The following is a 54,813-nucleotide window of genomic DNA, read 5'->3' as shown; positions in this document are numbered from 1 at the left end:
GGTGCTTTTTTCATTCAAAATCAGGCGCTTTTCGCAAAGATTTCAGGGGTGGTGGTCATCGTGTTCGGGCTGCATTTTCTGAATGTCTTCCGCATTCCCTTGCTGGACCGCGAAGCCCGTATGGAAACAGGTGAGTCCGGTGGGTCAGTCTTTGGCGCGTATATTCTGGGCCTTGCCTTCGCTTTCGGCTGGACGCCCTGCATCGGTCCGCAACTGGGTGCGATTCTGTCTCTGGCTGCGTCCGAAGCATCGGTGGCGCGCGGAACCTTGTTGCTGGGCGTATACGCCGCCGGTTTGGGGATCCCGTTCCTGCTGGCTGCGATGTTCCTTAGCCGTTCTATGTCGGTAATGAACCGGATCAAACCGCATATGGCGACCATCGAAAAAGTGATGGGCGGACTGTTGCTGTTTGTCGGGATCATGCTGGTGACCGGCCTCTTCACCCAGTTCAGCTGGTGGCTGCTTGAAACATTCCCAGCCCTGGCAACCCTTGGTTAACTGGCTGGGATTACTTACGTTCCAGTGAAAGCGCAGGGCTTACCCTGATCCGATTGCTGCGCTAATCTGTGCGGCAGAGGTCTTGGGGCATGAGCAGTCAACAACCTGAAAACATCGTTCGCCGCCGCCAGGTCTTTTACCTGCCGGGGTATGACCCAATTCCTCCGCGCCGGTACCGTGAGCTTTACCGGAATGAGGGGCGCGAACAGGCGGAAATCTGTGGCTATTCGATTGAGGTTTCATCCAAACCCGCAAGCGACACCTATGGTTGGCAGGTCGTCTCGCAACAGGATGGTGCCACGGTTCACACCGAGATCGACGTGCTGGTCTGGTCGGACATCGTGCGCGACAGCATGGTGCATTCGATACCCGCTACCTATCTTGAGCTTGCCCGGACGGCGTGGACCTATATCTCGACGGGTGCCTTATTCCGGCTGATGCGGCTTCGGAAAGGGCCGGTTATTGCAGCGCTGTATCCGGTTGGTATGCTGTTGGGGCAACTTGTTCTGGCGTTGATTGTGCTTTGGACGGTTGCCTCGCTGATCTGGCCTGTTGCAGGGCCACTTGCCTTGGTGCCGGGTCTTGGACTGGCATACGCTCTGCTGCATTGGTTTCGCAAAATCGACAACCGGTTGTTTGCCTATTACCTGATGCATGACTACGCGCATTCGGCCAGGTTGTGCGGCAGAACGGCGCCTGAAATGCAAGCAAGGCTGGATCAATTTGCAGAGATGATCGCCAAGGCGCTGGACACCGATGTTGATGAGGTTCTGGTCGTGGGCCACAGCTCTGGCGCGCATCTGGGGGTGATGGTGCTGGCCAATCTGGAACGACGTGGCTTGGCGGCTTCGACCCCGTTGTCCTTTCTGACGCTGGGGCAGGTGGTTCCGATGGTGTCTTTCCTACCTGAAGCGTATCAATTGCGCGCGGATTTGGCGCAATTGTCAGTCAGTGAAGCTCTGACATGGGTGGATGTTTCCGCGCCCGGCGATGGGTGCGCCTTTGCGTTGTGCGATCCGGTCGCCGTCACCGGCGTCGCCGGGCCAGAAAAACGATGGCCTTTGGTTCTGTCCGCAGCTTTCACGCAGACCCTTTCGCCCGACCGCTGGAAAGCCCTGCGCTGGCGGTTCTTTCGGCTGCATTTTCAATACCTGTGCGCCTTCGACCGACCCGGCGATTATGACTATTTCAGAATAACAGCAGGCCCCGAAACACTGGATCAAAGGTTCAAGGGCCGTGCTCCGTCAAAGTCGCGCAAGGAAGAGGCACTTTCGCCCTACCGCTCGGTGTGCGCATGAGGCCGCCCAAGCCACCGTCGCGCCCTGACAAGGTATCGCTTTGGCGGTATTTGCGCCTGTTTCGGCAGGATCTTTTGTCGGCGCAACCCCAGCGCCTTTACCGTGCGTGGATGGCCGAGTTTCGAACCCCGTTTTTCCGATCGTACCTCGTGAACCAGCCTGACCTGGTGGATAGGGTCCTCAAAAAGCAATCCGAAGACTTTCCGAAATCTGATCGGGTTGGGGAAGGGTTGCGCCCCCTGCTTGGCAATTCGGTCTTTCTGACCAATGGTAAAATGTGGAAACGCCAGCGTCGGATAATCGACCCCGCGTTCGAAGGCGGGCGATTGAAAGAGGTTTTTCCCGCGATGCACGCCGCCGGGCAAGCCTGTGTTGAGCGTCTACGCCCTCATCTCGGGACGGAGATGGAGTGTGAAGAGCTCACCAGCCACGCGGCAGCAGACGTGATTTTTCGCACACTATTCTCGGTTCCGATTGAGCATGAAATCGCGGCCGAAGTGTTTGATAAATTCAAAACCTACCAGCGCGAACAACCGCTGTTGAATCTCGCGGCCTTTATCCCTTTGCCACGGTGGGCGCCCCGATTTCATTCGCGCCAGACACGGAAAACGGCGCGCGAAATTCGAGCTTTGATCCGAAAGCTTACTGCGGATCGGGCACGGCAGATCGCTGACGGTACAGCCCCGGATGATCTGGCCACCAAGATTATGTCCACGGCTGACCCAGTGACGGGTCAGGCATTTGATACCGAGGAAATGATCGATCAGGTCGCGATCTTCTTTCTGGCCGGTCATGAAACAAGCGCCTCAGCGCTGGCATGGGCGCTGTATCTGGTGGCCGCAAACCCGGACTGGCAGGACAAGCTGGCCACAGAGGCGCAAGCGTTGGACACCCCCAATTTTTCGAGCGTTTCGCGCCTAAAGCTCAGCCGCGATGTATTCCGTGAGACGCTCCGGCTTTACCCCCCGGTCCCGATGATGGTGCGCGAGGCCGGATGTCCTGCGGAATTCAGAGGGCGTAACATCGCCCAAGGCGCGCAGATCGTCCTCAGCCCCTGGCACCTGCATCGACACGAGCGCCTGTGGGATAATCCCGACGATTTTGACCCCGGCCGTTGGGACAGTGAAAATGGCAAGACCTGCCAACGCGCGGCCTATATGCCGTTCTCTGCTGGCCCACGGGTTTGTCCCGGCGCGGGCTTTGCCATGATCGAAGGGCCGTTGCTGCTGTCGATGCTGCTGCGCCACTATCGGTTCGAGTTGATCGAGGGCAAACAACCCGTTCCCGTGGCGCATTTGACGGTACGAGCGCAGGACGGAATTTGGTTGCGGGTCAGTGGGCGCTAACAATCTACCATCAATTCCCGGGTTGCTGTATGCGGGGTGGAAATACAGAATCACTGATGAACGGGAAAAGCTCATGTCCAAGGCAGAACAGCGCGCGCAGATGACCTCTGGCGCAGGATTTATCGCAGCGTTGGATCAAAGCGGCGGGTCCACGCCAAAGGCGTTGGCGCTTTATGGGGTTGATGCTTCGGACTATGGGTCCGACGCCGAGATGTTCGACGAAATCCAGAAAATGCGCGCGCGTATCATTCTGGGAAGTGACTTTACCAAGGACAAAGTGATCGGCGCGATTCTGTTCGAGCGCACTCTGGGCGAAGAGATCGATGGACGCAAAGTTGCAGACTACCTTTGGTCGCAAAAAGGCATCGTGCCGTTTTTGAAGATCGACAAAGGGCTGGAAGAGACTGCAAACGGCGTACAATTGATGAAGCCGATCCCCGGTCTTGCAGACACACTTACCAAAGCCGAGGGCGTGTTCGGCACCAAGGAACGCTCGGTTATTCACGAGGCAAATGCCGAAGGTATCGCCGCGGTCGTGGCCCAACAATTCGATGTCGCACGCGAAGTGACCGCCGCCGGCATGGTTCCGATTGTCGAGCCCGAGGTGAACATCCATTCGGAAACCAAGGCCGAAGCGGAAGAGATTCTGAAGGCCGAAATTCTCAAGAACCTTGATCAACTGTCCGAAGGGCAGGAGGTCATGCTGAAGCTGACGATCCCCAGCGCCGCAAACCTTTATGATGCGGTGGCGGATCACCCACGGGTTATCCGTGTTGTCGCCCTGTCGGGCGGTTACTCGACCGAGCAAGCCTGCGATCTGCTGGCGCAGAATGACAAGATGATCGCGTCCTTTTCACGCGCGCTGACCGAAGGCCTGTCAAAGCAGCAATCCGAGGACGAGTTCAACGCGGCTCTGGGCAGCAATATCGACAAGATTTTCCGCGCGTCCGCCTAAACCGGCTTTGTGAAAGAGCGGCGGAGCTGCGCCGCTCTTTCCCGCATCACACACTCTTCTGCATGGTCGTTGACCAACCCCATGGCCTGCATAAAGGCAAAGACAGTGGTTGGCCCCACGAACTTCCATCCCCGTTTCTTGAGATCCTTGGACATCGCCACAGACTCGGGCGAGGTCGAGGCGCTGCGGGGTGGTGCAGGGCTGGCGGCCTCGTAGCGCCAGACATAAGCCGCCAGTGAGCCTTCTTCGGCGACAAGTTCTTTGGCACGCTGCGCATTGTTGATGACAGCTTCGATCTTTCCTCGGTGCCGGACAATGCCCGCATCCTGCAAGAGTCGCTCGATATCAGGTTCAGAAAACTCGGCCATCTTGTTGAAATCAAATTCACAAAACGACTTTCTGAAATTCTCGCGCTTGGCAAGGATTGTGCGCCAGCTGAGGCCGGACTGAAAACTCTCAAGACACAGTTTTTCAAACAGGCGCTGATCATCTGCCACCGGATAACCCCATTCGTTGTCATGGTAGTCGAAGAATTCCGGCGCCGCCTGACACCAGTTGCAACGCGGTTTGCCATCGGGGCCGATCACAGTCTGGCTCATGTTGTACCCTTTTTGTTCTCAAGTACTCTAAGCGAAATCAAGCGGCTGAGGCAAGCCTCATACCTGTTTCTGATACCAGTTGAGAATGTAGACCCGTATGGCCGATGCAAGACCGGTTTCAGGTTCCCGGGCAAGATCAATTTCGGCGGCTAACACATTGATTGGTTTGTCTTCCACTTGCGCAATCTGGCGAAACGCGTGCCAGAATTCATCTTCCAGAGAAACCGATGTGCGATGCCCTTTTATGGTCAGCGAGTGTTTGATGGGCCTGCGGCTCATTCCTCGACCTCGTGCCCGTCATGGGTGTTGCGGGTCAGATCGTGAAGCTTGCGGGTCAGGTCCTTCTCGGCTTTCGAGCGCCCGTATTTCACCGCGTTTTGATCGGCGCGGGCTTTTTTCTCGGCCCGCGCCTTTTCCTTTCGATACCGGTTCAGGTTGACCGGTTTACCCATCAGTCTTTCGGTCCGATCATGTGTTCCGGGCGTACAACGGCGTCAAAGGTGGCCTCGTCGACAAACCCAAGTGCAATGGCCTCTTCCTTGAGGGTCGTGCCATTCTTGTGGGCAGTCTTGGCGACGGTGGTTGCGTTGTCATAGCCGATGGTCGGCGCCAGTGCCGTCACCAGCATCAGCGATTCCTTCATAAGCTTGTCGATGCGCGGTTCGTTGGCTCTGATGCCCAGCAGCATCCGCTCGGTAAAGCTGTCGGTTGCGTCGCCCAGCAGTTGGATAGACTGAAGCAGGTTGTAGGACATCATCGGATTATAGACGTTCAATTGGAAATGACCCTGGGAGCCCGCGAACTTGATTGCCGCGTCATTGCCCATCACATGTGCTGCCACTTGGGTCAGCGCTTCGGCCTGCGTCGGGTTAACTTTACCGGGCATGATTGACGACCCGGGTTCGTTTTCCGGCAGGATCAACTCACCCAGGCCCGAGCGTGGACCAGAACCCAGCAACCGGATATCGTTTGCGATCTTGTAGCAAGAGCCCGCGATCGTCGCCAAAGCCCCCGAAAGGAACACCATCGCATCGTGCGCGGCCAGTGCCTCAAACTTGTTGGGGGCGGTGACAAAGGGCAGGCCGGTGATCTCGGCCATGTTCTTCGCCACGGCCTCATCCCAGCCGTTATGCGTGTTCAGGCCGGTGCCTACCGCGGTGCCGCCCTGCGCCAGTTCATAGATGCCGGGCATCGACGCTTCGACACGCGCAATGCCCTGGCGGATCTGGTGGGCGTACCCCCCAAATTCCTGTTCCAGCGTCAGAGGTGTGGCATCCTGCGTATGTGTCCGACCGATTTTGATAATGCCTTCGAACTCTTTTGCCTTCGCTTCTAGGGCCGAGGCGAACTTTTCAAGGCCCGGCAGCAACACGTCATGCACGCTCATGGCGGTGGCGATATGCATGGCAGTCGGGAAGGTATCGTTCGACGATTGCCCCATATTGCAGTGGTCATTGGGGTGAACCGGGTCCTTCGATCCGACCACGCCGCCCAAAATCTCGATGGCGCGGTTGGCGATCACCTCATTCGAGTTCATGTTCGATTGCGTGCCCGAGCCGGTCTGCCAGACAACCAGCGGGAAGTTGTCGTCAAACTTGCCGTCGATGACCTCACCCGCGGCCTGAATGATCGCGTCGGCAATTTTGCTGTCCAGCTTGCCGATGGTCTTGTTCTCCATCGCACAGGCCTGTTTGATGACACCCAAAGCGCGTACAATCGCGACGGGCTGCTTTTCCCAGCCAATGGGGAAATTCATGATCGACCGTTGCGTCTGCGCGCCCCAGTATTTGTCGGCGGGAACCTCAAGCGGGCCAAAGCTGTCGGATTCGGTGCGGGTAGAAGACATCAGTCACTCCGTCTGGTATGCAGTTGTATGCCGTTTAGCCGCAGCAGCGCCATGACGCAATCGGCCAGTTGCGCGCACCTTAAACGGACGCTCATCCAAGGTATAGATCACCGTGCCGTTCAATTTTTCGCCGTTAGCGAAAACACAGGCATTGTACCCCGCCGCAGTCGGACTAGAATGAATTGAATCCCAAGGAGGTTTTGATGCGCACATCGTTCATTGGCAGGCACGCATTTGCTTTTGCATCTTGTCTGGCCGCGGCCCTTTGGCTGTTTGTGACCGCGGCGCAGGCCTCGGGCATTGAACCGTTTGTTGGCGACTATACCGGTTCTGCGAGTGTTGTGGATGAAGATGGCACCTCGACTCCCAGAGATATGAGCGTGTCGATCCATGAAACGCGGGGCGGGTTCAATATCAGTTGGTCAACAACAACCTATAAGGCCGATGGCCGGGTCAAGGCTGAGAAATACTCGGTTGATTTCCAGACCTCCGCCCGGCCGGACGTGTTTTCGGCCGCGATGAAGCGCAATGTTTTTGGTCACGAAGTGCCGCTTGACCCAATGAAGGGTGAACCCTTTGTCTGGGGCCGGATCGACGGCGATACCCTGACCGTATTCTCGCTGTTCATCGATGCACATGGCGGGTACGAGCTGCAGCAATTCGACAGAACGCTGGCAGACGGGGGACTGGATCTGTCCTTTTCGCGGTTCCGCAACGGCATCAAATCCAGGTCGGTTGAAACCTTCCTGAAAAAGGAATGACCGCCGAAAGGCTGGCGGTCTGATCGGACCTATTTTCTGAAACTGTCCAAAGACACCACATCTGCATCGTGATGGGGTTCTTCTTCGGGTTCGACCTCAAGCACGTCTTCGGGCACGAAATCCGCCTCATCCTCGTCCTCTGGGCCTTCGAACCGCAGCCCGAACTCGACCGACGGATCAACAAAGGTCTTGATCGCGAGGTAGGGGATATACAGAGGTTCGGGCGCGTCGCCGAAATTCAGGGTGATCGAAAACCCGTTGTCGCCGACCTCAAGGTTTTCGAACCAGTGCTGCATGACAATTGTCATCTCATCCGGATAGCGCTGACGCAGCCAATCCGCGATATCGACGCCCTCTTGCCGCGTGTCGAACGTGATAAAGAAATGATGCGCGCCGGGCAGGCCGTTTTGAGCAACATCGGTCAGAACGGTCTTGATCAAACCGCGCATCGCGGTGTGCATCAGGTTTCCATAATCAATGCCTTGCGACATGGGTCTTCCTCGAAAGTGGTTGGTCTCAGCATAGGCTATTTGGTCGGAAACGAAAGAGCAGGTTGCACCTGATTGTTCAGATTACGTGCAATGCCATTCCCGCCAGAACCATCAGCGACAATGATACGGCTAAACCGGATTTCAGGCCATAGATCAACAGCCCCGCGGCAATAGTTAAGGCAACCGCTGAAACATCCAGTGTCGCAAGTTCTGGCGCAGGAACGGTGATGGGGCCCCAGCTGATTGGTGACGTGTCCTGGAACAGGACATTCAGGCTGAACCAGACAGAGAGGTTGAGAATCACGCCAACCACCGCGGCGGTGATTGCGCGCATCGCTCCGGCCAATGCGGGGCGTGCGGCTATTTTATCCAGGTACGGGGCGGCCAGGAATATCCACAAGAAACACGGGACAAATGTTGCCCACAGCGCAACCAAACCAGCGGCAATCGCCAAAGCCGGGCCACCAGCGATTTGACCGCTGAGCATGGCGACGAATTGTGTCACCAAAATCAACGGGCCCGGCGTCGTTTCCGCAAGACCAAGCGCGTCGATCATCTGACCGGTGCTGATCCATTCGTAACTGCCTACAACGGTTTGCGTCATATAGGTCAGCACTGCATAGGCCCCGCCAAAGGTCACCACGGCAAGACGCGCAAAGAACCAACCCAGATCGCTGAGCAGTGTTTGCCCTGTAACGGTTAGAATCACCAATGGCCCCAGCCACAACGTCAACCAGATCGCAGCGGTGCGTATCGGATTGGCCAGCTTGGGCGCGGGCTGGGGGACCGTTTCCGCATTACCGCGCGAAGTCGCGTAGCCCCACACGCCGGCCAGAAGGATGATTAGCGGAAAGGGCAGGTTCAACGTGAAAATGGCCAAAAAGGCCAGGATGGCGATTACGCGGTGGCTTTGTTCAGTCAGGGCCTTACCGGACAGGCCAATCAACGCCTTCAATACAATGATGATGACGGTTGCCTTGACGCCCAAAAAGGCCGCTTGAACCAGGGGCAGGGTGCCAAACTCGGCGTAGAGCCCGACCAGAACCGCGATCACCACTGCGCCAGGTAGGACGAACAACGATCCCGCGATCAGCCCGCCAGCCACGCCACGCAGTTTCCACCCTGCGTAGGTTGCAAGTTGCATCGCCTCGGGGCCCGGTAGCAGCATGCACAAGGAAAGCGCACGCAGGAATGTCTGTTCGTCCAGCCACGGACGTTTTTCCACAAGCTCTTGGTGCATCAAGGAAATCTGAGCGGCAGGCCCGCCGAAGGACAACAGGCCAATGCGGCCAAACACTTTGAACAAGTCGCGGGCAGAGGGTGTCATGATCGCCCTTTGAACCAAGAGGGGGTCACGCGACCCATACGGCAGGGTTTGGCGATCGGCCCACGCACGATCCGCTGCGTAGGCACAAGCGTATCCGTTGAGAATAAGGCTGGCGCGTGCATCGCATGTCTCCCGAGTGTGGTCGGATACATGCGAAACCGGAGCCCAGGGCCTAGACGGTCGCCGCAATCTGATCCCTTTGCTTTTGCCTAGGGCCAAGCGTCAGAGGGGTCAAGCATGTGTGCTGAGTCAGGCCCAATCCAGCCTTTGACCGGTCATGCAAACCGGCAGCGTGTCTTGCGGAAACTGGCCCAACTGCTCGAACAAAGAGATAAAGTCGAACTGGTTATAGGCCTCTACCATCTGCCCGTCGCGAATGCGGGCGATCACGCTGCCTGTCGCCTCAAGCGGGGCACCATTGTCGGCGCGTGTTGTTTTCAGGTGAATGATGGCTGAAACCCAATCACCGTCTTCGGTGATTTTCGGAAGCTCGACCTTGATATCCCCCAGAATATGACGGAAGGCCATTACCAGATCGCGGAAATCATCCGCGCCCACCTGCATCTCGGGGATCAGCCCTTCGGCCATGGTGTCAGGGGTAAAGAACTGGTCGATGGCATCGGTATTGCCCTTTTCCCAGACTTCCGCATACCAGTTTCTGAGCAATTCTGCGTTCGACATCACGGCCCTCCTTTTTCCTGTCTTTGACAGCATGGGACCAAAGAATGAAAAAACCCTGAACGCGCGCAAAAAAGCGGATTAAGCTTAGTCTTAAGGGAAAATGCAGGTTTCTGTTGCCAGGTACCTGCGAACCCCGCCTTACGCGGCTAGGCGCAAGGGCTTAGATTTCGGTCTTGTTACTGCTTACGCAGCAACTGCAACCGGAGCACGATTGTCGTTTGCAATTGTACTAGTTTCGCCGATAACGGTGGCAGACAGCCGAGACAAAGCTAACCCCTTTAGACGTTCGTCGATCCTATTTCGGCCCCCCGATTCTGAAAGTGATCCCCAAACGAAGGATGCCCCCAGAAGGTATATGGTGGAGCCGCCGGGTACCGCCCCCGGGTCCGATCCGCTTATTACGAGCGCGTTTATGTCCATAGTCCCGAAGGACACATCTTATATAGGTGAGGCGGCAAACAGATGCAAACCGAGAATGCAGGATGGCATAGTCAGCTTTCACAGGGGTTTAAGCCGTCCTGTTAATGTTTGCAGCGATCAGCCAAACGGCCAGAGCCAGCTCAATCCCCCCGAATATCAAGGCTTTGGCAAAGGGCGGATTGTCCAGAGCCAGGGATACAAAACGACCCAAGGCAGCGCCGGAATAGACAACGCCCAGCATCACATAGGCCATCGGATTGTTCAGCCACAAAACCGCAATTCCGGTCACAACGAACAGCCCGCCGACTGAGGCGCGCATCTCGCTGAGGCCCATATTGCTGGTCGTGGGCGCCAGATCCAGCGCATTGGCGGTGTAGGCGGGCGCAAGAAAGCCAAAAAGGCCAAAGCCAATCGTCAGAAGCGCTGCGATTGCGTTCAGGGTGGGTACCATCGGGGCCTCGTGTACTTGTGTTCCGTCGCAACCTAGCCCAACTGGGCAGATTGAACAGCCCCGGTATCCTTTCTGCGCTGCTCTGCAACATCCCGAGCCAGTTGCCGCGTGTATTCTTCAAGCGCGATCAGGGCGCTCTCGACTACCGCGGCATCCTGCGTCTCAAGCCCGTCCGCGATCTTGCTGTGAAGCTCGATAATCGCTTCGCGGGATCGCGCCGTGAAGGTGATCATGTTCATCAGCGGCTGCATTGCCTCGACCGCGCCGGCGAGTTGATAGGACAAAACCGGGTTTCCCGCACCGTCAACCAAGGCTCGGTGAAATGCCACGTCAGACGCGCAGAACGCCTCATCCGTCAGACCGGGTTGTGCCTGCCGGAAGATCTCGGCCCGCATGGTGGCCAGATGATCGGCGGTGCGCCGCTGGGCCGACAGGGCGGCACAGGCGCGTTCCAGCGCGTATCTGGCCTCACACGCGGTATCGAAGCTTACTGCGTTCATCGACAGCAACAGGGTCGAAGTTGTGATCTGCTGGGAATACGCATCCTCAAAGTTCAGACGGTTCACGAATGCACCACCTGACGCCCCGCGCTGCGTACGGATAAGCGATTGTGCGGCAAGCCGTTTCAGCGCCTCGCGCACCGTCGGGCGTGAGACATGGAATTGATCGGCAAGCTCGGCCTCGGACGGCAGGCGCTCACCAACATTCAGCTCGCCTGAAACGATGGCACTGCGAATGGCCTGAGCGATCTGAGCCGACAGATCGGCAGGCTTTTGCGGGTCAATCTTCATAATCAGGGGCTCATCGCGACTTTTTATTTGTCTGACATTTAAAAGTCTGACATTTGAAAAGCAAGGACTGAGTCGGGAGGAGCGCATGAGTCGCGCAGTTCTTCGCAGCACGTTGTGGTTGGGCTTTTACGCCGCGATCCTGTGGTCGTGGTGGATGATGTTCACCATGAGCCGCGATATGGATCTGGACTGGATCGGCCGGCCCAGGCCCATGGGGCAAGCCATGGCCGCGATGGATCCACGCATGGACATGTATATGCCCATGGCCGAATTCGGCCCATTGTTCTGGATGTGGGCGATCATGATGGCCGCGATGATGCTGCCAACACTTGTTCCAACATTGCGCAGCTATGAGGACCTGATCCGCAGTGCCGACGGCACGCGGGCAGGGTGGCTGGGTGTGCTGAGCGGCTATTTCATCGTGTGGGTTGGATTCGCCGCTGTTATCACCGGTGCGCAACTGGTCCTGCTGTTTGGCGGCGTGGTCGACATGCTGGGCATCGCCAAATCGCCTTACCTTGCTGGCGGTTTGCTGATTATCGTCGGCGCCTTTCAGTTCAGCCGCACGAAAGAGGTCTGCCACGGCGTTTGCCACGCCCCGATGACTTACTTTCTAGGGCATTGGAAAACCGGCTTTGGTGGCGGGTTTCGCATGGGGCTGGGGCTGGGTGCGTTCTGCGTTGGCTGCTGCTGGGGCTTCATGGCCCTTGGTTTCGTCGGCGGGGTGATGAGCCTGCTGTGGATGGGCCTGGCGACGCTGTTCATGGTCTTGGAGAAACTACCCCAAATCGGGCATCGCGTGACGCGCCCAATGGGGTTTGCATTGATTGCGGGCGGTCTCCTTCTGCTCGGCTATCACATTATAAACGGAGGGTAATGCTATGGCTAAAAACAGAAAACAAGATGCCGACAAGCTGCCGATCAGCCAACGCATCGACAGCCGGATGCCTAATCCCAAACGACGGGACATGAGCCCCACGGATTGGGCAATCAAAGGTGAATTGATCCTGAACTGTTCATGCGACGTGTTCTGCCCCTGCGTGGTTTCGCTTGGCGCGCACCCTCCGACCGAGGGGCATTGCCACGCCTGGATGGGTATCGTGATCGATGAAGGCCATTACGAAGGCGAGGATCTGTCCGGCCTGAACGTGGGTCTTCTGGTCGACATCCCGGGCCGTATGGGCGAGGGGCAATGGAAGGTCGCCGCCTATGTCGACGAGCGTGCCAGCGGCAAGGCCTATAACGGCCTGCTGCAGATCTTCAGCGGACAGGCCGGAGGCACAACCGGGCTGTTCACCATGCTGGTCAGCGAGATCATCGGGGCAGAGCGCGCCCCGGTTCAGATCGAACGTGACGGCACCAAACGTCGGATCATGATCGGGCGCAAAATCCAGGGTGAGATTGAGATGCTGGCGGGCAAGGAACCTGAGCATCCCGTGATGGTCTCGAACTCGAAATACTGGATGGGGCCGGACATCATCGTGGCGCGCGGCACGAAATCGAAAGTGCGTGACTATGGCCGTGTCTGGGACTTTGGCGGTAAATCGGCCGAGATTTGCCCGATCGACTGGCATGGACCGAAGTAATTCGGTTCTGTTAAATCCAATTGAATATCAGCCAATAGGACGCTGAAATGGCATTCATAACTCCGAACCGCCGTGTACGAACCACGCCGTTTACACCGGGCGTCGAGGCCGAGGGTGTTAAGGGCTATACCGTTTACAACCACACCCTGCTGGCCACCGTGTTTGAAAGCGTTCAGGCGGATGCCGCGCATCTGAAACAGCATGTGCAGGTCTGGGATGTGTCCTGCGAACGGCAGGTCCAGATCAAGGGGCCGGACGCGCTACGTCTAATGAAGATGATCAGCCCGCGCGATATGGACCGAATGCAAGCGGATCAGTGTTACTATGTCCCCGTTGTGGATCATCAGGGGGGCATGCTGAACGACCCGGTGGCGATCAAACTGGCCGATGATCACTATTGGCTGTCCGTCGCGGATGGAGATCTTTGGCAATATGCGCTTGGGTTGGCGATCGGGCTTGGTCTGGATGTTGACGTTTCCGAACCCGATGTCTCGCCACTCGCCGTGCAGGGCCCGAAAGCGGATGAGCTTATGGCGCGGGTATTCGGTGATGAAGTCCGTGACATAAAATTCTTCCGTTACAAACGCCTACGGTTCGAAGATCAAGCCTTCGTCGTAGCGCGATCTGGCTGGTCCAAACAGGGCGGCTTCGAAATCTATGTCGAAGGGTCCGAATATGGCATGCCGCTTTGGGACAGCCTGTTTGCCAATGGGCGCGACCTGCATGTGAGGGCCGGTTGTCCGAATGGAATCGAAAGAATTGAAAGCGGGTTGCTGAGTTTCGGCTCGGATATGCGGCGCGAAAACACGCCTTATGAATGCGGGCTCGCGCGGTTCTGCAACTCACCTTTGGACTTCATTGGCAAGGCTGCTTTGGCGGATCAGGCGGAAAACGGACCGCCTCGGCAGATCCGGCCGATTGTGATCGAAGGTGAGATCGGGCCATGCACCGGATCCTGGCCGCTGATGGCGGGTGGCGCGCAAGTGGGGCAGATCGCATCAGCCGCGTATTCGCCCGAGTTCGGTGTGAATGTCGCGATCGGGATGGTTGACCGGGCGCATTGGGGCGCCGGAACGCGGATCGAGGTTCTGACCGAACACGGAATGCGTTGGGCCGTGGTTCAGGAAAAGTTCTGGCGATAGCCGGTGAACAACAACACGTCCGTTTGGACGGATATGGGAGATTACATGATGTTCAAATCATTACTTGTTGAAAAAGATGAAGAAAGCGGCTTGGCAAGCGCGTCGATCAAAGAGCTGTCAGACGCTGATCTGCCACATGGCGACGTGACGGTTGCCGTCGAGTATTCCACAGTGAACTACAAGGACGGTCTGTGCCTGTCGCCCAAGGGTGGCGGGCTGGTGCGGAACTACCCGCACATTCCCGGGATCGACTATGCCGGTAAGGTCGAGGCGTCCTCGGATGATCGCTACCAACCCGGCGACAAGGTCGTGCTGACTGGCTGGCGCGTGGGTGAGGCGCACTGGGGTGGTTATTCGCAAAAGGCAAACGCATTGGCGGACTGGTTGGTGCCGCTGCCCGACGGGCTGAGCACGCAACAGGCGATGGCGGTCGGCACCGCCGGCTTCACCGCGATGCTGGCGGTCATGGCGCTTGAGGATCACGGGATGACACCTGATCACGGCCCGGTTCTGGTAACCGGCGCCGCTGGCGGCGTCGGGTCGGTTGCTACCGCCATTCTGGCCAATCTGGGATACGAGGTCGCCGCGGTGACAGGGCGCCCGGAAACCGGGGACTACCTGAAATCTCTGGGCGCGCAGACCATTGTGCCGCGTGAGGAGCTGAACGAAACCACCAAACGTCCGTTGGAAAGTGAAACATGGGCCGGATGCGTGGATGCTGTGGGCGGGGACATGCTGGCGCGGGTTCTGGGGCAGATGAAATACGGCTGTTCGGTTGCGGCTGTGGGTCTGGCGGGCGGTGCGGCCTTGCCAGCAACGGTCATTCCGTTTCTGCTGCGCGGGGTGAACCTGCTGGGCATCGACAGCGTCATGCAGCCCTATGACAACCGCGTTCGTGCATGGAAGCGTGTCGCCTCGGACCTGCCGATGGACAAGCTGGAAGCCATGGTGCACCCCGCCACGCTCTCGGATCTGCCGCAACTGGGTGCAGATATTCTGAAAGGACAGGTCAAGGGTCGCGTTGTCGTGGACGTGAACGCCTGACGCCAAGGGGAAACCCTGGCCAGGAGAAATTCCGGCCTGGGTTTTTGCGGGTAAAGAAACCAAACACCTCTGGTCTTTACCTCAATTCCTGATCATGATTGCTATACATCCCAATTCCGATGGCTTATGACCCACCGGAATACCACCTGAAGACGGGGAGTGAGCAGCATGTCTGACGATTTCGAACTGGACACCGATGATCTGAAGCGGCGCATGGACGGCGCGATGGCAAATCTCAGGACCGAGTTTGCATCCCTGCGGACCGGGCGCGCCTCGGCTTCGATGTTGGAACCGGTCATGGTAGATGCCTATGGTTCGATGACGCCAATCAATCAGGTAGGGACCGTGAACGTACCCGAACCTCGGATGGTGACTGTAAATGTCTGGGATAAGTCACTGGTCGGAAAGGTTGAAAAGGCGATTCGTGAAAGCGGGTTGGGCATCAATCCGCAGCTGAACGGCACGATCATCATGCTGCCGATTCCGGAGTTGAACGAAGAACGCCGCCGTGAGTTGGGCAAGGTCGCGGGCCAATATGCGGAAAGCGCGCGTGTTTCGATCCGCAACGTGCGGCGCGATGGGATGGACCAAATCAAGAAGGGCAAGGCCGATGGATTGTCTGAGGATGACCAAAAGCTTTGGGAATCCGAGGTGCAGGACTTGACCGACGAGATGATCAAGGCGGTGGACGAGGCGCTTGAGACAAAGCAAACCGAGATCATGCAGGTCTGAGGCAGGCGGATGCCCAAGGATCCCCATATAGAGGCACCGCAAGGCCCTAAACACGTTGCGATCATCATGGATGGCAATGGTCGCTGGGCACAGGCGCGAGGTCGGCCAAGACTGTTTGGCCACCACGCCGGAGCGCGGCGTGTGCGCGAAGTGGTCGAAGCCTGCCCACGTTTGGGGATCAAGTACCTGACAGTTTTTGCCTTCTCGACCGAGAACTGGAAACGCACCCAGGTCGAGGTCGCAGGTCTTATGAACCTGTTCAAACGCTACATCATCAAGGAAACCCAGACGCTGAAGGAACACGGTATCCGGGTGCGTTTTATCGGGGATCGTGTGCGGCTCGACAAAAAGCTGACGGACCTCATGGATATGCTGGAGCGCGAGACCCAAGGCAACGATCTGGTTCACCTGACGGTTGCTCTCAACTACGGAGGCCGGGACGAGGTAGCCCGTGCCACCAAACGTCTGGCCCGTGATGTGGCAGCAGGTAAGTTGCGGCCCGAAGATGTGGATGAAGAAACGTTGCCCAAGTATCTGGATACACGTGTTCTTCCGGATCCGGACCTGGTCATTCGCACCAGTGGCGAAGCGCGCATTTCCAATTTCCTTTTGTGGCAATCTGCCTATTCGGAATATGAATTTGTCGATACTCTGTGGCCGGATTTCACAGCCGCCGAACTGGAACATCTTTGCCAGAACTATGGCGCGCGTGACAGACGATTTGGGGCCGTCCCCGCATGACGGATGGCCGATGGTCTGACTTGACGGCACGCATTGCCTCGGCCGCGGTGCTGGTCTGCATCGGCGCTATCGAGGTCTGGCTTGGCGGTTTGTGGTTCGAGGCGTTCATCGCGGTTGCCTGTGGCCTGATGACCTGGGAACTGGTTCGAATGATCGTTCCACAAAAACAGGCCGTTGCAATTCAACTGGCCGTGCTGACCGGGCTGGCTGTTGTCATAAGCTATCACTTGCCGCCGCTCTTCAAGCTGCCGGTTCTGCTGGCTCCGGCGATTGTCGGGGCAGGGCAGATCGGCAAAGAGCGCGGGGTCTACGTGCTGTTTGCCTTCTGGATCGCGGCCTCGGGCCTTGGGTTTATCTCGATCCGCGAAACCATGGGTTTTGGCTGGATGGTCTGGCTGATCTCGGTGGTCGTCGCCACCGACGTGGCAGGCTACTTTGTTGGCAAGGCCGTCGGTGGACCCAAGTTCTGGCCCAAGGTAAGCCCCAAGAAAACATGGTCGGGAACCGCAGGTGGCTGGTTTGCGGCTGCAATCGTGGGTGCGATCTTTGCCGCCTACGCAGGGTTTGGCGTTCTGTTCGTGATCGTCTCGGTCCTGGCCTCGATGGCGAGCCAGGTCGGAGATATCGTTGAAAGCGCAACAAAGCGCCGGTTCGGCGTCAAGGACAGCTCGAACCTCATCCCGGGTCACGGCGGGTTTCTGGATCGGTTCGACGGCATGATGGGGGCATCGCTTTTTGTTTTGATCGCAGGCCTGTTCTACGCGCCCGGCGCTATGTGAACAAAACCACTGCGAAGGCCCGTCATCAGACCTACTATTTTAGTTCATGACACAATAAACCGGAAACGGCCTTAATGATGCCGTTTTGCCCCTTGATAACGCGCTACAAACGGGCCATCTGGCACTTAACTTGGTCGAAAAGCTGTTAACCAGCGAGCAGGAAATAAATTGGACATTCTTTCTTTGATTCCACAGTTTGGCGGATTGCTGTACACGATTGCGGCCTTCGTCATCGCCTTGTCCGTCATTGTCGCTGTGCACGAATATGGCCACTACATCGTGGGGCGCTGGTCCGGCATTCATGCCGAGATTTTTTCAATCGGTTTCGGCCCGGTTTTGTGGAGCCGCGTGGACAAGCGCGGGACCCGCTGGCAGATCGCATTGCTGCCGTTTGGGGGCTACGTCAAATTTCTGGGCGACGCCAACGCCGCGTCGGGCAAGGACGAAGAGGCGATGGACAGCATTGCCGAACAAAGCCCGGCTGAATTGCGCCGCACGATGCATGGCGCACCGCTTTGGGCGCGGGCAGCCACGGTTGCCGCCGGTCCTGTCTTTAACTTCATCATGTCGATTCTGGTGTTTGGCCTTGTTTTCTGGTCTCAGGGCGTCTCGCGTGAGCCGTTGACGGTTGGCACGCTTCACCCGCTGCCGGACACTGTTCAGGGGCTTGAGGAGGGCGACGAAATCATCGCTGTGGCGGGGGTGACCACTCCGGACGTCGACAATGACAAGACATGGTCTGACTTTACCTCTGCGCTGCCGGTAGAGCCTGTGCTGGACTACACCGTCCTGCGCGACGGAGAGACCTTGGATGTGCCGGCACCCTGGTTGTTTCCGCCGCTGATCCGTCAGGTCTCACCCCGAAGCGCAGCCATGGATATTGGCCTAGAGTCAGGGGATGTGATCACGGCGATCAACGGCGAGCCGATCTTTGCGTTCGAGCAGTTGAAAGAACATGTGGAGTCGTCGGACGGGCGGGTTCTGCTGCTGAATGTGTGGCGCGATGGTACGGATCTGGAATTCGCGCTGGCCCCCCGCAGAACGGATGAGCCGCAGCGCGATGGCGGATTTGTCACCCATTGGCGCATCGGTATCGCGGGCCAGATGATGCTGGAACCAGCGACCGTTCCGGCCGATCTTTGGGATTCGCTCAAGGGTGGTGTGAACCAGACCGGGCGGATCATCGAGGGGTCCTTGTCAGGCATTTGGCACATGATCACCGGCGCGATCAGTACCTGCAATATTTCGGGGCCCATTGGGATTGCCGAAACATCAGGCGCGATGGCCAGCCAAGGGGCGCAGAACTTCATTACGTTCATCGCGGTTTTGTCGACGGCGGTTGGTCTTTTGAACCTGTTCCCAATTCCGGCGTTGGATGGCGGGCATCTGGTGTTCTATGCCTATGAGGCGGTTTCCGGAAAACCGCCCAGTGACAAAGCGTTGCGGGTGCTTATGGGCATCGGGATTACGCTGATCCTGTCGCTGATGCTGTTTTCGGTCAGTAACGACCTGTTCTGCTGAATAAGGCAATTGCGGCACGTCAATGACGCAATGTTGCCTTATTTCAAGGCTAGAAAACGGGCATAATTTTGTGTTTGGACCGGTACGATGACCAGAGCATTGCAAAAATCATATCAAAGCTTCAGCTTCCTGTTCCAATTGAACTGGGACGTTCTTCTGTGTTTCGGTGCCACCGCACTGGCCCTGGCAGCAGGCGGCTATTTACTGGGCCTGTGATTCCCGAAAATCAGCTAAGTTGAATTGTGAACGGCCCAATGGGCCGTTTTTGCTGTTTGGTCTTTTGACAAGGCCACTCAATCCCGCTACTCAGCATTTAAAGTCTTAAAATCTGGGTAGTGAAAATAATGTCTAACAGCAGAGGCAAGGGCACATTCTGCGGCTCAGGTCGGCCGCAATCCAATATCTTGTGGCAAACTCTAGCGATATTTTTTCTGTTTGCAGCAATAGGTTTTACCGCTGCGCCGCGTGTTGCGCAGGCACAAACTTATACTATCAATTCCTTCGAAGTTGAAGGAAACCGTCGGATTGAGACATCGACAATCATCGCCCGCACGGGAATCGCGCCGGGGCAGACGGTGTCAGCCGGTCAGTTGAATGACGCTTTTCAGCGTTTGCTTGACAGTGGTGTTTTTGAAACAGTTGAACTGACACCACGTGGAAGCACACTGCTGATCGAGGTTCAGGAATACCCGACAATCAACCAGATCAGCATCGAAGGGAATCGCCGCGTCAAAGACGATGTGCTGTTCGACGTTATTTCTTCCGAAACCCGCCGTGTGTATACACCGCAAGTGGCCGAAGCCGATGCCGACCTGATCGCCGAGGTCTACACCGCGCAGGGCCGAGTGTCGGCAACTGTCATCCCGCGCATCATCCGCCGCAGCGACAACCGCGTTGATCTGGTGTTCGAGATCGCCGAGGGCACCACGATCGAAGTTGAGCGTGTCAGCTTTGTTGGGAACCGCGCCTATTCCGATCGCCGTTTGCGTCGTGTGCTGGAAACCAAGCAGGCCAATATCCTGCGCACCTTCCTGCGCGGAGACACGTTCATTGCTGACCGGATCGAATTCGACAAGCAGGTCATTCGCGATTTCTACCTGTCGCGCGGCTATGTCGATTTCCGCGTCAACAGCACTAATATCGAATTCACGCGGGAACGTGATGCCTTCTTCTTGGTGATGAATATCACCGAGGGGCAGAAATTCTCGTTCGGCAAGATCACCACGGTCAGTGAAATCCCCGGAGTGGATGCCGCGAAATATCAGGATGCTCTCAAGATCAGACCCGGTGTAACCTATTCGCCTTTGCTGATCGAAAATTCGATCGCGCGGCAGGAGCGGTTGGGTCTGAAAGAAGGCGTTGATTTCCTGCGCGTTGAACCGCGGGTTACGCGCAACGACCGCGACCTGACGCTGGATGTCGAATTTGTGCTGACCAAAGGTCCTCGGATTTTTGTTGAGAGGATCGATATCGAAGGCAACACCACCACGCTGGACCGCGTGATCCGTCGCCAGTTTGACACGGTCGAAGGCGACCCCTTCAACCCGCGCGAAATCCGTCAGAGCGCTGAACGCATCCGCGCACTTGGTTTCTTTGCGGTGGCTGACGTTGAAACCCGTGAGGGCTCGACACCCAGTCAGGTGATCGTTGATGTCGATGTCGAAGAACAGCCCACCGGTTCGCTGAGCCTTGGCGGCAGCTACTCGGTTTCCGATGGTTTCGGTATCGCAATCGGCCTGAACGAAGCGAACTTCTTGGGCCGTGGTCAGAACCTCGGGATCACTCTTTCGACCGCACAGGATTCCGAACAGTACACGATCAACTTCACTGAACCCTATCTTCTGGGTCGCAAATTGCGCTTTGATCTGGGTCTTGGATTGGCCTCGACCAATTCGAGCTTTGCAAGCTACGACACCAGCACTGTTTTCTTCCGACCTCAGCTGACCTATGCGATTGGCGAGCTGTCATCGCTGCGCCTGCGCTATGGCTGGGATCGCAGCGAGATGACCCAGCAGAGCAACGAAGTAAACGGCGCGGTGATCGCATCCGAGATCGATCAGGGCAAGCGCACGTCCAGCGCGTTGGGTGTGTCTTACGTCTATGACAGCCGCATCGGTGGTCTGAACCCGACCGCAGGTGTTTTGCTTGAAGTGGGCGTTGATGCTGCGGGTCTTGGGGGCGACAACGAGTTCTTCAAGACCACCGCACGCGCCATCGCGCAGCAGCGTGTTCTGAACGAAGAGGTTGTTCTGCGCGCCACGCTCGAACTTGGAGCCTTGAACTGGACCGGCAACGATTTCAGCCGCACCCTGGACCGCTTTGTGCTGGGCCCGAATACGTTCCGCGGCTTCGAACCGGCGGGTATTGGCCCGCGTGACCTGTCAAATGGGCAGGATGATGCGATTGGCGGTAACTACTACTGGGTGGCCCGGTTTGAATCGGATTTCCCGCTGGGCCTGCCCGAGGAACTGGGCCTGCGCGGCGGCGTGTTCTATGACGTCGGCAACCTCTATAACATCGACAATGTGAACACCGCGGGTGCCGATATCGTTGGCGCAGACGGTTCGATCCGGCACGTCATCGGTGTGTCGGTGCTATGGACCACGCCATTCGGACCTCTGCGTTTCAACTTTTCGCAGCCTCTGAAGAAAGAGGATTTCGACAGAGAGCAGAACTTTGACCTGACCATTCAGGCGCAGTTCTGATCCGCGATGCGATGCGTTCCTAACGTCATCATTCAGGGCCCTTTGCGGGCCCTGTGTGTTTTCCTGGCTTTGACTTTTGCCAGTGCGGTGTCCGCTCAGCAATTGGGGGTTCCCCAATCCGGCGTGCTGACAATCTCAAGCGACCGGCTATTTTCCGAATCCGCCTTTGGGCAGCGTATTTTTCGTGAAATCGAAGCCGAAAGCGAAGTTCTGGGTGCCGAGAACGAACGCATCGTGGCCGAGCTGAGCGCCGAAGAAAAAGATCTGACCGAAAAACGCGCCGAGCTCACCCCGGAAGAGTTTCGCCCCCTGGCCGAAGCTTTTGACGACAAGGTTCAGACCCATCGCGAAAGCCAGCGCGCCAAGTTGGATGCGCTTGCTCGCCGCAGTGAAGAGGCGCGTTCGACCTTTGCCCGCCTTGCCGAACCGGTTCTGATTGATCTGCTGCGGGAAACCGGCGCGTCAATGATAATCGAACGATCCAGTGTTTTCCTAAGCGCAGATGCCTCGGATATAACCGATGCAGCCATCGCTCGGATCAATACGGCCATCGGCGACGGATCGACGATCGAAAGCCAACAGAGCGAATAGCTTGCTTGCCCTTGCGTAGCTGTGTTGCTACCACGCGTGAACAGGACAGCCAGAACAGGACGACGACCACATGACTACGGAAACCAAGAGCGCCGACATTCAGCTCATTCAGCGGATATTGCCGCACCGCTATCCGTTTCTGCTGGTAGATAAGGTTGTCGATATCAATGGCTATCAATCGGCCATCGGGATCAAGAACGTGACCATGAATGAACCGCATTTCCAGGGTCACTTCCCCGGAACGCCGATCATGCCTGGTGTTACCATCGTCGAGGCCATGGCGCAGACTGCGGGCGTCATGCTTGGTGTCGGCATGGATGTGATCGACAGCGAGTTGCTGATCTATTTCATGAATATCGACAAGTGCAAATTCCGCCGCAAGGTTGTCCCGGGCGACGTGCTTGAAATGAACGTGGAAACCGTGCGCGGCAAAAAGGGCGGCAAAATCTTCAAGTTCAGCGGGCGCGCCACGGTAGATGGCGAAGTGGCCGCCGAAGCCGAATTCTCGGCCTATGTAGACTGGGATATGGAAAAAACGACATGAGTGGTATTCACCCAAGCGCGATCATTGAACCCGGCGCGCAAATCGGTGAGGGCTGCTCTATCGGTCCGTTTTGTTATATTGGGCCGCAGGTCAAACTTGGCGACCGGGTCGAGCTCAAATCACATGTAGTGGTGACCGGGGACACTTCGGTAGGGGAAGACACGGTTATATTCAGCTTTGCCGTTGTAGGTGAGATCCCGCAGGACAAGAAGTTCGGCGGTGAAAACACGCGGCTTGAGATCGGCAAACGCAACCGCATTCGCGAGCATGTGACCATCAACACCGGCACCGATGGCGGCGGTGGCGTGACGCGGATGGGCGATGACTGTCTGCTGATGGCCGGGGTCCACGTGGCCCATGACGTTCAGATCGGGGATCGGGTGATCATGGTGAACCATGCGGGCGCGGCCGGGCATTGCATCATCGAAGATGATGTGATCGTCGGCGGCATCTCGGGTTTGCACCAGTTTGTGCGCGTCGGGCGCGGTGCCATCATTGGCGCGCTGACGATGGTGCCGAAAGATGTCATTCCCTACGGCTTGGTTCAGGCGCCGCGCGGCGAGCTGGACGGCCTCAACCTTGTGGGCCTCAAACGGCGTGGCGTGTCGAGAGAAGACATCTCGGCCTTGCGTGCGGCGTTCCGCGAATTGACCGAGGGCGAGGGGACGTTCAAGGACCGTGCCGCCCGCGTCGGTGACACTGCCGACAGCGAATATGTGCGCCGGATCGTGGATTTCGTGACCGGTGACACAGACCGCTCGTTCCTGACGCCCGAGAAATAGACCCATGCTGGCATTGATTGCAGGGACAGGGGCATTGCCGGGGCAAGTCGTCGCGAAACTGGCGGAGCGCCCGTTGGTCTGCGCCATGGAAGGTTTCGCGCCTGACAGTGTCACCGCCGATATCACCTTTCCCTTAGAGCAGTTAGGCAGTTTCCTGGCCGAGCTGAAAACCCGCGGTGTGACAGAGGTGTGCATGGCAGGCGCCGTGCGTCGCCCCAAGGTCGACCCTGCGCGCATCGATGCGGCGACGATGCCCTTGGTGCCGATCATTCAACAGGCGATGATGTCTGGCGATGATGGTGCGTTGCGGGCGGTCATCGGCATCTTTGAAAACGCTGGCCTGACAATCCGCGCCGCGCATGAGATCGCACCTGATCTGCTGCCTCCGCTGGGATGTCTGACCGAAGCCCAACCGTCAGACGCTGATCAGAACGATGCCGACCGCGCCGCCGGTGTTCTGCGCGCCATGGGTGCGGCGGATATCGGGCAGGCCTGCGTCGTGTCGCGCCGTCAGGTGCTGGCAGTAGAAGGGATCTTCGGCACCGCATGGATGCTGCAATCCCTGACCCAAAGGCCGGATGCAGGCGGTGGTATTCTGTTCAAAGGGCCAAAGCCCGATCAGGACCTGCGGGTCGATATGCCTGCAATTGGACCCGAGACAATCGCGGATGCGGTGGCGGCGGGGCTGTCCGGTCTGGTGATCGAAAAGGGCGGTGTCATCGTTTTGGACCGGGAACAGGTGGTGGCGGAATGCAACCGGCTGGGTCTGTTCCTGCTGGTGCGCGAGCGCGCGGTCTGATGCGCGTCTTTCTGGTGGCCGGAGAACCTTCGGGCGACCGGCTGGGCGGCGCGCTTATGGAAGGCCTGCGCGAACTAGTGCCGGATGTCACCTTTGACGGCGTCGGCGGGCCGTTGATGCAAGCGCAGAGTATGACCAGCCTTTTTCCCATGTCCGAACTCAGCGTTATGGGCTTGGTCGAGGTACTGCCGAAATTCTTCCACCTCAAGCGTAGGATAGCAGAAACCGCGCAGGCCGTGCTGGACACAAAGCCAGACGTCCTGATCACGATTGACAGCCCGGATTTTTCGCTGCGGGTGGCAAAACTGGTCAAGGCGCAGACGAATATCCGAACTGTGCATTACGTAGCCCCCAGTGTCTGGGCCTGGCGGCCGGGCAGGGCAGACAAGATGGCGAAGGTCATCGACCATGTGCTGGCGCTTTTGCCATTTGAGCCCCCGTATATGGAGCAGGCCGGGATGGAATGCGATTTCGTCGGCCATCCGGTTGTGAATGAACCCGTCGCCACAGATCAGGACATTGCCGCGTTTCGCGCCAGCTTTGATCTGGGCGACGCGCCAATCGTTCTGGCATTACCCGGATCGCGCAAGGGTGAGGTTGATCGCCTCGCGCCAATTTTTGGGCGGGCGTTGGAGCTGTTTCTCAAAGACCGCCCCGCGCATCGTGTCGTGGTGCCAACCGTGGCGCATATGGTGGACACCGTCTCGGCGCACGTTCAGACCTGGCCCGGTACACCGGTCGTGGTTGATCCGCGTGATCTGCCATCGGATCAGGAGCAGGCGCAAAAGCGGGCCGCATTTGCCGCGGCAGACCTCGCGCTGGCCGCATCCGGCACGGTCTCGCTTGAATTGGCCGCGCAGGCCACGCCCATGGTCATTGCCTATAACCTGAACTGGCTGACTACGCAGATCGCAAGGCGCATGGTCAATCTGGAAACCGTAACGCTGGTCAATCTGGTCTCGGAAACCCGCGCCGTGCCGGAATGCTTGCTGGATGAATGTCAGCCCAATGCGATCGCCGCTGCGCTGCAAGGGGTGTCCAACGCGCCTGACACGCAGCAAAAGGCCATGACCCTGACGATGGACCGTCTGGGACGCGGCGGAGAGGCCCCCGGATTGCGTGCCGCGCGCGCCGTCCTGCAGCGCATGAAACACTGATGCTGGATCTGGTGATCTTCGCCGCCTCGGCTTTTATGGCTCAGGTCCTGACCAATCTTGATAACCTGGCGGCTCTGATTGCGCTGATGATGGTGTCCGGTCCGCGCCGCACCGTGATCGGGTTCTTGCTGGCTCAGATACTGGTGATTTCGGCAGCGTTTGTTGTGGCGCTGGGTGTGGATGACGTGGTGCCGCATTGGGCGGGATATCTTGGCGTCATTCCCTTGGGTCTTGGCCTCATTGGCGTTTACCGCCAATTCCGAAAGACCGGTGGCGAGAGTGCACCGAAAATACCGCCCAAAGCGTCGATTATCGTCACCGTGATGTTATTTTTCAGCCTGTCTATGGACACTTTTGCTGTACTGGCCCCGTTGCTGGCAGACTCTGCGCCACACTACCGGGTGGCCGGAGTTGCCGGAGCCATCATGGCCGCCCTGGCGTTGACTGCGCTCGGGTTGTTAAGCGCCCGAACACCGATCATGACCGGAGGTTTGGCGCGCAGGCTGGAAACCCTTGTGCCTTACGTGATGATCTGCGCCGGGCTGTATATCCTCAGCAACTCGTGGACGGACGCGATCTAGCAGCCGCGCCAGATCCAGCCGCCGCCATAAATCCGGCTGCTGTCGCTATCGTAAAACACGCAGGCCTGACCCGGAGATATCCCTTCCTCGGGCGTCAACAGTTCAACCTCGGCCGTGGTTTCCGACAAAGGGCGGATGATCGCCTCACGCGGGGGGCGGGTCGAGCGGACTTTGACCGACACCTGCCATTCCTTACGAGAGGTAAAGGGTTCGTCGCCCAGCCAGTTGATCTCACGCACGGGAACGATCCGGGTCGCCAGCATCTCTTTCGGGCCGACGACGACCTGTTTCTTGTCCACGTCCAGCTTCACAACATAGAGCGGTTCGCTCAACCCGCCGATGCCCAAGCCACGGCGCTGACCGATCGTATAGTGGATCACGCCCTCATGGCGTCCCAACACCCGACCGTCCGCGTGAACGATCTCACCCGGATCCGCAGCGCCGGGACGGAGTTTTTCGATCACGCTGGCATAATCGCCGTTCGGCACAAAGCATATATCCTGACTGTCGGGCTTATCCGCCACGGCCAGCCCGTATTTGGCCGCCATCTCGCGGGTTGCGTCCTTTGACGGTAAGTGGCCCAGAGGGAAGCGCAGAAAGTCCAACTGCTCGGGCGTGGTCGAGAACAGGAAATAGGACTGATCTCGGTTGGCATCTTCGGCGCTGTGCAATTCTGGGCCGTTTGGCCCCATCTTGCGCTGGATGTAATGACCGGTCGCCATGCAATCGGCCTCAAGGTCCTTTGCGGTTTCCAGCAGGTCCTTGAACTTCACCCTCTCATTGCAGCGGATGCACGGCACAGGGGTCGCACCGGCCAGATAGCTGTCGGCGAACTCGTCGATCACTGCGTCCTTGAAGATGTTTTCGTAATCCAGAACGTAATGCGGAAAGCCGCGCTCTTCTGCCACTCGCCGTGCGTCATGAATGTCGATGCCTGCACAACACGCACCCTTCTTGGCCAAGGCCGCTCCGTGGTCATACAGCTGAAGCGTCACACCGACCACGTCATATCCCTGATCCGCCAGATAGGCGGCAACCACCGAACTGTCGACGCCGCCGGACATGGCAACGACCACCCGCGTTTCCGAGGGCGGTTTTGCAAATCCAAGCGAATTGAGCGGGGTCTCGACAGCAAGTGCCATGGCGATTCCAGTCAGGGTTAAGAAAGACCGGCAGAATATAGGAAAATTCTACACACTCTCAAGGGGCCGTTTCACCCGCTTTTAATTAGGATGGGGCCAGCCTTTCCTGAACAAGCAATGAGGCACGACATGTACTTACACAAAGTGGAAGGACCAAGATCGGTAACCCTGCCGGACGGGTCGATTCTGACCCGGGCAGATTTACCACCGGAAGACACTTGCAGGTGGGTGGCATCTAGAAAGGCATTGGTGGTTCGGGGGGTTCTTTACGGCCTGATTTCCTTGTCCGAGGCAAAAAAGCGTTATGGCATCAGCGATGAAGAGTTCAACGGCTGGGTTTCGGCCGTAGCTGAACACGGTGTCGAGGCTTTGAAAGCAACTGCTCTAAAAAAATATCGACAACTTAAAGTAGAAAGTGAATAAATGATTCAACGGTAACTTCAAGTTAACCAATTTTATTCAGGCTCAGATCAGTTGAAGAATTTGACCTAAAAATCGGAGCAGTAGAATGCGCATACTTCTAGTCGAGGATGATCCAACAACGTCCAAAAGCATCGAATTGATGCTGACCCATGCCAACCTGAACGTTTATGCAACGGATCTCGGCGAAGAAGGCATCGATCTGGCCAAGCTGTATGACTATGACCTGATCCTGTTGGACCTGAATCTGCCGGATATGAACGGCCATGAAGTCCTGCGCCAATTGCGCATAGCCCGGGTGGAAACACCGATCCTGATCCTTTCCGGTGCGGATGATACTGAAAGCAAGATCAAGGGCTTTGGTTTCGGGGCGGACGATTATCTGACCAAGCCGTTTCACCGCGAAGAACTGGTGGCCCGTATTCACGCCATCATCCGGCGCTCCAAGGGGCATTCCCAATCCGTCATCCACACAGGACGCGTCGCCGTTAACCTTGATGCCAAAACGGTCGAGGTCGAAGGCAAAACCGTGCATCTGACTGGTAAGGAATACCAGATGCTTGAACTGTTGAGCCTGCGCAAGGGCACGACATTGACCAAAGAGATGTTCTTGAACCATCTCTACGGCGGTATGGATGAGCCTGAACTGAAGATCATCGATGTGTTCATCTGCAAGCTGCGCAAAAAGCTGAGCAATGCAACGGGCGGTGAAAACTATATCGAGACGGTTTGGGGGCGCGGATATGTTCTGCGCGATCCACAGGCCAACAGCGTGGACGAACAACGGATCGCCGTCGGCGCCTGACCTCACACCCCGCGACCGTTTTGGGTTCAGGACGGCGCATTTCCTCACTCACGGTACAACACTGGACCTGGCTCTGGCCTCGCCCTATCACTTGGACATAAGAATCCAGACGGGGCGAGGCCATGAGCGATACAATTCCGGCAAATGATCTGACCGAAGAGCAGGCGCGCCTTGAATTGGAGCGTCTGGCCTCTGCGCTTGCGCGTGCAAATCAGCTTTATCACGGCGATGACGCGCCAGAGATTTCCGATGCCGACTATGACGCGCTGAAACGTCGCAACGCCGATATCGAAGCGAGATTCCCGAATCTAAAGCGCGCAGACAGCCCAACGGAACAAATCGGCAGCCGACCGTCCGAGGGGTTCACCAAGGTCTCTCACGCCGTCCGGATGATGTCATTGGGCAATGCGTTCGACGATGCGGAAGTTGTGGATTTCGACCGCTCGATTCGCAAATATCTGGGCCTGAGCGACGCTGAACCGCTGTCGTACACGGCTGAACCCAAGATTGACGGCCTGTCCCTGTCGCTGCGCTATGAAAACGGGGTTTTGGTGCAGGCAGCAACCCGTGGCGACGGCTCGGTCGGAGAAAACGTGACAGACAATGCGCGCACGGTTCAGGACATTCCACAGCGTCTTGAAAACGCGCCGCAGGTTCTTGAGGTCCGGGGTGAGATTTACATGTCGCACGCCGATTTCGATGCGCTCAACGCCCGCCAGGCCGAAATCGGTGGCAAGACCTTTGCCAACCCTCGCAACGCCGCAGCGGGATCTTTGCGGCAATTGGACTCGTCGATCACGCGCGCGCGACCGCTCAGGTTCTTTGCCTATGCCTGGGGCGAGCTGTCCGAGCCGCTGGCCGCGACGCAAATCGGCGCGATTGATCGGTTGCACGCGTTTGGTTTTCAAACCAATACGCTGACCCAACTTTGTGCCAATACGGATGAGGTTCTGGCGCATTACAAGGACATCGAAGCGCAGCGGGCCACTCTGGGTTACGACATCGATGGAGTTGTCTATAAGGTCAACGATCTCGATCTGCAGGCCCGTTTGGGCTTTCGCTCGACCACGCCGCGATGGGCGATTGCGCATAAATTCCCGGCCGAGCTTGCCTGGACCCGATTGGAGGGGATCGACATTCAGGTCGGGCGCACCGGTGCGCTCAGCCCTGTGGCGCGGCTGCACCCGGTGACGGTTGGCGGCGTAGTGGTGTCGAACGCGACCCTGCACAACGAAGACTATATTGCCGGGCGCGACGCCAAGGGTGCCACCATCCGCGATGGCAAGGACATCCGCGTTGGCGATTGGGTGCAGGTCTACCGCGCCGGTGATGTGATCCCCAAGGTTGCCGATGTTGACCTGTCAAAGCGCCCCGTCAATTCGGAACGTTATGAATTCCCCACTCTCTGCCCGGAATGCGGCAGCGCTGCGGTACGGGAGGAAGGGGATGCCGTGCGCCGATGCACCGGTGGGTTGATCTGCCCGGCGCAGGCTATTGAAAAGCTGAAACATTTCGTCTCGCGCAAGGCCTTTGATATCGAGGGGTTGGGCGCCAAGCAGATCGAGATGTTTCATGGTGATGACGTGTTGCCCATCAACACTCCGGCAGACATTTTCACCCTGCAAGATCGCGATGCTGGCAATCTGGCGCGGCTGAAGAACCGCGATGGTTGGGGGGAGACCTCGGCAGGCAATCTGTTTGCGGCAATCGACGAAAAACGCACCATTGAGTTTCCACGCCTGCTGTTCGCCCTCGGCATCCGCCACGTGGGCGAGGTCGGCGCCCGCGATCTTGCGCTGTATTATCGTGATTGGGAGGCGATGGCACAGGCCATCGACACCGCGCGACCTGCTGCCCTGGCCCAACGTCAGGCGGACGAGGCGGAAACTGCCGAGCGTGAACGTGCCGAAACGGAAAATCGCCGCGCACGGGTGAAAGAGGCCCGCGACAAGGCCATCGCCAACTGCGCCGTCACCGAGGCTGCGGCCAGCGCCTGGGCGGACCTGATCGGTATTGATGGTATCGGCGCGACGCTCGGCCTGTCGCTGTCGGACGCCTTTGCCAATACGGATGAGCGCAAGGCCTTTGACGATCTGCGCCAACATCTAACGATCCTACCGCCCGAGGCACCATCTTCCGACAGCCCGGTGGCGGGCAAAACAGTCGTGTTCACTGGCACGCTTGAAAAGATGACCCGGGCCGAGGCCAAAGCCCGGGCCGAGGCGCTCGGTGCCAAGGTTTCGGGCTCGGTCAGCACGAAAACGGACCTTTTGGTGGCGGGGCCAGGGGCAGGTTCAAAGGCGAAAAAGGCGGCGGATCTGGGGATTGAAACGCTGGATGAAGATGGCTGGCTGCAGCTGATCGGCGACGCATGAGCGGTCGCCCTGAAATCCTGTTCCCCCTGTTTGCGGGGCTTGAAACACTGGATGGTGTCGGGCCAAAGACCGCGCAGTTGCTCGGCCAGCTCGATGTGGACTCCCCTCGGGATCTGCTCTTTTCGCTGCCTTATGCGGTGGTCGACAGACGCCGCAGGGACACCATCCAAGGCGTAGATTTTCCGACAACTCTGACGGTCGAGGTCACGGTTGGGGGCCATCGGCCCCCGCGAAACCGGGGTGGGGCTTATCGGATATATGTCGAAGACACGCAGACGGACTTCCAACTCGTGTTCTTTCACGCGCGTGGGGACTATCTGAAGAAAATTCTGCCCGAAGGGGCCAAACGCATTGTGTCCGGGAAAATTGAGCTGTTCGACGGGATGGCTCAGATGGTGCATCCCGACCATGTGGTTCCACCAAACGAGGCGAGTTCTTTGCCCGAGTTTGAGCCCGTCTATCATCTGACCCAGGGTGTGACGCAAAAGACGGCGTACAAAGCCGCCCAAAGCGCGTTGGCACGGGTTCCGGCGTTGGCCGAATGGATCGATCCGACTCAGGTCGACCGGCAGACCTGGTCCGATTGGGCAACCGCGATGCAGGCAGCGCACCACCCGCAAGGCGCCGATGACGTGGCCCCATTTGCCCCGGCGCGGGAACGGCTGGCCTATGATGAGTTGTTGGCTCATCAGTTGACCCTGGCTTTGGCACGGCAGCGTGAGAAAAAGGCCCGCGGATTGGTCAGCATCGGCACTGGGTCGCTGCAATCCAAGGTTCTGCAATCCCTGCCGTATCGTCCAACCGATGCCCAGACCCGCGCGATTGACGAAATCGCGGGAGATATGGCCTCGGACGCGCGGATGAACCGATTGCTGCAAGGCGATGTCGGGGCGGGAAAGACACTGGTTGCATTCATTGCGCTGCTGATCGCCGTCGAGGCGGGCGGGCAGGGCGTCATGATGGCCCCGACCGAAATCCTGGCACGCCAGCATCTTGAGGGGTTACAGCCGCTGGCTGAAGACGCCGGTGTTGTGCTGGAAATCCTGACCGGTCGCGACAAGGGCGCTGAGCGCAAAGCCAAGCTGGCCGCGCTGGCGCGTGGAGACATTCACATTCTGGTGGGCACCCATGCGGTGTTTCAGGGCGACGTTGTGTTCCAGAACCTGCGCCTTGCCATCGTCGATGAACAACACCGGTTTGGCGTGCGCCAGCGCATGGAATTATCGGAAAAAGGCAAAGGCGCCGACGTTCTAGTCATGACCGCCACACCGATCCCGCGCAGCCTGGCCCTGGCGCAATATGGCGACATGGATGTGTCTGTTTTGGACGAAAAACCGCCGGGCCGGAAACCGATCAAAACAGCCGTCATCAGCACGCAGCGGATGGATGAAGTTGTCGAGCATCTGCGCGACGCGATCCGCGAAGGCAGGCAATGCTATTGGGTTTGCCCTTTGGTGGACGAATCCGAAGTGTCCGATCTGACCGCGGCGGAGGAAAGGTTCAAACGGCTGCGGGCCGTTTTGGGGGACCAGACGGTTGGCTTGGTGCATGGGCAAATGCCGCCAGCGGACAAAGACGCCGCAATGCAGGATTTTCAAACCGGCCAGACCAAAGTGCTGGTGGCCACAACTGTGATCGAAGTTGGAGTCAACGTACCCAACGCGACGATCATGGTGATCGAACGGGCTGAGACGTTTGGCCTTGCGCAGTTGCACCAGTTGCGCGGACGCGTTGGACGGGGTGAGGCTGCATCGACCTGTTTGTTGATGTACCAACCGCCGCTCAGCGAAGGTGGGCGTAAGCGCCTTGAGGTCCTGCGCGAGACCGAGGACGGGTTCCGCATCGCCGAGACCGATTTGCAGATGCGCGGGGCAGGGGATTTGATCGGGACGGCGCAGTCAGGGCTGCCCAGATTCAGGATCGCCGATCTGGAACGCCAGGCCGGTCTGATGGCTGTCGCGCAAACCGATGCACGGGCGCTGTTGAACGGTGATCCTGATCTCAGCTCGGATCGGGGCAAAGCGGCGCGTGTTCTTTTGTGGCTGATGAAACAGGATCAGGCGATCCGTTTGATTTCAGTGGGTTAGCGAAAAAGTTCCGGTTCGTTCGCAAATGTTCTCAAAAAGTTCTTTACTGACTCGGAAAAATATGAGAACAAAAAGTCAACAAATGATTAAACCCCGAACAGAGGTGAGACCATGCTGACCCAGATCAAAACCGCGATTAGCCGTTCACAAGCAACGTTGCTGCAAGACGCAGCAGGCGCGGTTTCGCTGGTGGTCATGCTGGTGGTTGCCCTTCACCTGCCCATGGGGTTCTAAGCCATTCTGCCTGCGATCTCGTGCCGATTAACCCGCGTTTGTCATCCCCATCTCAGTCAAGGGTGACCTGCCTGTCCCATACCCTTTGACGGGGCCTGCCTCGGCCCCGCGCGGTTATCCGGACCCCAACACGAGACACGCAATACCTGCCGCCGCCCTTTCCGCCCGGAAGGAGCGGCGGTTTTTTTTACAGCTGACCGGTTCGCATGATTTCCAGGATCGCAGAAAGGACCGAATTCACAGCAACCGAGGCCAGGATCATGCCCATCACCCGGCTGATGATCGCAGCGCCTGAATGGCCGATCAGGCGAATGATCGGCTCGGCCAACAGCATCAGCACGCAGGCAATGGCAATGACAGACAGCATGACCAACGCGGTAATCCCCTGATCGGCGACGCTGTAGCGATGGTTATCGGTCAGAACAACAATCGCCAGCATCGCACCGGGTGAGGCCAAGGATGGCACAGCCAGCGGAAAGATCGCCGGGTTGGTCTGGTGCAGCTTGTCTTCCACATCTTCTTCGGCCTGGCGCTGTTCCATATCCTGTTTGCTTTCGCCAAAGATCATAGTCAGAGCAAAGAGGAACAGGATAATGCCGCCGGCCACTTGGAACGAGTTCAGCCCGATATCAAGCGCCTCAATCACCAGCTGCCCGCAGAGCAGGAAGAACAGCAATATTCCGGCGCTGACCAACGCGGCCAGAACGGCGGTCTTGCGACGCGCAGCAACAGAAGCGCTGGCAGTGACGGCGATGAATACGGGAATTGTGCCGATCGGATCGATCACGACCCAAAGGGTGACAAAATGTTCAAGAAGATTGTTCACACCAAACCCCCGGTCGAAATTACCGCGAGGCTATACGGGTTTGCACCCAAAGGCCATGGTTAGGCGCAGTCGGCCTGCTCAGCCTGTTTCAATGCCTCGACGGTCGCGTCCAGCGCCAACAGGATCGACGCATGGCGGTTCTTGTAGTCGCGGGCAGGCATCAGAACTTCGAGCCCGTCAAACGGCGCATCGGGCGCAGGACCGTCTTTTTTCAACATGGCAGCCAGCTGATCACGTGCGGTTTCAACCTGGGCGCGGGTCGTACCGATGATGGCACTACCAACGACAGAAGCCGAAGCTTGCCCTAAGGCACAGGCCTTCACGTCCTGGCCATATTCGGCGATATGCCCATCTCTAAGCTTGATGTCCACAGTCACGGTCGAGCCGCACAGGGGCGCGCGTTTCTTGACGGTCGCATCAGGGCTGTCCAGCCGATCGAGATGCGGGATATCCGCGGCCAATGCCAGAATACGGCCTGAGTAGAGTTTTATCAGATCGGTTTCGCCGGACATGGGTTTCCCTCGTTGACTGTTCCTCATACATAGTGGCCAGCCCTTTAGATGCAAAAGGTTTTTACCATGTCGCAGCCCGTCGCGTTCGATCCATCAAGTTTGAAATACAATGAGGCCGGGTTGATCCCCGCCATCGCGCAGGCTGATGAGACCGGCGAGGTATTGATGATGGCCTGGATGAATGCCGAGGCCGTAGCACGCACGCTTGAAACGCGGCATGTCACCTACTGGTCGCGATCGCGTCAGTCATTCTGGATCAAGGGCGAAACCTCGGGCCATGTGCAGGAGCTGGTTGATCTGCGCGTCGATTGTGATCGCGATTGCCTGTTGGTGGTCGTGCGTCAGCAGGGTCCCGCGTGCCACACCAACCGTCGGAGTTGCTTTTACACGGCGGTGCGCGAGGGCGAAGAGGTCGAGCTGATGTCACCGATGGCCTGAGTGGCGCAAGCGCCATGCCGTCGGCGAGAATATTTTTGAAAAGATGAAAGTGAATCAGAGCCCGACCAGAGCGCGAACGTCCTGTGGGCTAAGGCCGTCGGCCCGGTATTTGGCAATCGCGCGGGCATCGTCCCGTTTCGCAAGGCGCTTGCCCTGATCATCCCGGATCAAAGGATGGTGGTGATAGGTTGGGACCGGCAAATTCAACAGGCATTGCAGTACCACATGTATCTGAGTTGCTTCGAACAAGTCTTCACCCCGGACCACATGTGTGATGTTCTGATCCGCATCATCCACCACCACCGAAAGGTGATAGGAGCTTCCCATATTCCGGCGCACCAGAATGATGTCACCGACCGTTTGCAACAAAGCATCCGGGTCGAGCGTATACAAATCGGCAAAACCGGGGCCAGTTTCCGAGAAGGTCCTGATGTCGATCAGCGCAAGGGCCTTTTCAAGGCTCAGCCGCAAGACATCCGTCGGGGCGGCATCCTGCATCAAACGGTCCCGACAAGTGCCCGGATAAATCCGTCCGTCCGGCCCAAACTGAGGGATGCCTTCTTGCGGGGCTCCGGCAGCTGCCTCAATATCCGCGCGGTTACAGTTGCAGGGGTACACAAGGTCTTTTGAGATGAGCATATTCAGCGCTTGGCGGTAACGCGGCAGGCGTTCAGACTGACGCATGACAGGAACCGGCCAGGAAAGACCAAGCCACTTGAGGTCGTCAAAGATCTGCGCCTCCCAATGCGGGCGGGCGCGGGATAGGTCGATATCCTCGATCCTCAGCAGAAACGCGCCACCCTGCGCCTTGGCCATATCCGTGGCCAGACACGCCGAATAGGCGTGCCCCAGATGCAATGGGCCGGTTGGGGAAGGGGCAAATCGGGTTCGGAAAATCACGCTGTTTCTATACCATGCAGATCAGAGTACGTGTCCAGACCCAAAAGAGGATCAAGATTGTGCGACCCAGTCGCTCCAGGCAGTTTTGGCGCGGTCTGTATAGGCTTTGTACCTGTCCTTGCGTCCGCGCCGACCGCCTTTAAGACCGTCAACCGGGCGGAACAGGCCGAAATTGACGTTCATCGGCTGGAACGTCTTCGCCTCGGCCCCGCCTGTGATGTGGTGGATCAGGGCTCCCATCGCGCTGTCTTGTGGAACAGGGGGCAGGGTGTGGCCCAGAATCTCGGCTGCTGCAAGACGGCCTGCGAGCAAACCCATCGCCGCGCTTTCGACATAGCCTTCGACCCCGGTGATCTGACCGGCAAACCGAATGTTCGGGCGCGATTTCAGCCGCATCTGATCGTCGAGAAGGGTCGGCGAATTCAGGAATGTATTACGGTGAATACCGCCCAACCGCGCAAAGCTGGCGTTTTCCAGACCGGGGATCATCCGAAAGACGTCGGTCTGTGCCCCATATTTCATCTTGGTCTGAAAACCGACGATGTTGAACAGGGTCCCCAAAGCGTTGTCCCGCCGCAGTTGAACAACGGCATGGGGTTTTTCGTCTGGCGCATGTGGGTTGGTCAGGCCGACCGGCTTCATCGGTCCATGGCGCAGGGTTTCGCGCCCGCGTTCGGCCATCACTTCGATCGGCAGGCAGCCGTCGAAATAGCCCGCCGTTTCGCCCTCGTGAAATTCGGTCTTGTCCGCGGCCAGAAGCGCGTCGATGAACGCCTCATATTGGTCGCGGGTCATCGGGCAGTTCAGATAAGCGGTGCGTTCCTCTTCGGTCTCGCCCTTGTCATAACGCGACTGCATCCAGGCCTGGCTCATATCGATGCTTTCGGCATAGACGATGGGGGCAATGGCATCGAAGAAAGCCAAAGCCTCGGAGCCGGTTTCGGCCTGAATCGCAGCACCCAAGTCCGGAGAGGTCAGTGGCCCGGTGGCAAAGATCCAATTGCCCTCGTCGGGCAGGGCGGTGACCTCTTCATCGGTGACAGAAATCCTGGGGTGTGCGCGCAGCTTTGCGGTGACGGTTTCGGCGAACGGATCCCGGTCGACTGCCAAAGCTCCACCAGCGGGCAGGCGGTGGGCATCTGCGGTGGTCATGATCAGACCGTTGGCTGCACGCATTTCCCAATGCAACAGGCCAACAGCGTTCTGTTCGTCATCATCCGAGCGGAAAGAGTTGGAACAGACCATCTCGGCCAGATTTCCGGTTTGATGGGCGAAGGTGCCGACCGATGGGCGCATTTCGTGAATCATCACGTCGACGCCCATTTCTGCCGCCTGCCATGCCGCTTCGGACCCGGCCATGCCGCCGCCCACAATATGCAATGTCTGTGTCATGGGCTGCCACATAGGGCACAACGCGCAGCATAGCAACGCGTTTGAAGCGTTCGGTTTTTCTGCCAGATTTAGGGGTAGTCTTGGGGTCGCCGCTGCGGGAATGTCGACGCCGGTGAGAGAAACCAGCTTGGAGGGACCTTCCGCCCACGGCGACCCAAAAGGATCTTATTGGCCTTAGCCTCGTCCCACCTTTGCCACAGTGTTGCCCCTTTGAAAAGTGCAAAAATACGAACAGTGATCAAAAATTACTAAAATTCTTGCATTATTGATGCCAATCCGGCGGCCGTTTTTCGATAAACGCAGAAATGCCTTCTTCTGTGTCGCGATGCAGCATATTCTGTACCATTACTTCGGCGGTGTAGTCATAGGCCTGATCGACGGGCATCTGAAGCTGTTGATAAAACGCCTCTTTTCCGATTTTCACGGCCGATCCGAGTTTGCTTTCCAGCTGTTTTGCAAGTGCATTGGTTTCGTGCTCAAGCAGCATTTCCGGTACCACGCGGTTTATCAAACCCAGCTCTGCCGCACGCTCGGCCGAGATGAACTCGCCCGTGGTCAACATCTCGAACGCTAGTTTTCTGGGAATGTTCCGGCTGAGCGCCACCATGGGGGTTGAACAGAACAGCCCGATATTGACCCCATTTACACCAAAACGAGTGCCTTCAGCGGCAACGGCCATATCGCAGGTTGCCACCAACTGGCACCCGGCTGCCGTGGCGATGCCGTGCGCTTGGGCGATCACCGGCTGCGGCAGTTTCTGTATCGACAGCATCATTTTGGCGCATCGCTGAAACAGGTCGTGAAAATACGCCTTGCCGCCATCTTCGGATTGCCGCCCCTGTGTCATCTGTTTCAGGTCATGGCCCGCACAAAACGCTTTGCCCGCTCCGGCAAGAATAACCACACGGATCGTGCTGTCTTTGCTAAGGGCATCGAATTCCTGCTGCAGGGCAGCCAACATCTCGTCGCTGAGGGCATTCAAGCGATCCGGTGAATTCAAGGTCAGGCGCGCAGTGGCACCGGTGTCGTTACGTTCTAAAATTGCCATCTTGCCCTCCGGTAGACTGTTGGCCAACTGTAGGGCTGCGCAGGGCGGAGGGAAAGCATGTCGTTGGCTTTGAACAAAGAAGAACTGACCGAATATCTGGAACAGGTTTTTCCACAGGTTCATCGTGACTTTGTTGTCGAAGCGCTGACCGAAGAGACGATCATAATGCGACTGCTGGTCGAAGACCGGCACTTGCGCCCCGGGGGGACAGTTTCCGGGCCGTCAATGTTCGGGCTGGCTGATGTGAGTGTCTACGCCATGGTTTTGGCGCGGAAAGGGCGGCAATCGCTGGCCGTCACCACCAACAGCTCGCTGGATTTTCTGCGAAAGCCGGATGGCTCAAAAGACATGCTGGCCCAATGCCGGTTGCTGAAACTGGGCAAGACATTGGCGGTTGGGGATGTGCTGCTGTTTTCCGAGGGCTCTGACATGCCCGTGGCGCGCGCCAGCATGACCTATGCGATCCCGCCCGAAGGATCAGCTGCGGCGCGATTTGGATAAAAAAGACCGGGGACAAGCCCCGGTCCAGGAAGAGGTCCCACGAGGTGGGACTGGGGATTCGTTCAATTCATCCAGAAATAGCGCTGAACTTCGTTGCGGGCCTGAACGCGCGTCAAACCGACATCCCGCAACAGGCGGTCATCCAGCTTGCCCAGATTCACGCGACTGCGACGGCGTTGTTCCCATTTTGTGACCGTCACCGCAAACCACACGGCCAGCGCAGCGATCAGCGGCAGCCGGGGGCTGTCGTTCAGCAACATGAGGGCGGGGTTGTGCATTGTGCGTGTCATCTTGGGTATCCTTTCAAATTGTATTGACACAAAGCAAATATGTTCGGTACAAAACATTGATACATTCAGAATTGTGTCAAAATCAAAGGAAGAATTGTAATGGATACAATTTGGCCGGAATCGCTCCCAAAAGCAAAGGGTCCGAAATATACTCTGGTCGCCGATACCATTCGAAAAGCGATAGAAAACAAAACGCTGGAGATCGGAGTGAAACTGCCTCCGGTGCGCGAACTGGCGTATCGCTTGCAGATAACACCCGGAACCGTTGCGCGGGCTTATACGATTCTGACCGACGAGGGCCTGCTACAAGCTGAGGTAGGGCGTGGTACATTCGTTGCACCGCCAAAATCTCCGATCCTGGATGATGTCTGGTCACGGCAGTTGTATTTGGCAGAAAGTCAGAATGACAAACATGTCAGCCTGTTCAGCCCGCGATTGCCCGACATGGGCCAGGTCAAACTGATCCGCGAGTGTATGGAGAAGGTTTCGGAAGCCGATCCCTGGCTTTTCATGAATTACCCAACGCGCGATGCCTATGCGCCGATGCGCCAGTCTGTCGTCGACTGGCTGTCTGATCTTCCGTTGGGGCCGTTGACCCATGATGACATTGTGCTGACGCATGGCGGGCAAAACGGGCTGTGTCTGGTGTTCCAGACGATCCTGTCGGGCCCCAAACCGGTCGTTTTGGTCGAGGATCTGTCTTATGCCGGGTTCCGGCGGGCGGGGGAATTGATGCGAGCCGAGGTTGTCGGGATTCGCATGGACAATTGGGGGATAGACCCGTCAGCGATGGAGCATGTCTTGCGCCAGACCTCGGCGCAGGCGGTCTGCGTCTCACCCGAGGTGCAAAACCCGACGGGCCTGCACACACCGCTGGAACGGCGCAAGGAGATCGTTGAGATCGCCCGCCGGTTCGATTTGCAAATCGTCGAAGATGATTGCTATCGCATGGGGGATGCGCTGGAACCCAGCTTTCGGGCCCTGGCGCCGGAGCGCGGATGGCATGTGTCATCGATTTCGAAAATCCTGACGCCAGCCTTGCGCGTCGGGTTCGCGATTGCCCCAAAAGAACGCAGTGCGGACCTGCGGCGCTCCGCTGAGTATGGCTATTTCGGGTTGGCCCAACCGCTTGCAGAACTGACGCGCCTGCTGCTTTCCGATCCTCGCACACGGCAGATCGCCCAGGATGTCCGCAAGCGAATGGGAGAGTATGTGCGCATTACGGTAAATGCTTTGGGCGGCTTTGACCTCAATTGGGCGCCAGAGGTGCCCTTTGTCTGGCTCAATCTGCCCTCTGGTTGGCGTGCGGCCGCGTTCAGCCGCGCCGCAGAGCGGGAAGGGATACAATTGCGGTCCGCTGATGAGTTCGCCCTGCGGGACGGACGCGCGCCCAATGCGGTGCGCATCGCCATGAATGGCCACGTTACGCTGGATCAGTTCGAGGATGCGATGCAGCGACTGCGCGCCTTGCTGGACAACCCGCCCGAACAGATATCGGTCTGATTGGAAAAGATTATGCAAATCTCGGAATTGCGTGACGCGCAGTTTCTAATCGCCCCGATGATCGAGACCGATTTTGAACCGCTTTTTGCCGCCGCCAGTGACCCATTGATCTGGGCCGGACACCCTGCAACGACTCGGCACAAAAAAGAGGACTTTGGTCCATACTTTCAATTCTTGTTAGGGGCCGGAGGGGCCGTCACCATTCGTGAAACAAACGGTCGGGTCATTGGATGCTCAAGATTCTACGAGCCACCCGAGACACCGGGCGGAATTGCGATTGGTTACAGTTTTCTTGTTCGGGATCACTGGGGCGGTGGTAGCAACAGGGCCGTGAAAGCATTGATGCTGAACCATGCGTTTCAGGATCATGACGAGGTTTGGTTTCACATCGACCCGTCGAATATCCGTTCGCAGAAGGCGACCGCAAAACTGGGCGCATACCATGTCGACACGCGACGACGGGATCTGGGGAATGGCGATGGTATGTTGATGCGCTGGGTTTTGAGGAAAACAGAATGGTTAAGGAATGGGGTAAAATAATACCTATTTTATAACTGATTGTTTTTATGTAATTAAATCTACATAGATACGCTTGACCCGCGAACGCGCACCTCATAAAACCCGACCATCGAATTCGGACCGGTCTGTGTTCAGGCCGGTCTTTCACATCAAACAGGACTATCCTGCCATGAAAACCTTTTCTGCAACACCTGCAGACATCGACAAGAAATGGATCCTGATCGACGCCGAGGGCGTTGTTCTGGGCCGTCTTGCCTCGATCGTCGCCATGCGCCTGCGTGGCAAGCACAAAGCGTCGTTCACCCCGAACATGGACATGGGCGACAATGTCATCGTGATTAACGCTGACAAAATCCAGATGACCGGCAAGAAGCGCGAAGAGAACTTCTACTGGCACACTGGCCACCCGGGCGGCATCAAATCCCGCACCAAGCAGCAGATCCTCGAAGGCGCACACCCCGAGCGTGTTGTGACCCAAGCGGTCAAGCGCATGCTGCCGGGCAACCGTCTGGCACGTAAGCAGATGACCAATCTGCGCGTTTACGCCGGTGCCGAGCATCCCCACGAGGCGCAAGCGCCCGAAGTTCTGGATGTTGCATCCATGAACAAGAAAAACACCCGGAGCTAATGACCGATGGCTGATCAGATCAATACTCTCGAAGAGCTGAGCGCCGTCGCAGGCGTTGAAACCGTGACCGAAGAAGTCGTCGTGCGTGAACCCGTACGTGACGAGCTGGGCCGCTCCTACGCCACCGGCAAGCGAAAAGACGCTGTTGCCCGCGTTTGGATCAAGCCGGGTTCCGGCAAGGTCACCGTGAACGGCAAAGACCAGGACGTGTATTTCGCGCGCCCCGTTCTGCAGCTGATCCTGCGCCAGCCGTTCCAGGTTGCCGGCGTTGAAGGTGAGTTCGACGTTGTTGCAACCGTCAAAGGCGGTGGCCTGACCGGTCAGGCCGGTGCGGTCAAGCACGGCATCTCGAAAGCGCTACAGCTGTACGATCCCTCGCTGCGTGGCGCCCTGAAAGCCGCTGGCTTCCTGACCCGCGACAGCCGCGTTGTGGAACGTAAGAAATACGGTAAGCGCAAAGCGCGTCGTTCGTTCCAGTTCTCCAAGCGTTAATCGCCGGGAACACCGAGAAAAAGAAAACGACCGCACGTCTTGTGCGGTCGTTTTTCTTTGTGCTTTTGAAGCGCTTTGGAAAGGGCTAGCGATCAGGCGTGCGTGTTCTCGCGCAGGGCTCTTTCTGCAATTCCGACAAATTTGGCTCGAATTTGATCCAGTTTGCGTTCGTTCAATCGCCTGTACCAGCGTCGGATCGGGATTGTTTGCTTGCACCCGAAACTATCAATCCAGACCCAACGCCCTGAACCATCTGCAAAGCTTTGATACACCAGGTTTTTCTGGTTCTTGTTGCTGATGACGACATTCTCGTCCGCCAGAATGTCAAAGTGGTGGTGCAGATCGTCCACATGCTGGCGGGTAATGCGGCCCGAGGAAACAAGGTCAAAAAGGCTTGGGGAAAGCTCACCATCCGGCTCGGCAATGCGTTCATAGAGCAACGCAAGACCCAGATCAGTCTGCGCGACACCCCGGACCTCACAAACAGGTAGGGTGTTTGCACCCTGTTGGTGGCGCGCCATCAGGGCAAAGGATTCCTGAAACTCACGCAGAAACCCCTTGAACACTGTCGAGCCGCGAAACCTGCGGTCAAACCAGCTGTCTGTCAGCAGGTTATAATGCTCGTCCATGGTATGGGACTGCGGGATTTTGAGCAAAGTATCAGGCAGGTCAGGGTGCTGATAGACATATTGTCGATTGCCCTGAGCGATTACCGGCTTGTCAGCCAGATGCAATAGTGCGTTGGATTCATTGAATTTCATCCACGCAATCTATGAAATCCACCCAAACTTGCAAGCAGAGATTGCTCAAAATTTAATCACGTTTCACTGAATTGGAGGTCGTGTTCGCCCGGACGGGCCGGGCAAACACAGTGCAGTTTTTTCAACCGTTAGCGACTATTCCTCGTAAACAAGGTTCCAGGCGCCGTTCTCGACAACGCTGACGAAAACCGTATCGGCACCCTGGTGATCATCGGGGCCATAGGTGATGTGGTTGCCGACCAGTTCATCCATGTAGTCCAGAGATTCCATTGCCGAGATAAAGCTTTCATGGGTCAGATCGGGTCCTGCGGCCTCCAGCGCTTTGACCATCATCTCGGCAGCGGAATAGCCGAGCATCGCAAAGCCGACCGGATCCTCGCCCGTTGCGGCCTTGTATTCCGCGATAAACGCAGCCGGGGCGGGCTCCTCAGCGCGGGCCCAGAGGTCCAGCCACGAGGCCGCGGCATAGAACCCGTCCGTCACGCCACCGGGCACCTGTGCCACGACGGTCAGGAAACTGGCCGAAGTGCCGAGGAATTTCATATCCTCCAACCCCATTTTCTTGGCCGTGCCAACCACGGTGATCGCCTGCCGGACGCCCAGCGCCATCGTCACGATGTTGCAGCCTTCTTCCTTGAGCTTGCTCAGCGAGCCGACAAAATCCGTTTCATCCGGTTTGTGCGTGGTCTCTGACCCAAAGGTGATCCCAGCCTCTTCGGCCCCGGCTTTGCTGCCTTCAAGGATTTCTTCGCCGAAATCGGTCGGCAGATACATGGTGCACACGGTTTGGCCGCCGAACTCTCCGGCCAGGTATTTCACACCCACGCGCGCCTGATCGTAATAGGTCGAGAAGGATGTGAACTTGTTCTTCATCGGCTCCTGCAGCATCTGACGCGCGGCGGTCAGGGGGGCCACATTGGGGATCCCTTTTGGATCCAGAAGCTTGAACCCAGCCACATTCATCGGAGTGCCAAGCGATTGCAGCATCGCAAACACTTTGTCGCGGTTCAGCAGCTTGTTATAGCCCTGCATCGCGCGCGGCATCTGATAGCCATTGTCTTCGACCACATAACGGATCTGCCGCCCATGCACGCCGCCTTCGGCGTTCACCCGGTCAAACACCACATTCGCGCCCTTGGTCGCCGGAACGCCCACTGCCGCAAAAATACCGCTGAGGTCATTGACCGAACCGATGACGATTTCATCGTCAGTAACGCCTTGCGTTTGGGCCGACACGAGCGTTGCGGTAGCGCTGAAAGCCGCTGCTGCAAGTCCTTTGAAAACGATGTTCATTTATCTCCTCCCAAAGATGTCTTTTCCTAACTGTACATATCTTCAATCAGATATGCGTGCTTTTCTTCGACCAACCCGCGTTTCAGTTTCATCGTGGCGGTCAGTTCCTCATCTTCTGCGGTCAGCAGCACGTCGATCAGGCGAAAGTCCTTGATTTGCTCGACCCGTGCAAAATCAGTGTTGGCGGCAGCAACCTCGGCCTTGATCAGATCGGTTACATCGGGTGCCGCGCAAAGTGAGGCGAAATTCGAGAACGGGATTTTGCGGTCCTGCGCAAATTTCTCGACATTGTCCTGATCGATCATGATCAGCGCGGTCAGGTATTTGCGCCCATCGCCGATGATTACCGCGTCCGAGATATAGTGGCTAAACTTTAACCGGCTTTCGATTTCGGCAGGCGTGATGTTCTTGCCGCCTGCGGTGATCAGAATGTCCTTGAGCCGCCCTGTGATCGTGACAAACCCATCTTCGTCGATCCGCCCCATATCGCCCGTGCGCAGCCAGCCGTCAGCGGTGAAGGTCTCCGCCGTCTTGGCGTTGTTGCGCCAATAGCCCTGAAATACGTTCAGGCCCTTGACCTGCAGCTCTCCGTCCTCGGCAACCCTGATGTCGCAGCCCGGCACAGCGCGACCAATGGTTCCCAATTTGTTGGCCTCCAACGTATTGAGTGCCGCGATGCCCGAGGTTTCGGTCATGCCGAACCCTTCGACCACCGGTACGCCGATAGCACAGAACCATTTGAGCAAATCCGGTGAGATTGGGGCGGCGCCCGAACCACCGCGACGCAGCTTGTCCAATCCCAACATACGTCGCAGATTGCGCAGTACCAGCCGGTCCCAAAGCCAGAACTGTGCGGCGATGCCGGCCGGAACAGGCTTTCCGTTTATCACATATTCCGCGCGGACCATCCCGGCCTTGACCGCCAGGCCAAACGCGAGCCGCCCGGCAGGCGTCGCGTCCTGGGCCAGGATCTGCACCTGAGAATAAATCTTCTCCCAGACACGCGGAACGGCGGTGAACGTGGCGGGCGAGACCTCTTGCAGGTTGGCAAAGACCGTTTCGGGGCTTTCGGCGAAATTAACCGTGCATTTTGAGGCCAGCGGCAAATAGACCGATACATCGCGTTCAAGGATGTGGCACAGCGGCAGGAAACACAGCTGCTCGTCGGTCATCAACGAAGGCAGGGCATGCGCGCCAGCCTCGATAGTGGCCATGATGTTTTCGTGGCTCAGCATCGCGCCTTTGGGGTTGCCGGTGGTCCCCGACGTGTAAACCAGTATCGCGGTATCCTGCGGTGTTGTCTCGGCAATCGCGGCCTCGAACCGGCCGGGATCCTCAGCCTCGGCCTGATGTCCAAGCGCGTATAGCTGGTCGATCATCATGCAACGGTGATGCTCCAGATCGTGCAGCCCTTCGTCTTCCAGAATGATGACTTTCAGCAGGTCTGGCAAAGCGTCTTCGACGGCAAAGAACTTGTCCAGCTGCTCCTCGTCCTCAACGATCAGAAACCGGCTGTCGCTGTCTGTGATCAGGTATTGCAGTTGGCTGGCGCTGTCGGTTGTGTAAACGCCCGACGCAATCCCGCCGACGCCCTGTATTCCCATATCAAGCCAGGCCCATTCCTTGCGGTCTTCTGACAGGATCGACACGACCTGACCGCGTTCCAACCCCAGCTTTCGCAGGCCCAGACCGATCCATTTGGCATGTTGCCAATAATCTGTCCAGGAATAGGATTTCCAGATCCCCAGGTCCTTTTCGCGATGCGCCGTCCGCGCGCCCAGCTCGGCGCAGCGTTTCTGGAACAGCTCGGCCAGAGTGATACAGCCGTCCACCCGCAAGGGTCGCTGACCGGGCGTTGCGTTGAACTGCACGCCGTTGATCATGGTCTGAGCGGGCAGGGGGCTGGCGTCCATCTGGCTCATCTCCATGTCTTCTTCCGCTTCCAGCGGCGGCTTTCGCGGGCACCGTCCTGCTGAACGCCAAGGTAGAAATTCTGGATGTCCTTCGACTGCAACAGCTCAGCGGAGGGGCCGTCCATGACGATGCGCCCGACCTCCATGACATAGCCATGATGGGCCAGTTCCAGCGCGGCGTTGGCGTTTTGCTCGACCAGCATCATGGTCATGTTCTGTTCGGTGTTCAGACGTTTGAGGATTTCGAATATCTCTTGCACCAGGAGCGGGGATAGGCCCAGCGACGGTTCGTCCAGCAACATGATCTTGGGGTTGGCCATCAGCCCGCGCCCGATGGCCAGCATCTGTTGCTGACCGCCGGACAGGGTGCCGGCCTCTTGGTTGCGGCGTTCTTTAAGGATTGGAAAATAGGAAAAGACCAACTCGCGATCACGCTCGATCTGCGCCTTGTCTGACAAGGTAAAAGCCCCGAGGCTGAGGTTTTCGTCAACCGTCAGCAGCGGAAAGACCTCGCGCCCTTCGGGGACATGGACAATGCCCTGTTCGACCACCTTATGCGGCTCGGACCCCTGAGTATCCCGGCCGTCAAAGGTGATCCGGCCCTTTTCGGGGTCCATGACACCCGAAATAGTCTTCATCAATGTGGTCTTGCCCGCGCCATTAGCGCCCAAAATGGAAACAATCTGCCCCGGATGCACATCCAGTGACACTCCGCGAATGGCCATGATCGGGCCATAGAAGCTTTCGATATTGCGGATTTCCAAGATGGGATCGCTCATGAGGCTTTCCCCAAATACGCCTCGATCACCGCCGGGTGGGATTGCACTTCGGCCGGGGTGCCCATGGCCAGTTTTGCCCCGTCCGCCATCGCCAGAACCCGATCCGACACGCCAGACACAAGGCCCATGTCGTGTTCCACCATCAGCACGGTGATCCCCATCTGGCGGCGGATGTCGTCAATCCACCAACGCATATCCGTGGTCTCTTCAACTGACAGTCCCGAGGCGGGTTCATCCAGCAACAGCAGGCTTGGATCGGTGGCCAGTGCGCGTGCGACCTCGACCACTTTACGAACGCCGTAGGGCAGGCCTGAGATCATCTTGTCGCGGTAGGCCTGCAGATCGAGGAAGTCGATGATCTCTTCGACCTTCTCACGGTTCTCCAGCTCCTGACGCCGTGCGGAAGGCAGGAACAGAATTTCGGACAACATGTTAGTCTGGCGATGCCGGTGGCGTCCGACCAGCAGGTTTTGCAGCACCGTGGCGTGTTCGAAAAGCTCGATATTCTGAAAGGTCCGCGCAACGCCAAAGGCGGCCACGCCCGAAGGCTTCACCTGCAGCAAATCGTGACCATCGAACCGAATAGATCCGGCAAATGGATCATAAAATCGCGATATCAGGTTGAATACAGTAGATTTTCCGGCCCCATTCGGCCCCACGATGGCAAAAACCTGACCCTGTTCCACAGAGAACGACAGATCATCCACCGCCGTCAGTCCGCCGAATTTGAGGGTGACGTTTTCGAACTCCAGCAGGCTCATCTCAGGCGCTCCGTCTTGAGATAGGATTTCTGCCGTTTGAACATGTCTTTGCGGTAGAAGGGGAACAGTTCGAACCAGGTGCGGATTTTCAGCCAGCGGCCGTACATTCCCATCGGCTCGAACAGGATGAAGGCGATCAGGATCATACCGAAGATGCCGAATTCGAGCCCCGGAATGGCGACGGTGTTTCCGCCAAACAGGGCTGCGGCATATTCTTTAGAGATTGACAGAAACTGCGGCAGAAACCCAATGACGATAGCGCCCAGAAACGCGCCGTGGATCGACCCCAACCCGCCGATGACGATCATCATCAACAGCTGGATCGAGATCAGCACGTTGAACGTCTCGTTATTGAACGCCCCGGCATAAAGCCCCATCAGTGCACCTGCCCAGCCGGTGACCATACAAGACAGCGCGAATGAGATCATTTTGGTGCGCGCGATATCGACACCCATGGCTTGCGCCGACACCTCGGAATCGCGCACAGCGATGAAGCTACGCCCAAGCGGTGCGCGCAGCAGATTGATGTATCCCAGCGTGACCAGAACGGCGACGCCAAGAACCAGCCAGAAGAACTGCGCCGGTGTGCCCCAGCGATCGATCAGAATGCCAAAAACCTCGACCCCACCCAAATACTTGCCAGCGACTCCTCCGGTGATCGGTTCGGCTAGCACGATGATGTCATCCATCAGGATCGACAGCGCGAGCGTGAAGATTGCCAGATAGATCCCGTGAAGGCGCAAGGCAGGGATGGCAACAGTCACACCTGCGATACCGGTCAGAACACCGGCCAGAGGAAAGGCGATCAGAAACGGCACGCCCAGTTCGATCAGGGCGACGTTGGCATAGCAGCCAAAGGCCAGAAACGCCGCGTGGCCCAGGCTGGCCTGACCGGTGTGACCCGTCAGGATCATCAGGCCAAGCCCGGCAATGGCCCAGATCAGCACATTGGTCAGCTCACCCAAGTAGAAATCATCCAACCACCAAGGGGCGGCGAACACGACGACCAGCAGGATCAGATAGAGGCCCAGTTGATAGCCATCTTTCCAGGGCCGGATATCCTGCATGTAGTCGGTTTTGAATACGATCCTCATGCGCCTAGACCTTTTTGACCCGAACCTGACTGAACAGCCCGTGCGGGCGGAAGATCAGGACAGCCAGCAACAAGGCATAAGGCGCGATCTGGCTATAACCGGCGGCGATATAGCGGCTGGCGAAGGGTTCGATCACGCCGACGATCAACCCTCCGGCCAATGCGCCGGGGAGGCTGCCGAACCCGCCGATGACAGCGGCCGCAAACGCCTTGATCCCCAACAACCCGGTGGTCGGATCGACCGAGCCCTTGGCGGCAAACAGGATCCCGGCGATCCCCGCGACGACACCGGCCAGGGCCCAGACAAAACCTTGAACCCGCTTGACCGGGATCCCCATGTAATAGGCCGCAAGCTGGTTTTGCGACGCGCCCTGCATCGCCAGCCCCAACTTGGTTCGGCTGAAAAACACATAAAGCCCCCAGGTCAAAAGGATGGTGACGACAATGACGGCCACATCCTCCATCCCCAGAACCAACCCGCCAAAGCGCACCTCTTTGCCGGCCAGCGGGTTTTGCAATGTGTGCGGTTCGTGCCCCCAGATCAGGCCGGCTACGAACCGGATCACGAAACCCATTGCAATCGTCAGGATGACCACCGCTGTTTGGCTTTCACCGAACATCCGCCGGATGATCAGGCGTTCGACCAGATAGCCAACGACCGCCATGATCCCCAGCGATATCGGCAGCGCCATCCAGAAGGGCAGGCCCATATATTCGGTGTTCGTCAGACCAATGGTGACAAAGGCCCCCAGCATCATGAAATCGCCCTGGGCGAAATTCACCGCTTCGGTCGCTTTGTAAATCAGCACAAAGCCAAGTGCGATCAAGCCGTAGACACAGCCATTGGCCAGCCCGCTGATCAGCAGCTGCGCGTTGTCCAAACTCGTCCTCCCGTTACCGCAACCTCAGGCAGTCATGTGGCCCCGGTTTTGCTGACCCCGGCCTTCCCTTCACTATGGCGTGATTATCACCTTGCCGTCACTCTTTTTCAGCGCATCGGCTAAATTTGGCAGCAGATTTCGTAACGTAAGTCTTTCCGATACATCGGTTTTCCAACGCCCCTCTGCGAAACGGGCCTGCACTTCGGTAACGACGCGCATCTGGTCGGCGGGTGGCGTGGACATCATCCACTGCGTCAGCCAGAACCCTTCGATCCTCTTTCCCATAAAGATCAACTGACCCATTTGCGTCAGCTGTGGCATCTCAGTGCTTAGCTTGCCATAACAAACCCATCGCGCTTTGTTTGGCATTGATCGAAAGACCTGCTCGGACAGTTGATCGGCAACCGCGTCAAGAAACACACGCGGCTTGAGCGCGGCGCTGATCGATGCGAACCGGCTGGCCACATCGTCCTCTGTAGTGACCAGCACCTCTGCAGCGCCAAGCTCCTTCAAGTGAGGCTCGACTTCGGCGCGTCGTACCAGCGCAATTGGCTTCAGCCCCAGATCATGCCCCAGGCTGCACATCAGTTTTCCCAATTGGCTTGTCGCGGCTGAAACCACAAAAGCATCCCCATCGGCGCGCGCGATGTCGACCATCGCCATCGCTGTCAGAGGATTCACGATCTGCGCCGCGCCATCCTCGTCGGATATGTCCGGGCGCAGCGGGATGCACATCTGGGCATTCGTAACCACATATTCCGCCCATGCTCCGGACCCTGCGGCGACAAAAGCCACGCGCTGGTTCAACAGACCTTCGGCACCGTCTCCGGTTGCCACAACGTCTCCGCAGCCTTCGAAACCTGCGGCGGCACCTTTGACGCGGGGTTGGCCATATTCGCCCTTGATAAAGTGGATATCGGACGGATTAACAGATGCCGTTCTTAGGCGGATCAGAACCAGCCCGGGACCGGGTGAGGGCACGGGCAATTGCGCCTCGGCCAGCCAATCCGCCGCATCATTGATGGACGGGGACGACATTTGCGACGCGTATCCATCATGCGTTTGGATGACCGCGAACATGGTCTCAGGAATTTGGGTCACGTTGCTGGCCTTTTGAATGCGAACAGAAAACCGAAATCCTGCTGTCCGAAGGGTTGAGGTTGATCCAAGCCAAACAAATTACAACCGACACGTCAACGACATGCCGGTCTGACGCTGGGGAAGGGGCCGGCCCAAGGCCGACCCCGCCGCCGCATCTATTGCTGGCTCAGCAAAGCGCGCAATTCGACGATCTTTTCTACGATCGTTTCCGGGGCTGCTTTGATATCATCCAGTATGGCCACGGCCTGGGTCTTGATCTCTTGCGACAGGGTGCTTTCCTGCACAGCACTAACCATTGTGTCATAGTCGAACTGTTGCGCCGTCAACTTACCCTCTGCGATCCAGGTGCTCAGCAGGTCCTGGCCCTGTTCCACAGCCGCAGCAACCTGATCGCCCGCTGCAGACGCGGCCTCACCCGCTTGTTCCGCAACCGAGGATGCAGCCTCGGACGCCTGTTCCGTCACCGTCTGCGCCGCGTCATTTGCGGCGTCGCCCACCGCATCGGCGGCCTCAGACACCGCATCACCTGCATCCTCGGCCGAAGATTGCAGCTGCTCAGTTGGGGTTTGTTCAGATTGCGACACAAGGAAATATGCGCCAACGGCCAAAAGGGCCAAAACTACAAAAATCATCAGACGGGACATGAGAGGTCTCCTTTGAAATAAATCCAATATCGAGATGTGTACAAACTATCTGATTGCAAAGTGGAAAACCGGTAGATTTACCCTGCGCCCAAGGTTTGAGCCACCTCACGCTGATCAGAAGGATGCTAAACGGCGGATTGATGCCGCCAGCCGGTAGGCGCGAAAGTTAGGGTTTGAGAAAAGCCAGTAAATCTGGCGGAGAGACAGGGATTCGAACCCTGGGTGGGCTTGCACCCACAACGGTTTTCGAGACCGCCCCGTTCGACCACTCCGGCACCTCTCCGCGGGGGTCTGTGAGGGGGGGATTTAGTGAGGAACGCGCAGCGGTGCAAGCAGAAAATTCCCGATTTTCACCAAAGCGGGATTTTCCATTGCCAGTTGAGCGAAAACACCTAGGCTCAGGTCTATGACCTATTCCATGCGCCAGTTCGTTCTGCCCGTCCTCGCGGTTCTTCTGACCGTTTGCCTGACAGTTTCATCCGCAACCGCAGCAAGCCGTGACCGCATTGAGGCGTTTCTGACCACCACGGGATTTGACGTCGCGCTGGAAAGTATTGCCCAGGCTTCGGCGTCCGCTCCGCAAATGTTGGGGATCGATCCCGACGGGTTCGGTTCCGATTGGTCGCGGCTGACGGCCGAAGTGTTCGACACCGAGGATATGCACGAAACCGCGGTTTCAATTCTGGAACAAACCCTCAGCGACGAAGCGCTGATGCACGCAGTCGAGTTTTACGCAACCGACCTTGGGCAACGTTTGGTCAAAGCGGAAAACGCGGCGCATCTGGATGAGGATGACGATGCGAAAGATGCCCAAGGTCAAAAAATCGTGTCTGATCTGATCAAGGATGGATCGACCCGCGTCGAAAGCCTCAAACGTATGAACCGCGCGGTCGATGCCAGCGGTACATCGCTGCGCGCGCTGCAGGAAATCCAGATCCGGTTCCTGCTGTCGGCCAGCGCATCGGGTGTCATCGAACTACAGATGAACGCCGATGAGTTGCGGGAATTCATGAAACGGCAAGAGCCTGAGCTGCGCCGGTCTTTGCAGATCTCGGCCCTGTCAAACGCGGCTTATACGTATCAGGACTTCTCAGACGCTGACGTGGATGCCTATGTCGATGCGCTCGAACAGCCGCTCATGCAGGAAGTGTATGAGCTGCTGAATGTCATTCAGTACGAAATCATGGCGCAGAAGTTTGAAATTCTCGCCGCCCGAATGGCAGAGCTGCGCCCGGCACAGGATATTTGATGCGCCTTTTCCTGGCTCTCATCGCAGCGTTCTTTTGGTTGGCGCTGCCCCTGGCGGCGGAAGAGCCAGCAGAACGCCTGCTGCGTGCCATGAAGGTGCAAGAGACCCTGACGATTCTGGCCGATGAAGGCCGCGCGCAGGGTCAGCAATTGGGTGAATCACTGCTCGACGGTGTTGGGATTGACTATTTATCGTCGCAAATCGCCGAGATGTATGACCCGGTCTGGATGCGCCGTTTGATTGCACATTCCGTGACCAACCGCATGTCCGACAGTCAGATCGAACAGGCCGCGATCTTCTTTGAAAGCGAGCTTGGGCAGACCATCGTGTCGCTGGAAAACTCGGCCAGACTGGCGATGACGGACGACGCCATCGACGAAATGGCCCGGCAGTCCTATGCGCAGGCAGATCGGGACAGCTCGCTTTATCGTCTTGTGGACGAATACGTGAGCGTGAACGATTTGATTGAACAGAACGTGCGGACGTCATTCAACTCGGACTATGCGTTCATCCGCGGGCTGGCGACCGGGCAGGGCGGATCGACCGGCAACGATGCGCTGTTGGGCAGCCTGTTATCCCGTGGGGAAGAGGCCGAGGAAGAGACTGTCGAATGGATCTATTCCTTTCTGATACTCGCCTACCGCCCCCTGACCGAGACGCAATTGCGCGAGAATATCGCGTTTTCCCGGACCGAGGCCGGACGGGCGCTGAACAAGTCGCTGTTTGGGGCCTATGACAAGATGATGGTCGAGATCACTTTTAACCTGGGCGAGGCCGTGGCACACGCCATGCAGGCATCGGATTTATAGCACCGGTTTTCGGTTGACTTTCTCACCCAATGTAACGATAAGCGCGTATCCCGGCCGGAATCTCCGCGCCGGGTATCGTTATTATTGATCCATTGGGCTTTGTCCGTGGGTCGTCACACAGCCCGAAAAGGGCGCGCTGTTCGAGGTGGCGAAAGCCGGCAACACCCATCCGGGGACCACAGAACGCGGTTTGGAAAAGGAAAGACGCATGTTTGCGGTCCTCAAGACTGGCGGCAAGCAGTACAAGGTTCAGGCGGGCGATGTGCTCCGTGTTGAAAAACTGGCTGCCGACGCAGGTGAAACAGTTCAATTCAACGATGTTCTGATGCTGGGCGGCGACGCTCCGGTTGTTGGTGCACCTTTCGTTGAAGGCGCGGGCGTACAGGCTGAAGTGATCGAACAGATCAAAGGTGACAAGGTCATCAAGTTCGTCAAGCGCCGTCGTAAGCACAGCTCGAAGCGTACCGTTGGCCACCGTCAGAAGCTGACTCTGGTCAAGATAACCGACATCCTGTCGTCGGGCGCTGACAAGTCGGGCATCAAAGCTGCAACCGGATCGGCTCCGGTTGGCGAAGCGGCACCTGCTGCGAAAAAGCCTGCCGCCAAGAAAGCGGAAGCCAAGGCAGAGGCACCCGCCGCTGCGGCAGCTGCTGACGATCTGACCAAGCTGAACGGTGTCGGCCCGGCCGCTGCCAAAAAGCTGAACGACGCAGGTATCGAGAGCTTTGCCGCTCTGGCTGCCTTGTCGGACGAGCAGATTGCTGCTATCGACACCGTCAAAGTGAAGCCCGAATGGGTTGAGCAGGCCAAAGAACTGGCCAAAGGCTAAGGAGAGAGAGAATGGCACATAAAAAAGCTGGCGGTTCCTCCCGTAACGGTCGCGACTCAGCGGGTCGTCGCCTTGGCGTGAAACTCTATGGTGGCCAAGCAGCCATCGCAGGCAACATCATCGTACGTCAGCGTGGCACCAAGTTCTGGCCGGGCGAAGGCGTAGGCATGGGCAAGGATCACACCATCTTTGCAACTGTCGATGGCGCCGTAAAGTTCCACAAGGGACTGAAAAACCGCACCTTTATTTCGGTCCTGCCAGTGGCGGAGGCCGCAGAGTAAGCCGAAACCCAGAAGGTTTAAGAAAAATTCATGGGGGACCGGCAGAAAGTGCCGGTCCCCTTTCTCGTTTTCAGGAGCGGTCTCATGACCGAAGTGATCAAAACAGAACGCTTAATCCTGCGCCGGTTTGCGCGCACGG

Annotated in this window: 62 protein-coding genes, 1 tRNA gene and 1 other RNA gene (2 of these 64 cut by a window edge); 37 read left to right on the top strand and 27 right to left on the bottom strand. The window is 57.7% G+C overall.

The features are described from left to right. The 4 genes from ACR0AG_RS10130 to ACR0AG_RS10115 form a co-directional block, all read left to right on the top strand. Nucleotides 1-498: the 3' portion of a cytochrome c biogenesis CcdA family protein gene (locus ACR0AG_RS10130; RefSeq protein ID WP_480838395.1), read on the top strand. The gene continues 255 nt to the left of window position 1, outside the view; only the last 498 of its 753 coding nucleotides appear in the window; its start codon lies off the left edge, out of view; its stop codon occupies nt 496-498. A gap of 89 nt (nt 499-587) precedes the next feature. Then, entirely contained in the window at nt 588-1,796 is a 1,209-nt protein-coding gene (locus ACR0AG_RS10125; RefSeq protein WP_480838393.1) for a hypothetical protein, read from the top strand. Beyond that, nucleotides 1,793-3,142: a cytochrome P450 gene (locus ACR0AG_RS10120; protein ID WP_480838391.1), complete on the top strand. Its 1,350-nt coding sequence runs from the start codon at nt 1,793-1,795 to the stop codon at nt 3,140-3,142. Before ACR0AG_RS10125 ends, ACR0AG_RS10120 begins: the two co-directional genes overlap by 4 nt. 73 nt (nt 3,143-3,215) lie before the next feature. Continuing rightward, nucleotides 3,216-4,097, top strand: a complete 882-nt coding sequence (locus tag ACR0AG_RS10115; protein WP_480838389.1) for a fructose bisphosphate aldolase — start codon at nt 3,216-3,218, stop codon at nt 4,095-4,097. Here ACR0AG_RS10115 and ACR0AG_RS10110 read toward each other — a convergent pair. The 4 genes from ACR0AG_RS10110 to fumC are packed head-to-tail and all read right to left on the bottom strand — an operon-like array spanning nt 4,094 to nt 6,542. Next, nucleotides 4,094-4,696: a DNA-3-methyladenine glycosylase I gene (locus tag ACR0AG_RS10110; RefSeq protein ID WP_480838387.1), complete on the bottom strand. Its 603-nt coding sequence runs from the start codon at nt 4,694-4,696 to the stop codon at nt 4,094-4,096. The genes ACR0AG_RS10115 and ACR0AG_RS10110 overlap by 4 nt on opposite strands. Nucleotides 4,697-4,753: 57 nt before the next feature. Then, complete coding sequence (locus ACR0AG_RS10105; RefSeq protein WP_480838385.1) at nt 4,754-4,975, bottom strand: ribbon-helix-helix domain-containing protein; 222 nt, start codon at nt 4,973-4,975, stop codon at nt 4,754-4,756. After that, nucleotides 4,972-5,148 (bottom strand): DUF4169 family protein, encoded by a 177-nt coding sequence (locus ACR0AG_RS10100; RefSeq protein WP_480838383.1) that lies wholly within the window; start codon nt 5,146-5,148, stop codon nt 4,972-4,974. Before ACR0AG_RS10100 ends, ACR0AG_RS10105 begins: the two co-directional genes overlap by 4 nt. Then, nucleotides 5,148-6,542 (bottom strand): class II fumarate hydratase, encoded by a 1,395-nt coding sequence (fumC, locus tag ACR0AG_RS10095; protein ID WP_480838381.1) that lies wholly within the window; start codon nt 6,540-6,542, stop codon nt 5,148-5,150. Before fumC ends, ACR0AG_RS10100 begins: the two co-directional genes overlap by 1 nt. Before the next feature lie 203 nt (nt 6,543-6,745). Between fumC and ACR0AG_RS10090 the strand changes: the two genes are divergently transcribed. Further along, nucleotides 6,746-7,303, top strand: a complete 558-nt coding sequence (locus ACR0AG_RS10090; protein ID WP_480838379.1) for a hypothetical protein — start codon at nt 6,746-6,748, stop codon at nt 7,301-7,303. 29 nt (nt 7,304-7,332) lie between these two features. On the opposite strand, the gene ACR0AG_RS10085 is transcribed toward ACR0AG_RS10090, so the two are convergent. The 6 genes from ACR0AG_RS10085 to ACR0AG_RS10060 all read right to left on the bottom strand — a co-directional run bounded on the left by ACR0AG_RS10085 (nt 7,333) and on the right by ACR0AG_RS10060 (nt 11,464). After that, nucleotides 7,333-7,794: an SspB family protein gene (locus ACR0AG_RS10085; RefSeq protein ID WP_480838377.1), complete on the bottom strand. Its 462-nt coding sequence runs from the start codon at nt 7,792-7,794 to the stop codon at nt 7,333-7,335. Nucleotides 7,795-7,870: 76 nt separating this feature from the next. Continuing rightward, the gene (gene chrA / locus ACR0AG_RS10080) at nt 7,871-9,121 is read right to left on the bottom strand and encodes a chromate efflux transporter (protein WP_480838375.1); all 1,251 of its coding nucleotides are present in this window, start codon (nt 9,119-9,121) and stop codon (nt 7,871-7,873) included. 249 nt (nt 9,122-9,370) lie between these two features. Beyond that, nucleotides 9,371-9,802 carry an ester cyclase gene (locus ACR0AG_RS10075; RefSeq protein WP_480838373.1) on the bottom strand — a complete coding sequence of 144 codons (432 nt, stop codon included), beginning with the start codon at nt 9,800-9,802 and terminating at the stop codon, nt 9,371-9,373. A gap of 99 nt (nt 9,803-9,901) precedes the next feature. Then, nucleotides 9,902-10,274, bottom strand: a transfer-messenger RNA (tmRNA) gene (ssrA, locus tag ACR0AG_RS10070). Nucleotides 10,275-10,310: 36 nt separating this feature from the next. Beyond that, complete coding sequence (locus ACR0AG_RS10065; RefSeq protein ID WP_480838371.1) at nt 10,311-10,673, bottom strand: DUF4345 family protein; 363 nt, start codon at nt 10,671-10,673, stop codon at nt 10,311-10,313. A gap of 32 nt (nt 10,674-10,705) precedes the next feature. Next, the gene (locus tag ACR0AG_RS10060; protein WP_480838369.1) at nt 10,706-11,464 is read right to left on the bottom strand and encodes a FadR/GntR family transcriptional regulator; all 759 of its coding nucleotides are present in this window, start codon (nt 11,462-11,464) and stop codon (nt 10,706-10,708) included. 85 nt (nt 11,465-11,549) lie between these two features. On the opposite strand from ACR0AG_RS10060, the gene ACR0AG_RS10055 reads away from it, so the two are divergent. The 16 genes from ACR0AG_RS10055 (at nt 11,550) to ACR0AG_RS09980 (ending at nt 26,168) form a co-directional block, all read left to right on the top strand. Next, the gene (locus ACR0AG_RS10055) at nt 11,550-12,341 is read left to right on the top strand and encodes a DUF2182 domain-containing protein (RefSeq protein WP_480838367.1); all 792 of its coding nucleotides are present in this window, start codon (nt 11,550-11,552) and stop codon (nt 12,339-12,341) included. A gap of 4 nt (nt 12,342-12,345) precedes the next feature. Continuing rightward, nucleotides 12,346-13,050, top strand: coding sequence for a DUF1326 domain-containing protein (locus ACR0AG_RS10050; protein WP_480838365.1), 705 nt, complete (start codon nt 12,346-12,348; stop codon nt 13,048-13,050). A 47-nt stretch (nt 13,051-13,097) separates the two neighbouring features. Beyond that, complete coding sequence (locus tag ACR0AG_RS10045) at nt 13,098-14,192, top strand: dimethylsulfoniopropionate demethylase (protein WP_480838363.1); 1,095 nt, start codon at nt 13,098-13,100, stop codon at nt 14,190-14,192. A 48-nt stretch (nt 14,193-14,240) separates the two neighbouring features. Next, nucleotides 14,241-15,236 carry an acryloyl-CoA reductase gene (acuI, locus tag ACR0AG_RS10040; RefSeq protein WP_480838361.1) on the top strand — a complete coding sequence of 332 codons (996 nt, stop codon included), beginning with the start codon at nt 14,241-14,243 and terminating at the stop codon, nt 15,234-15,236. Between the two features lie 168 nt (nt 15,237-15,404). Then, entirely contained in the window at nt 15,405-15,968 is a 564-nt protein-coding gene (frr, locus tag ACR0AG_RS10035) for a ribosome recycling factor (protein WP_480838359.1), read from the top strand. Nucleotides 15,969-15,977: 9 nt separating this feature from the next. Further along, nucleotides 15,978-16,709 carry an isoprenyl transferase gene (locus ACR0AG_RS10030; protein ID WP_480838357.1) on the top strand — a complete coding sequence of 244 codons (732 nt, stop codon included), beginning with the start codon at nt 15,978-15,980 and terminating at the stop codon, nt 16,707-16,709. Then, nucleotides 16,706-17,488, top strand: a complete 783-nt coding sequence (locus ACR0AG_RS10025; RefSeq protein ID WP_480838355.1) for a phosphatidate cytidylyltransferase — start codon at nt 16,706-16,708, stop codon at nt 17,486-17,488. The genes ACR0AG_RS10030 and ACR0AG_RS10025 overlap by 4 nt, the downstream gene beginning before the upstream one ends. A 168-nt stretch (nt 17,489-17,656) precedes the next feature. After that, nucleotides 17,657-19,009 (top strand): RIP metalloprotease RseP, encoded by a 1,353-nt coding sequence (rseP, locus tag ACR0AG_RS10020; protein ID WP_480838353.1) that lies wholly within the window; start codon nt 17,657-17,659, stop codon nt 19,007-19,009. Between the two features lie 87 nt (nt 19,010-19,096). Continuing rightward, nucleotides 19,097-19,225: a hypothetical protein gene (locus tag ACR0AG_RS10015; protein WP_480838351.1), complete on the top strand. Its 129-nt coding sequence runs from the start codon at nt 19,097-19,099 to the stop codon at nt 19,223-19,225. A gap of 128 nt (nt 19,226-19,353) precedes the next feature. Then, on the top strand, nt 19,354-21,714 hold the full coding sequence (bamA, locus tag ACR0AG_RS10010; RefSeq protein ID WP_480838349.1) for an outer membrane protein assembly factor BamA: 2,361 nt from the start codon (nt 19,354-19,356) through the stop codon (nt 21,712-21,714). A gap of 6 nt (nt 21,715-21,720) precedes the next feature. Continuing rightward, the gene (locus tag ACR0AG_RS10005; protein WP_480838347.1) at nt 21,721-22,305 is read left to right on the top strand and encodes an OmpH/Skp family outer membrane protein; all 585 of its coding nucleotides are present in this window, start codon (nt 21,721-21,723) and stop codon (nt 22,303-22,305) included. Between the two features lie 70 nt (nt 22,306-22,375). After that, nucleotides 22,376-22,849 carry a 3-hydroxyacyl-ACP dehydratase FabZ gene (fabZ, locus tag ACR0AG_RS10000; protein ID WP_480838345.1) on the top strand — a complete coding sequence of 158 codons (474 nt, stop codon included), beginning with the start codon at nt 22,376-22,378 and terminating at the stop codon, nt 22,847-22,849. Continuing rightward, nucleotides 22,846-23,631 (top strand): acyl-ACP--UDP-N-acetylglucosamine O-acyltransferase, encoded by a 786-nt coding sequence (gene lpxA / locus ACR0AG_RS09995; protein ID WP_480838343.1) that lies wholly within the window; start codon nt 22,846-22,848, stop codon nt 23,629-23,631. Before fabZ ends, lpxA begins: the two co-directional genes overlap by 4 nt. A 4-nt stretch (nt 23,632-23,635) precedes the next feature. Next, nucleotides 23,636-24,430 carry an LpxI family protein gene (locus ACR0AG_RS09990; RefSeq protein ID WP_480838341.1) on the top strand — a complete coding sequence of 265 codons (795 nt, stop codon included), beginning with the start codon at nt 23,636-23,638 and terminating at the stop codon, nt 24,428-24,430. Further along, nucleotides 24,430-25,587, top strand: coding sequence for a lipid-A-disaccharide synthase (gene lpxB / locus ACR0AG_RS09985; protein WP_480838339.1), 1,158 nt, complete (start codon nt 24,430-24,432; stop codon nt 25,585-25,587). Before ACR0AG_RS09990 ends, lpxB begins: the two co-directional genes overlap by 1 nt. After that, nucleotides 25,587-26,168, top strand: a complete 582-nt coding sequence (locus tag ACR0AG_RS09980; RefSeq protein WP_480838337.1) for a hypothetical protein — start codon at nt 25,587-25,589, stop codon at nt 26,166-26,168. Before lpxB ends, ACR0AG_RS09980 begins: the two co-directional genes overlap by 1 nt. On the opposite strand, the gene mnmA is transcribed toward ACR0AG_RS09980, so the two are convergent. Continuing rightward, nucleotides 26,165-27,310 carry a tRNA 2-thiouridine(34) synthase MnmA gene (mnmA, locus tag ACR0AG_RS09975; RefSeq protein ID WP_480838335.1) on the bottom strand — a complete coding sequence of 382 codons (1,146 nt, stop codon included), beginning with the start codon at nt 27,308-27,310 and terminating at the stop codon, nt 26,165-26,167. The two genes, ACR0AG_RS09980 and mnmA, sit on opposite strands and share 4 nt — an antisense overlap. A 129-nt stretch (nt 27,311-27,439) precedes the next feature. On the opposite strand from mnmA, the gene sciP reads away from it, so the two are divergent. The 5 genes from sciP (at nt 27,440) to ACR0AG_RS09950 (ending at nt 33,231) form a co-directional block, all read left to right on the top strand. After that, nucleotides 27,440-27,733, top strand: a complete 294-nt coding sequence (gene sciP / locus ACR0AG_RS09970) for a CtrA inhibitor SciP (protein ID WP_480838333.1) — start codon at nt 27,440-27,442, stop codon at nt 27,731-27,733. Nucleotides 27,734-27,818: 85 nt separating this feature from the next. Continuing rightward, complete coding sequence (gene ctrA / locus ACR0AG_RS09965; RefSeq protein ID WP_170713479.1) at nt 27,819-28,535, top strand: response regulator transcription factor CtrA; 717 nt, start codon at nt 27,819-27,821, stop codon at nt 28,533-28,535. Between the two features lie 122 nt (nt 28,536-28,657). Then, the gene (gene ligA / locus ACR0AG_RS09960) at nt 28,658-30,910 is read left to right on the top strand and encodes an NAD-dependent DNA ligase LigA (protein WP_480838331.1); all 2,253 of its coding nucleotides are present in this window, start codon (nt 28,658-28,660) and stop codon (nt 30,908-30,910) included. Next, complete coding sequence (gene recG, locus ACR0AG_RS09955; protein WP_480838329.1) at nt 30,907-32,997, top strand: ATP-dependent DNA helicase RecG; 2,091 nt, start codon at nt 30,907-30,909, stop codon at nt 32,995-32,997. The genes ligA and recG overlap by 4 nt, the downstream gene beginning before the upstream one ends. A gap of 111 nt (nt 32,998-33,108) precedes the next feature. Beyond that, the gene (locus ACR0AG_RS09950; protein WP_480838327.1) at nt 33,109-33,231 is read left to right on the top strand and encodes a hypothetical protein; all 123 of its coding nucleotides are present in this window, start codon (nt 33,109-33,111) and stop codon (nt 33,229-33,231) included. A gap of 187 nt (nt 33,232-33,418) precedes the next feature. On the opposite strand, the gene ACR0AG_RS09945 is transcribed toward ACR0AG_RS09950, so the two are convergent. Together ACR0AG_RS09945 and ACR0AG_RS09940 are read right to left on the bottom strand one after the other, a co-directional pair. Beyond that, the gene (locus tag ACR0AG_RS09945) at nt 33,419-34,057 is read right to left on the bottom strand and encodes a MarC family protein (RefSeq protein WP_480838325.1); all 639 of its coding nucleotides are present in this window, start codon (nt 34,055-34,057) and stop codon (nt 33,419-33,421) included. A 59-nt stretch (nt 34,058-34,116) separates the two neighbouring features. Then, nucleotides 34,117-34,569 (bottom strand): iron-sulfur cluster assembly scaffold protein, encoded by a 453-nt coding sequence (locus ACR0AG_RS09940; RefSeq protein WP_480838323.1) that lies wholly within the window; start codon nt 34,567-34,569, stop codon nt 34,117-34,119. 48 nt (nt 34,570-34,617) lie between these two features. Between ACR0AG_RS09940 and hisI the strand changes: the two genes are divergently transcribed. Further along, nucleotides 34,618-35,007 carry a phosphoribosyl-AMP cyclohydrolase gene (gene hisI, locus ACR0AG_RS09935; protein ID WP_480838321.1) on the top strand — a complete coding sequence of 130 codons (390 nt, stop codon included), beginning with the start codon at nt 34,618-34,620 and terminating at the stop codon, nt 35,005-35,007. Between the two features lie 54 nt (nt 35,008-35,061). Here hisI and gluQRS read toward each other — a convergent pair whose 3' ends face one another. The 3 genes from gluQRS to ACR0AG_RS09920 form a co-directional block, all read right to left on the bottom strand. Beyond that, nucleotides 35,062-35,907: a tRNA glutamyl-Q(34) synthetase GluQRS gene (gene gluQRS / locus ACR0AG_RS09930; protein WP_480838319.1), complete on the bottom strand. Its 846-nt coding sequence runs from the start codon at nt 35,905-35,907 to the stop codon at nt 35,062-35,064. Between the two features lie 51 nt (nt 35,908-35,958). Further along, nucleotides 35,959-37,299, bottom strand: coding sequence for a methylenetetrahydrofolate--tRNA-(uracil(54)-C(5))-methyltransferase (FADH(2)-oxidizing) TrmFO (gene trmFO / locus ACR0AG_RS09925; RefSeq protein WP_480838317.1), 1,341 nt, complete (start codon nt 37,297-37,299; stop codon nt 35,959-35,961). A 262-nt stretch (nt 37,300-37,561) separates the two neighbouring features. Next, entirely contained in the window at nt 37,562-38,347 is a 786-nt protein-coding gene (locus tag ACR0AG_RS09920) for an enoyl-CoA hydratase (protein WP_480838315.1), read from the bottom strand. A 57-nt stretch (nt 38,348-38,404) separates the two neighbouring features. On the opposite strand from ACR0AG_RS09920, the gene ACR0AG_RS09915 reads away from it, so the two are divergent. Then, nucleotides 38,405-38,848 (top strand): PaaI family thioesterase, encoded by a 444-nt coding sequence (locus tag ACR0AG_RS09915; RefSeq protein ID WP_480838313.1) that lies wholly within the window; start codon nt 38,405-38,407, stop codon nt 38,846-38,848. Between the two features lie 62 nt (nt 38,849-38,910). On the opposite strand, the gene ACR0AG_RS09910 is transcribed toward ACR0AG_RS09915, so the two are convergent. Next, nucleotides 38,911-39,138: a DUF1127 domain-containing protein gene (locus ACR0AG_RS09910; protein ID WP_480838311.1), complete on the bottom strand. Its 228-nt coding sequence runs from the start codon at nt 39,136-39,138 to the stop codon at nt 38,911-38,913. Between the two features lie 99 nt (nt 39,139-39,237). On the opposite strand from ACR0AG_RS09910, the gene ACR0AG_RS09905 reads away from it, so the two are divergent. From ACR0AG_RS09905 to rpsI, 4 genes are all read left to right on the top strand, one after another. Beyond that, nucleotides 39,238-40,641, top strand: coding sequence for an aminotransferase-like domain-containing protein (locus ACR0AG_RS09905; RefSeq protein WP_480838309.1), 1,404 nt, complete (start codon nt 39,238-39,240; stop codon nt 40,639-40,641). Beyond that, nucleotides 40,642-41,181 carry a GNAT family N-acetyltransferase gene (locus tag ACR0AG_RS09900; protein ID WP_480838307.1) on the top strand — a complete coding sequence of 180 codons (540 nt, stop codon included), beginning with the start codon at nt 40,642-40,644 and terminating at the stop codon, nt 41,179-41,181. A gap of 148 nt (nt 41,182-41,329) precedes the next feature. Further along, a complete protein-coding gene (rplM, locus tag ACR0AG_RS09895) occupies nt 41,330-41,788 on the top strand; it encodes a 50S ribosomal protein L13 (RefSeq protein ID WP_480838305.1) in 459 nt (152 codons plus the stop codon). 6 nt (nt 41,789-41,794) lie between these two features. Next, nucleotides 41,795-42,280 carry a 30S ribosomal protein S9 gene (rpsI, locus tag ACR0AG_RS09890; RefSeq protein ID WP_480838303.1) on the top strand — a complete coding sequence of 162 codons (486 nt, stop codon included), beginning with the start codon at nt 41,795-41,797 and terminating at the stop codon, nt 42,278-42,280. A gap of 92 nt (nt 42,281-42,372) precedes the next feature. On the opposite strand, the gene ACR0AG_RS09885 is transcribed toward rpsI, so the two are convergent. The 10 genes from ACR0AG_RS09885 to ACR0AG_RS09840 form a co-directional block, all read right to left on the bottom strand. After that, nucleotides 42,373-43,041, bottom strand: a complete 669-nt coding sequence (locus tag ACR0AG_RS09885) for a YrbL family protein (RefSeq protein WP_480838301.1) — start codon at nt 43,039-43,041, stop codon at nt 42,373-42,375. Nucleotides 43,042-43,176: 135 nt separating this feature from the next. Further along, nucleotides 43,177-44,334, bottom strand: a complete 1,158-nt coding sequence (locus ACR0AG_RS09880) for an ABC transporter substrate-binding protein (protein WP_480838299.1) — start codon at nt 44,332-44,334, stop codon at nt 43,177-43,179. Nucleotides 44,335-44,360: 26 nt separating this feature from the next. Further along, nucleotides 44,361-46,247 carry an AMP-dependent synthetase/ligase gene (locus ACR0AG_RS09875; protein ID WP_480838654.1) on the bottom strand — a complete coding sequence of 629 codons (1,887 nt, stop codon included), beginning with the start codon at nt 46,245-46,247 and terminating at the stop codon, nt 44,361-44,363. A gap of 5 nt (nt 46,248-46,252) precedes the next feature. Continuing rightward, entirely contained in the window at nt 46,253-47,026 is a 774-nt protein-coding gene (locus ACR0AG_RS09870; protein WP_480838297.1) for an ABC transporter ATP-binding protein, read from the bottom strand. Next, nucleotides 47,023-47,787: an ABC transporter ATP-binding protein gene (locus ACR0AG_RS09865; protein WP_480838295.1), complete on the bottom strand. Its 765-nt coding sequence runs from the start codon at nt 47,785-47,787 to the stop codon at nt 47,023-47,025. Before ACR0AG_RS09865 ends, ACR0AG_RS09870 begins: the two co-directional genes overlap by 4 nt. Then, nucleotides 47,784-48,881 (bottom strand): branched-chain amino acid ABC transporter permease, encoded by a 1,098-nt coding sequence (locus tag ACR0AG_RS09860; protein ID WP_480838293.1) that lies wholly within the window; start codon nt 48,879-48,881, stop codon nt 47,784-47,786. Before ACR0AG_RS09860 ends, ACR0AG_RS09865 begins: the two co-directional genes overlap by 4 nt. A gap of 4 nt (nt 48,882-48,885) precedes the next feature. Further along, nucleotides 48,886-49,761, bottom strand: coding sequence for a branched-chain amino acid ABC transporter permease (locus ACR0AG_RS09855; RefSeq protein WP_480838291.1), 876 nt, complete (start codon nt 49,759-49,761; stop codon nt 48,886-48,888). Between the two features lie 72 nt (nt 49,762-49,833). Beyond that, nucleotides 49,834-50,862 (bottom strand): alcohol dehydrogenase catalytic domain-containing protein, encoded by a 1,029-nt coding sequence (locus ACR0AG_RS09850; protein ID WP_480838289.1) that lies wholly within the window; start codon nt 50,860-50,862, stop codon nt 49,834-49,836. 155 nt (nt 50,863-51,017) lie between these two features. Continuing rightward, nucleotides 51,018-51,506: a hypothetical protein gene (locus ACR0AG_RS09845; protein ID WP_480838287.1), complete on the bottom strand. Its 489-nt coding sequence runs from the start codon at nt 51,504-51,506 to the stop codon at nt 51,018-51,020. Between the two features lie 193 nt (nt 51,507-51,699). Further along, nucleotides 51,700-51,789: transfer RNA gene (locus tag ACR0AG_RS09840), tRNA-Ser, on the bottom strand. Nucleotides 51,790-51,912: 123 nt separating this feature from the next. Here ACR0AG_RS09840 and ACR0AG_RS09835 point away from each other — a divergent pair. The 5 genes from ACR0AG_RS09835 to ACR0AG_RS09815 form a co-directional block, all read left to right on the top strand. Further along, nucleotides 51,913-52,755, top strand: coding sequence for a DUF2059 domain-containing protein (locus ACR0AG_RS09835; RefSeq protein WP_480838285.1), 843 nt, complete (start codon nt 51,913-51,915; stop codon nt 52,753-52,755). Then, nucleotides 52,755-53,564 (top strand): DUF2059 domain-containing protein, encoded by an 810-nt coding sequence (locus ACR0AG_RS09830; RefSeq protein ID WP_480838283.1) that lies wholly within the window; start codon nt 52,755-52,757, stop codon nt 53,562-53,564. The genes ACR0AG_RS09835 and ACR0AG_RS09830 overlap by 1 nt, the downstream gene beginning before the upstream one ends. Before the next feature lie 208 nt (nt 53,565-53,772). Continuing rightward, entirely contained in the window at nt 53,773-54,393 is a 621-nt protein-coding gene (locus tag ACR0AG_RS09825; protein ID WP_480838281.1) for a 50S ribosomal protein L21, read from the top strand. Between the two features lie 11 nt (nt 54,394-54,404). After that, nucleotides 54,405-54,674, top strand: coding sequence for a 50S ribosomal protein L27 (gene rpmA / locus ACR0AG_RS09820; RefSeq protein ID WP_010440093.1), 270 nt, complete (start codon nt 54,405-54,407; stop codon nt 54,672-54,674). 84 nt (nt 54,675-54,758) lie between these two features. Next, nucleotides 54,759-54,813, top strand: the start of a protein-coding gene (locus tag ACR0AG_RS09815; RefSeq protein ID WP_480838279.1) for a GNAT family N-acetyltransferase. The gene runs 446 nt beyond the window's last position; the window shows 55 of its 501 coding nt (coding positions 1-55); its start codon is at nt 54,759-54,761; the stop codon falls past the right edge of the window.

It is taken from the genome of Ruegeria sp. H6 (assembly GCF_056532975.1).
This window is presented reverse-complemented; position numbering and strand designations above follow the sequence as displayed.

Bases quoted from the DNA above. Each gene is read 5' to 3' on its own strand.
- ACR0AG_RS10125 (WP_480838393.1), top strand. From the start codon at position 588: ATGAGCAGTCAACAACCTGAAAACATCGTTCGCCGCCGCCAGGTCTTT.
- ACR0AG_RS10120 (WP_480838391.1), top strand. From the start codon at position 1,793: ATGAGGCCGCCCAAGCCACCGTCGCGCCCTGACAAGGTATCGCTTTGG.
- ACR0AG_RS10115 (WP_480838389.1), top strand. From the start codon at position 3,216: ATGTCCAAGGCAGAACAGCGCGCGCAGATGACCTCTGGCGCAGGATTT.
- ACR0AG_RS10110 (WP_480838387.1), bottom strand. From the start codon at position 4,696: ATGAGCCAGACTGTGATCGGCCCCGATGGCAAACCGCGTTGCAACTGG.
- ACR0AG_RS10105 (WP_480838385.1), bottom strand. From the start codon at position 4,975: ATGAGCCGCAGGCCCATCAAACACTCGCTGACCATAAAAGGGCATCGC.
- ACR0AG_RS10100 (WP_480838383.1), bottom strand. From the start codon at position 5,148: ATGGGTAAACCGGTCAACCTGAACCGGTATCGAAAGGAAAAGGCGCGG.
- fumC (WP_480838381.1), bottom strand. From the start codon at position 6,542: ATGTCTTCTACCCGCACCGAATCCGACAGCTTTGGCCCGCTTGAGGTT.
- ACR0AG_RS10090 (WP_480838379.1), top strand. From the start codon at position 6,746: ATGCGCACATCGTTCATTGGCAGGCACGCATTTGCTTTTGCATCTTGT.
- ACR0AG_RS10085 (WP_480838377.1), bottom strand. From the start codon at position 7,794: ATGTCGCAAGGCATTGATTATGGAAACCTGATGCACACCGCGATGCGC.
- chrA (WP_480838375.1), bottom strand. From the start codon at position 9,121: ATGACACCCTCTGCCCGCGACTTGTTCAAAGTGTTTGGCCGCATTGGC.
- ACR0AG_RS10075 (WP_480838373.1), bottom strand. From the start codon at position 9,802: ATGTCGAACGCAGAATTGCTCAGAAACTGGTATGCGGAAGTCTGGGAA.
- ACR0AG_RS10065 (WP_480838371.1), bottom strand. From the start codon at position 10,673: ATGGTACCCACCCTGAACGCAATCGCAGCGCTTCTGACGATTGGCTTT.
- ACR0AG_RS10060 (WP_480838369.1), bottom strand. From the start codon at position 11,464: ATGAAGATTGACCCGCAAAAGCCTGCCGATCTGTCGGCTCAGATCGCT.
- ACR0AG_RS10055 (WP_480838367.1), top strand. From the start codon at position 11,550: ATGAGTCGCGCAGTTCTTCGCAGCACGTTGTGGTTGGGCTTTTACGCC.
- ACR0AG_RS10050 (WP_480838365.1), top strand. From the start codon at position 12,346: ATGGCTAAAAACAGAAAACAAGATGCCGACAAGCTGCCGATCAGCCAA.
- ACR0AG_RS10045 (WP_480838363.1), top strand. From the start codon at position 13,098: ATGGCATTCATAACTCCGAACCGCCGTGTACGAACCACGCCGTTTACA.
- acuI (WP_480838361.1), top strand. From the start codon at position 14,241: ATGTTCAAATCATTACTTGTTGAAAAAGATGAAGAAAGCGGCTTGGCA.
- frr (WP_480838359.1), top strand. From the start codon at position 15,405: ATGTCTGACGATTTCGAACTGGACACCGATGATCTGAAGCGGCGCATG.
- ACR0AG_RS10030 (WP_480838357.1), top strand. From the start codon at position 15,978: ATGCCCAAGGATCCCCATATAGAGGCACCGCAAGGCCCTAAACACGTT.
- ACR0AG_RS10025 (WP_480838355.1), top strand. From the start codon at position 16,706: ATGACGGATGGCCGATGGTCTGACTTGACGGCACGCATTGCCTCGGCC.
- ACR0AG_RS10015 (WP_480838351.1), top strand. From the start codon at position 19,097: ATGACCAGAGCATTGCAAAAATCATATCAAAGCTTCAGCTTCCTGTTC.
- bamA (WP_480838349.1), top strand. From the start codon at position 19,354: ATGTCTAACAGCAGAGGCAAGGGCACATTCTGCGGCTCAGGTCGGCCG.
- ACR0AG_RS10005 (WP_480838347.1), top strand. From the start codon at position 21,721: ATGCGATGCGTTCCTAACGTCATCATTCAGGGCCCTTTGCGGGCCCTG.
- fabZ (WP_480838345.1), top strand. From the start codon at position 22,376: ATGACTACGGAAACCAAGAGCGCCGACATTCAGCTCATTCAGCGGATA.
- lpxA (WP_480838343.1), top strand. From the start codon at position 22,846: ATGAGTGGTATTCACCCAAGCGCGATCATTGAACCCGGCGCGCAAATC.
- ACR0AG_RS09990 (WP_480838341.1), top strand. From the start codon at position 23,636: ATGCTGGCATTGATTGCAGGGACAGGGGCATTGCCGGGGCAAGTCGTC.
- lpxB (WP_480838339.1), top strand. From the start codon at position 24,430: ATGCGCGTCTTTCTGGTGGCCGGAGAACCTTCGGGCGACCGGCTGGGC.
- ACR0AG_RS09980 (WP_480838337.1), top strand. From the start codon at position 25,587: ATGCTGGATCTGGTGATCTTCGCCGCCTCGGCTTTTATGGCTCAGGTC.
- mnmA (WP_480838335.1), bottom strand. From the start codon at position 27,310: ATGGCACTTGCTGTCGAGACCCCGCTCAATTCGCTTGGATTTGCAAAA.
- sciP (WP_480838333.1), top strand. From the start codon at position 27,440: ATGTACTTACACAAAGTGGAAGGACCAAGATCGGTAACCCTGCCGGAC.
- ctrA (WP_170713479.1), top strand. From the start codon at position 27,819: ATGCGCATACTTCTAGTCGAGGATGATCCAACAACGTCCAAAAGCATC.
- ligA (WP_480838331.1), top strand. From the start codon at position 28,658: ATGAGCGATACAATTCCGGCAAATGATCTGACCGAAGAGCAGGCGCGC.
- recG (WP_480838329.1), top strand. From the start codon at position 30,907: ATGAGCGGTCGCCCTGAAATCCTGTTCCCCCTGTTTGCGGGGCTTGAA.
- ACR0AG_RS09950 (WP_480838327.1), top strand. From the start codon at position 33,109: ATGCTGACCCAGATCAAAACCGCGATTAGCCGTTCACAAGCAACGTTG.
- ACR0AG_RS09940 (WP_480838323.1), bottom strand. From the start codon at position 34,569: ATGTCCGGCGAAACCGATCTGATAAAACTCTACTCAGGCCGTATTCTG.
- hisI (WP_480838321.1), top strand. From the start codon at position 34,618: ATGCAAAAGGTTTTTACCATGTCGCAGCCCGTCGCGTTCGATCCATCA.
- trmFO (WP_480838317.1), bottom strand. From the start codon at position 37,299: ATGACACAGACATTGCATATTGTGGGCGGCGGCATGGCCGGGTCCGAA.
- ACR0AG_RS09920 (WP_480838315.1), bottom strand. From the start codon at position 38,347: ATGGCAATTTTAGAACGTAACGACACCGGTGCCACTGCGCGCCTGACC.
- ACR0AG_RS09915 (WP_480838313.1), top strand. From the start codon at position 38,405: ATGTCGTTGGCTTTGAACAAAGAAGAACTGACCGAATATCTGGAACAG.
- ACR0AG_RS09910 (WP_480838311.1), bottom strand. From the start codon at position 39,138: ATGACACGCACAATGCACAACCCCGCCCTCATGTTGCTGAACGACAGC.
- ACR0AG_RS09905 (WP_480838309.1), top strand. From the start codon at position 39,238: ATGGATACAATTTGGCCGGAATCGCTCCCAAAAGCAAAGGGTCCGAAA.
- rplM (WP_480838305.1), top strand. From the start codon at position 41,330: ATGAAAACCTTTTCTGCAACACCTGCAGACATCGACAAGAAATGGATC.
- rpsI (WP_480838303.1), top strand. From the start codon at position 41,795: ATGGCTGATCAGATCAATACTCTCGAAGAGCTGAGCGCCGTCGCAGGC.
- ACR0AG_RS09885 (WP_480838301.1), bottom strand. From the start codon at position 43,041: ATGAAATTCAATGAATCCAACGCACTATTGCATCTGGCTGACAAGCCG.
- ACR0AG_RS09880 (WP_480838299.1), bottom strand. From the start codon at position 44,334: ATGAACATCGTTTTCAAAGGACTTGCAGCAGCGGCTTTCAGCGCTACC.
- ACR0AG_RS09875 (WP_480838654.1), bottom strand. From the start codon at position 46,247: ATGGACGCCAGCCCCCTGCCCGCTCAGACCATGATCAACGGCGTGCAG.
- ACR0AG_RS09870 (WP_480838297.1), bottom strand. From the start codon at position 47,026: ATGAGCGATCCCATCTTGGAAATCCGCAATATCGAAAGCTTCTATGGC.
- ACR0AG_RS09865 (WP_480838295.1), bottom strand. From the start codon at position 47,787: ATGAGCCTGCTGGAGTTCGAAAACGTCACCCTCAAATTCGGCGGACTG.
- ACR0AG_RS09860 (WP_480838293.1), bottom strand. From the start codon at position 48,881: ATGAGGATCGTATTCAAAACCGACTACATGCAGGATATCCGGCCCTGG.
- ACR0AG_RS09845 (WP_480838287.1), bottom strand. From the start codon at position 51,506: ATGTCCCGTCTGATGATTTTTGTAGTTTTGGCCCTTTTGGCCGTTGGC.
- ACR0AG_RS09835 (WP_480838285.1), top strand. From the start codon at position 51,913: ATGACCTATTCCATGCGCCAGTTCGTTCTGCCCGTCCTCGCGGTTCTT.
- ACR0AG_RS09830 (WP_480838283.1), top strand. From the start codon at position 52,755: ATGCGCCTTTTCCTGGCTCTCATCGCAGCGTTCTTTTGGTTGGCGCTG.
- ACR0AG_RS09825 (WP_480838281.1), top strand. From the start codon at position 53,773: ATGTTTGCGGTCCTCAAGACTGGCGGCAAGCAGTACAAGGTTCAGGCG.
- rpmA (WP_010440093.1), top strand. From the start codon at position 54,405: ATGGCACATAAAAAAGCTGGCGGTTCCTCCCGTAACGGTCGCGACTCA.